52 protein-coding genes, 2 riboswitches and 2 other annotated features (1 of these 56 running past the window's edge) are annotated in these 57,671 nt (G+C 33.9%); of the genes, 6 read left to right on the top strand and 46 right to left on the bottom strand.

Annotated features, from left to right (window positions below; all coding sequences use genetic code 11):
• The 32 genes from CN601_RS17885 to trpE form a co-directional block, all read right to left on the bottom strand.
• Positions 1-1,420, bottom strand: the 5' portion of a protein-coding gene (locus CN601_RS17885) for an FtsX-like permease family protein (protein ID WP_098171825.1). The gene continues 545 nt to the left of window position 1, outside the view; 1,420 of the gene's 1,965 nt are visible here — the first part of the coding sequence; its start codon is at positions 1,418-1,420; the stop codon falls past the left edge of the window.
• A gap of 1 nt (position 1,421) precedes the next feature.
• Positions 1,422-2,162, bottom strand: a complete 741-nt coding sequence (locus tag CN601_RS17880; protein WP_098171824.1) for an ABC transporter ATP-binding protein — start codon at positions 2,160-2,162, stop codon at positions 1,422-1,424.
• Positions 2,163-2,369: 207 nt separating this feature from the next.
• Positions 2,370-3,899 (bottom strand): acyl-CoA carboxylase subunit beta, encoded by a 1,530-nt coding sequence (locus tag CN601_RS17875; RefSeq protein ID WP_098171823.1) that lies wholly within the window; start codon positions 3,897-3,899, stop codon positions 2,370-2,372.
• A gap of 4 nt (positions 3,900-3,903) precedes the next feature.
• A complete protein-coding gene (locus CN601_RS17870; protein ID WP_098171822.1) occupies positions 3,904-4,680 on the bottom strand; it encodes an enoyl-CoA hydratase-related protein in 777 nt (258 codons plus the stop codon).
• A complete protein-coding gene (locus CN601_RS17865) occupies positions 4,681-5,592 on the bottom strand; it encodes a hydroxymethylglutaryl-CoA lyase (protein ID WP_098171821.1) in 912 nt (303 codons plus the stop codon).
• Between the two features lie 11 nt (positions 5,593-5,603).
• Complete coding sequence (locus CN601_RS17860) at positions 5,604-5,825, bottom strand: acetyl-CoA carboxylase biotin carboxyl carrier protein subunit (protein ID WP_056469678.1); 222 nt, start codon at positions 5,823-5,825, stop codon at positions 5,604-5,606.
• An 11-nt stretch (positions 5,826-5,836) separates the two neighbouring features.
• Positions 5,837-7,177, bottom strand: a complete 1,341-nt coding sequence (locus CN601_RS17855) for an acetyl-CoA carboxylase biotin carboxylase subunit (RefSeq protein ID WP_098171820.1) — start codon at positions 7,175-7,177, stop codon at positions 5,837-5,839.
• 11 nt (positions 7,178-7,188) lie between these two features.
• The gene (locus CN601_RS17850) at positions 7,189-8,334 is read right to left on the bottom strand and encodes an acyl-CoA dehydrogenase family protein (RefSeq protein ID WP_098118772.1); all 1,146 of its coding nucleotides are present in this window, start codon (positions 8,332-8,334) and stop codon (positions 7,189-7,191) included.
• Positions 8,335-8,985: 651 nt separating this feature from the next.
• Positions 8,986-9,966, bottom strand: coding sequence for a quinone oxidoreductase family protein (locus CN601_RS17845; RefSeq protein ID WP_098171819.1), 981 nt, complete (start codon positions 9,964-9,966; stop codon positions 8,986-8,988).
• Positions 9,967-10,076: 110 nt separating this feature from the next.
• The gene (locus tag CN601_RS17840; protein ID WP_098171818.1) at positions 10,077-10,667 is read right to left on the bottom strand and encodes a TetR/AcrR family transcriptional regulator; all 591 of its coding nucleotides are present in this window, start codon (positions 10,665-10,667) and stop codon (positions 10,077-10,079) included.
• Positions 10,668-10,714: 47 nt separating this feature from the next.
• Positions 10,715-11,224, bottom strand: coding sequence for a GNAT family N-acetyltransferase (locus CN601_RS17835; RefSeq protein WP_098171817.1), 510 nt, complete (start codon positions 11,222-11,224; stop codon positions 10,715-10,717).
• A gap of 20 nt (positions 11,225-11,244) precedes the next feature.
• Positions 11,245-11,859 (bottom strand): VC0807 family protein, encoded by a 615-nt coding sequence (locus CN601_RS17830; protein ID WP_098171816.1) that lies wholly within the window; start codon positions 11,857-11,859, stop codon positions 11,245-11,247.
• Between the two features lie 304 nt (positions 11,860-12,163).
• Positions 12,164-12,799: a thiamine phosphate synthase gene (gene thiE / locus CN601_RS17825; protein WP_098171815.1), complete on the bottom strand. Its 636-nt coding sequence runs from the start codon at positions 12,797-12,799 to the stop codon at positions 12,164-12,166.
• Positions 12,790-13,602 carry a hydroxyethylthiazole kinase gene (thiM, locus tag CN601_RS17820; protein ID WP_098118780.1) on the bottom strand — a complete coding sequence of 271 codons (813 nt, stop codon included), beginning with the start codon at positions 13,600-13,602 and terminating at the stop codon, positions 12,790-12,792. The genes thiE and thiM overlap by 10 nt, the downstream gene beginning before the upstream one ends.
• Entirely contained in the window at positions 13,586-14,824 is a 1,239-nt protein-coding gene (cytX, locus tag CN601_RS17815) for a putative hydroxymethylpyrimidine transporter CytX (RefSeq protein WP_098171814.1), read from the bottom strand. The genes thiM and cytX overlap by 17 nt, the downstream gene beginning before the upstream one ends.
• The gene (gene thiD / locus CN601_RS17810; protein WP_098118782.1) at positions 14,817-15,623 is read right to left on the bottom strand and encodes a bifunctional hydroxymethylpyrimidine kinase/phosphomethylpyrimidine kinase; all 807 of its coding nucleotides are present in this window, start codon (positions 15,621-15,623) and stop codon (positions 14,817-14,819) included. The genes cytX and thiD overlap by 8 nt, the downstream gene beginning before the upstream one ends.
• Before the next feature lie 135 nt (positions 15,624-15,758).
• Positions 15,759-15,870, bottom strand: a riboswitch (TPP riboswitch).
• A gap of 104 nt (positions 15,871-15,974) precedes the next feature.
• Positions 15,975-16,130: a FeoB-associated Cys-rich membrane protein gene (locus CN601_RS17805; RefSeq protein WP_098118783.1), complete on the bottom strand. Its 156-nt coding sequence runs from the start codon at positions 16,128-16,130 to the stop codon at positions 15,975-15,977.
• 18 nt (positions 16,131-16,148) lie between these two features.
• Positions 16,149-18,149: a ferrous iron transport protein B gene (feoB, locus tag CN601_RS17800; protein WP_098171813.1), complete on the bottom strand. Its 2,001-nt coding sequence runs from the start codon at positions 18,147-18,149 to the stop codon at positions 16,149-16,151.
• Entirely contained in the window at positions 18,143-18,373 is a 231-nt protein-coding gene (locus CN601_RS17795) for a FeoA family protein (RefSeq protein ID WP_098118785.1), read from the bottom strand. Before CN601_RS17795 ends, feoB begins: the two co-directional genes overlap by 7 nt.
• 227 nt (positions 18,374-18,600) lie before the next feature.
• Positions 18,601-18,975, bottom strand: a complete 375-nt coding sequence (locus CN601_RS17790) for a DUF4363 family protein (RefSeq protein WP_098171812.1) — start codon at positions 18,973-18,975, stop codon at positions 18,601-18,603.
• Positions 18,965-20,461, bottom strand: a complete 1,497-nt coding sequence (locus CN601_RS17785; protein ID WP_098171811.1) for an FTR1 family iron permease — start codon at positions 20,459-20,461, stop codon at positions 18,965-18,967. Before CN601_RS17785 ends, CN601_RS17790 begins: the two co-directional genes overlap by 11 nt.
• Positions 20,462-20,809: 348 nt before the next feature.
• Complete coding sequence (locus CN601_RS17780; protein ID WP_098118788.1) at positions 20,810-21,529, bottom strand: YjjG family noncanonical pyrimidine nucleotidase; 720 nt, start codon at positions 21,527-21,529, stop codon at positions 20,810-20,812.
• Between the two features lie 56 nt (positions 21,530-21,585).
• Positions 21,586-22,050 (bottom strand): DMT family transporter, encoded by a 465-nt coding sequence (locus tag CN601_RS17775; protein ID WP_098171810.1) that lies wholly within the window; start codon positions 22,048-22,050, stop codon positions 21,586-21,588.
• Between the two features lie 37 nt (positions 22,051-22,087).
• Positions 22,088-22,786: a Crp/Fnr family transcriptional regulator gene (locus tag CN601_RS17770; RefSeq protein ID WP_257131736.1), complete on the bottom strand. Its 699-nt coding sequence runs from the start codon at positions 22,784-22,786 to the stop codon at positions 22,088-22,090.
• Between the two features lie 28 nt (positions 22,787-22,814).
• Positions 22,815-23,240 carry a DMT family transporter gene (locus CN601_RS17765; protein WP_098118791.1) on the bottom strand — a complete coding sequence of 142 codons (426 nt, stop codon included), beginning with the start codon at positions 23,238-23,240 and terminating at the stop codon, positions 22,815-22,817.
• A 385-nt stretch (positions 23,241-23,625) separates the two neighbouring features.
• Positions 23,626-24,411, bottom strand: a complete 786-nt coding sequence (trpA, locus tag CN601_RS17760) for a tryptophan synthase subunit alpha (protein ID WP_098118792.1) — start codon at positions 24,409-24,411, stop codon at positions 23,626-23,628.
• 2 nt (positions 24,412-24,413) lie between these two features.
• Positions 24,414-25,613: a tryptophan synthase subunit beta gene (gene trpB / locus CN601_RS17755; protein ID WP_098118793.1), complete on the bottom strand. Its 1,200-nt coding sequence runs from the start codon at positions 25,611-25,613 to the stop codon at positions 24,414-24,416.
• Complete coding sequence (locus tag CN601_RS17750) at positions 25,614-26,219, bottom strand: phosphoribosylanthranilate isomerase (RefSeq protein WP_098171809.1); 606 nt, start codon at positions 26,217-26,219, stop codon at positions 25,614-25,616. It abuts the gene before it with no gap.
• Positions 26,216-27,004: an indole-3-glycerol phosphate synthase TrpC gene (gene trpC, locus CN601_RS17745; protein ID WP_098171808.1), complete on the bottom strand. Its 789-nt coding sequence runs from the start codon at positions 27,002-27,004 to the stop codon at positions 26,216-26,218. Before trpC ends, CN601_RS17750 begins: the two co-directional genes overlap by 4 nt.
• Positions 27,005-28,033 carry an anthranilate phosphoribosyltransferase gene (trpD, locus tag CN601_RS17740; protein WP_098118796.1) on the bottom strand — a complete coding sequence of 343 codons (1,029 nt, stop codon included), beginning with the start codon at positions 28,031-28,033 and terminating at the stop codon, positions 27,005-27,007.
• Positions 28,005-28,616 (bottom strand): anthranilate synthase component II, encoded by a 612-nt coding sequence (locus CN601_RS17735; protein WP_098171807.1) that lies wholly within the window; start codon positions 28,614-28,616, stop codon positions 28,005-28,007. Before CN601_RS17735 ends, trpD begins: the two co-directional genes overlap by 29 nt.
• Positions 28,600-30,009 carry an anthranilate synthase component I gene (gene trpE / locus CN601_RS17730; RefSeq protein WP_098171806.1) on the bottom strand — a complete coding sequence of 470 codons (1,410 nt, stop codon included), beginning with the start codon at positions 30,007-30,009 and terminating at the stop codon, positions 28,600-28,602. Before trpE ends, CN601_RS17735 begins: the two co-directional genes overlap by 17 nt.
• Before the next feature lie 66 nt (positions 30,010-30,075).
• Positions 30,076-30,347 (bottom strand) — a binding site (T-box leader).
• Positions 30,348-30,389: 42 nt separating this feature from the next.
• Positions 30,390-30,640: a binding site (T-box leader), on the bottom strand.
• Positions 30,641-30,878: 238 nt separating this feature from the next.
• On the opposite strand from trpE, the gene CN601_RS17725 reads away from it, so the two are divergent.
• The 4 genes from CN601_RS17725 (at position 30,879) to CN601_RS17710 (ending at position 35,239) form a co-directional block, all read left to right on the top strand.
• Positions 30,879-32,354, top strand: coding sequence for a spore germination protein (locus CN601_RS17725; protein ID WP_257131735.1), 1,476 nt, complete (start codon positions 30,879-30,881; stop codon positions 32,352-32,354).
• Positions 32,351-33,442, top strand: a complete 1,092-nt coding sequence (locus CN601_RS17720; RefSeq protein WP_098171805.1) for a GerAB/ArcD/ProY family transporter — start codon at positions 32,351-32,353, stop codon at positions 33,440-33,442. The genes CN601_RS17725 and CN601_RS17720 overlap by 4 nt, the downstream gene beginning before the upstream one ends.
• Positions 33,439-34,539 (top strand): Ger(x)C family spore germination protein, encoded by a 1,101-nt coding sequence (locus CN601_RS17715; protein WP_098171804.1) that lies wholly within the window; start codon positions 33,439-33,441, stop codon positions 34,537-34,539. Before CN601_RS17720 ends, CN601_RS17715 begins: the two co-directional genes overlap by 4 nt.
• A 79-nt stretch (positions 34,540-34,618) precedes the next feature.
• Positions 34,619-35,239 carry a DUF47 domain-containing protein gene (locus tag CN601_RS17710; protein ID WP_098171803.1) on the top strand — a complete coding sequence of 207 codons (621 nt, stop codon included), beginning with the start codon at positions 34,619-34,621 and terminating at the stop codon, positions 35,237-35,239.
• A 196-nt stretch (positions 35,240-35,435) separates the two neighbouring features.
• Here the strand turns inward: CN601_RS17710 and CN601_RS26995 are convergent, their stop codons facing one another.
• The 5 genes from CN601_RS26995 to CN601_RS17690 form a co-directional block, all read right to left on the bottom strand.
• Positions 35,436-35,591, bottom strand: coding sequence for a hypothetical protein (locus CN601_RS26995; protein WP_179865597.1), 156 nt, complete (start codon positions 35,589-35,591; stop codon positions 35,436-35,438).
• Positions 35,592-35,713: 122 nt separating this feature from the next.
• Positions 35,714-36,508, bottom strand: coding sequence for an SDR family NAD(P)-dependent oxidoreductase (locus CN601_RS17705; protein WP_098171802.1), 795 nt, complete (start codon positions 36,506-36,508; stop codon positions 35,714-35,716).
• Positions 36,509-36,590: 82 nt separating this feature from the next.
• Positions 36,591-37,463 carry a LysR family transcriptional regulator gene (locus CN601_RS17700; protein WP_098171801.1) on the bottom strand — a complete coding sequence of 291 codons (873 nt, stop codon included), beginning with the start codon at positions 37,461-37,463 and terminating at the stop codon, positions 36,591-36,593.
• A gap of 169 nt (positions 37,464-37,632) precedes the next feature.
• A complete protein-coding gene (locus tag CN601_RS17695) occupies positions 37,633-37,830 on the bottom strand; it encodes a hypothetical protein (RefSeq protein WP_098118806.1) in 198 nt (65 codons plus the stop codon).
• Positions 37,831-37,998: 168 nt separating this feature from the next.
• Entirely contained in the window at positions 37,999-39,300 is a 1,302-nt protein-coding gene (locus CN601_RS17690; RefSeq protein WP_098171800.1) for an NCS2 family permease, read from the bottom strand.
• An 87-nt stretch (positions 39,301-39,387) separates the two neighbouring features.
• Positions 39,388-39,489: riboswitch (purine riboswitch) on the bottom strand.
• Between the two features lie 195 nt (positions 39,490-39,684).
• On the opposite strand from CN601_RS17690, the gene rluF reads away from it, so the two are divergent.
• The gene (gene rluF, locus CN601_RS17685) at positions 39,685-40,401 is read left to right on the top strand and encodes a 23S rRNA pseudouridine(2604) synthase RluF (protein ID WP_172446342.1); all 717 of its coding nucleotides are present in this window, start codon (positions 39,685-39,687) and stop codon (positions 40,399-40,401) included.
• 111 nt (positions 40,402-40,512) lie between these two features.
• Here the strand turns inward: rluF and CN601_RS17680 are convergent, their stop codons facing one another.
• Both CN601_RS17680 and CN601_RS17675 read right to left on the bottom strand, forming a co-directional pair.
• Positions 40,513-41,334 carry a hypothetical protein gene (locus CN601_RS17680; RefSeq protein WP_098171799.1) on the bottom strand — a complete coding sequence of 274 codons (822 nt, stop codon included), beginning with the start codon at positions 41,332-41,334 and terminating at the stop codon, positions 40,513-40,515.
• Positions 41,335-41,452: 118 nt separating this feature from the next.
• A complete protein-coding gene (locus CN601_RS17675; RefSeq protein ID WP_098171798.1) occupies positions 41,453-45,514 on the bottom strand; it encodes a S8 family serine peptidase in 4,062 nt (1,353 codons plus the stop codon).
• A gap of 395 nt (positions 45,515-45,909) precedes the next feature.
• On the opposite strand from CN601_RS17675, the gene CN601_RS17670 reads away from it, so the two are divergent.
• Positions 45,910-47,157 carry a helix-turn-helix domain-containing protein gene (locus tag CN601_RS17670; RefSeq protein WP_098118809.1) on the top strand — a complete coding sequence of 416 codons (1,248 nt, stop codon included), beginning with the start codon at positions 45,910-45,912 and terminating at the stop codon, positions 47,155-47,157.
• A gap of 83 nt (positions 47,158-47,240) precedes the next feature.
• Here the strand turns inward: CN601_RS17670 and CN601_RS17665 are convergent, their stop codons facing one another.
• The 7 genes from CN601_RS17665 to CN601_RS17635 form a co-directional block, all read right to left on the bottom strand.
• The gene (locus CN601_RS17665; protein ID WP_098171797.1) at positions 47,241-48,404 is read right to left on the bottom strand and encodes a mannitol-1-phosphate 5-dehydrogenase; all 1,164 of its coding nucleotides are present in this window, start codon (positions 48,402-48,404) and stop codon (positions 47,241-47,243) included.
• On the bottom strand, positions 48,405-48,842 hold the full coding sequence (locus CN601_RS17660) for a PTS mannitol transporter subunit IIA (RefSeq protein ID WP_098119112.1): 438 nt from the start codon (positions 48,840-48,842) through the stop codon (positions 48,405-48,407). It abuts the gene before it with no gap.
• Between the two features lie 10 nt (positions 48,843-48,852).
• Positions 48,853-50,955 carry a BglG family transcription antiterminator gene (locus CN601_RS17655; protein WP_098171796.1) on the bottom strand — a complete coding sequence of 701 codons (2,103 nt, stop codon included), beginning with the start codon at positions 50,953-50,955 and terminating at the stop codon, positions 48,853-48,855.
• A gap of 24 nt (positions 50,956-50,979) precedes the next feature.
• A complete protein-coding gene (locus CN601_RS17650) occupies positions 50,980-52,410 on the bottom strand; it encodes a PTS mannitol transporter subunit IIBC (RefSeq protein WP_098118812.1) in 1,431 nt (476 codons plus the stop codon).
• 332 nt (positions 52,411-52,742) lie between these two features.
• On the bottom strand, positions 52,743-53,936 hold the full coding sequence (locus tag CN601_RS17645) for a PDZ domain-containing protein (RefSeq protein ID WP_098118813.1): 1,194 nt from the start codon (positions 53,934-53,936) through the stop codon (positions 52,743-52,745).
• Positions 53,937-54,222: 286 nt separating this feature from the next.
• The gene (locus tag CN601_RS17640) at positions 54,223-55,656 is read right to left on the bottom strand and encodes a S41 family peptidase (protein WP_098171795.1); all 1,434 of its coding nucleotides are present in this window, start codon (positions 55,654-55,656) and stop codon (positions 54,223-54,225) included.
• A gap of 178 nt (positions 55,657-55,834) precedes the next feature.
• Entirely contained in the window at positions 55,835-57,298 is a 1,464-nt protein-coding gene (locus CN601_RS17635) for a catalase (RefSeq protein ID WP_098171794.1), read from the bottom strand.
• Positions 57,299-57,671: the final 373 nt, after the last annotated feature.

Below are 57,671 nucleotides of genomic sequence, written 5' to 3'. Positions count from 1 at the left end.
CGTAGGCCTCATTTGAAATAATTAGTATCGAAGGTTTTATTATCATTGATTTACCCGGATCTGTTCCCCACCCAAGCAACGCATAGTCTTTTTTTTCTACTAGATTAAAGGTTTGGTCTTGTTTAGTTGTAATCGTAAATTTCGGCTGATGGTCTACAGGATATACTTTTGGAAAGTCTGATCCTTGAGATAGTGAAACAGCTTCCATCCCTTTCAAATGAACTTTTTCTTTTTTACCATGCATCGTTACAATTTTATTATAATCCTTCTCTGAAAATAGCAGGATTTCTTTCGTAAAATATTGAGGGTTTTCAAAAGCAATTGCTCTGTTTGATTTGGTTTTTGAAACTAATCCTTCTATTTGTTTGTATTCTTCAATAGGATGGTTTGAATTTTTTATCATTTGATGAATATGATTGCTTGTATTTTTATCGATTGTTTGGAAAGCAATATCATTAGGTAAGTTGATTCCAACAGCTTCAAATTGCACTTTATAATTAATTGTAACAAATCCGATTAACAAGATTAGTACTGCACTAAATAGCGTAATAAATGTTAGGTTTAACGTATTACTTCTAATTTGAAATCTTAATGATGAAACCCAAAGGACTGTATTTCCTTCATAAAACCTTTTTCTATTAGAAAAAACTTGTAATAGCCAACCGGTAAACTGGCGAAAAAATAAATATGTTCCACCTATTAAACCAATTGTTACAGTGATTGAAGTAAAACTTACATGTTCCTTCCAAAAAACTGATTCTTTTCCGCTAGTAATGAGATAGACAGCTATTCCTAGCAATACGATTGATAAAATCGCAAAAAAAGGTGAAGATTTAAATGTTTTTTCTTTTTTTGATTGTGCATGGAATAGTTCAACGATTTGAACTCTGCGAATCATAAAAAAGCTTTGAATGCTAATAATGATCGCTAGTAAAATAAACAAACCAACTGTTGAGGCAATCGCTTCAATCGGAAAATTCAATGAAATGACTTCATTGTATTTCATTAAATTCATTAATAACATTCCGAAGAATTTAGATAATAAGCCCCCAATTAACATCCCAATTACAAGAGAAATCCCACCGATAAAAAGATTTTCATAAAATATCATAAGTGTGATTTGAGCTTCACTCATCCCATACAATAAATACATTCCGAATTCTTTCTTTCGCTGTTTCATAAAAAATGAATTTGAATACAAAATGAAAAAAATAATGAATAAGAAAATAACAACCGTTGCAATGCTGACGCCAGTTTTGAAACTTTCTTTGTTTTTAAGTGCATTAATAATGTCATCGTTATACATTAAAGCCGAAAACGTAAATTGAATAATCACTCCGATAATCATTGAAACTAAATAAATTGTATATAAGCGAAAGTTTCGTTTTATATTCCGACTTGTTAACTCTAGGAGGTTCATTTTAATTCCCTCCCATAATACTTTGTGTGTCTAAAATTCGATCGTAAAACGTCCTTTGCTCTTGATTACCTCTATATAGTTCATTCACAATACTTCCATCTCGAAGAAAAATCACTCGCTTACAATGGCTAGCAGCATAAGGGTCATGTGTGACCATTAAAATAGTCGTTTGAAATAATTCATTCAAATTGACTAGTTGTTCTAACAGTTGCGTTGCCGATCGCGAGTCAAGTGCTCCCGTCGGCTCATCCGCAAATACAATAGCCGGATTCGTAATAATAGCTCTAGCAGAAGCTGCTCTTTGTTTTTGACCACCAGAAATTTCATAAGGATATTTTTGTAATATATCTTCAATATTTAGAGCACTAACTATTGGACCAAGTCGCTTTTCCATCTCTTCAATCGAGAATTTTCGTAATGAAAGAGGTAGCAAAATGTTTTCTTTTACATTTAAAGTATCTAACAAATTATAATCTTGGAAGATGAATCCCATATGTTCTTGTCTAAATTTGCGCAAAGTTTTCTTATTTAAATCTAATAGAGACTGTTCATTTAACCAAACATCCCCACCTGATAATTGATCAATTGTTGATAAAACATTCATTAATGTTGATTTCCCTGACCCTGATGGCCCCATAATGGCTGTAAATTCAGCTAGCTGAATTGTTAAATCAATATTTTTTAATACGGTTGTTTTACCGTAGTTTTTTGATAAATTTTTAGCTTGGATTACAGTTTTCATGATTATTACCTCCTGTTCATGTTAACTATAAACTGACCATAAGATGTAAACCATCGATTTAACATGAACTAAAGTGACGATTTTGTCACATTGTAAACTGTATGCAAATCTAATTTTCCATAAATATTTGATTATTAATCCAATTAATGAGAAAAGATTTTTTCAAACAAAAAAACAGCCCTATTTCTAGGACCGTTTCTTCATCTATTATACCGGATAAACACCATGCTTTTTCGTAGCAGGAGTTTCATACGACTCTGAATAATATGCAAAACGTTTAATAAGCTCTGCACGTAGTTCTTCTGGTTGGATGACTACATCTACTACTAGCTCAGATGCTAAGCGGTAAATATCGATATCCTCAGCGTACTCTTTACGTTTTTCTTGGATAAAGGCAGCTTGTTCTTCTTTTGGTAAACTTGCGATTTTTTTCGCGTATACAGCATTTACTGCTGCTTCAGGACCCATTACAGCGATTTGAGCAGATGGGAATGCAATTACACAATCCGTTTCAAATGCAGGGCCTGCCATTGCGTAAAGTCCAGCACCGTAGGCTTTACGAGCAATTACAGAAATTTTTGGAACCGATGCATTACTCATACTATAAAGCATTTTTGCACCATGACGGATAATTCCAGCACGCTCTACTTTTGTACCAATCATGAATCCAGGTACATCCATTAAGAATAGTAAAGGAATATGGAACGCATCACATAAATTAATAAATTTAGCTGCCTTGTCAGCTGAATCGTGGAATAATACGCCACCTTTAACTCTTGGTTGGTTAGCGACAACTCCTACGCTACGGCCATCTAATCTAGCAAAACCAGTTACTAGTTCAGGAGCAAATAGCTTTTTAATTTCGAAGAATGAATCTTCATCAACTACTCGGTCAATAAATTCATAAATTGAAAATGGTACGTTTTGATTACTTGGAATAATTTCTGATAAAGATTTCTCCTTTTGTACAGGATTTTTAGCCTCAACAACAGGAGCCCCTTGTTTGAAATTAGTTGGTAAGTAAGATAAATAGTCTTTTAACTTAGAAATCGCTTCCTCTTCTGACTCACATAATACATCTCCACAGCCTGAAACTGAACAGTGCATTCTAGCTCCACCCATTTCTTCGAGTGTAACTTTTTCACCAATTACCATTTCAGCCATACGAGGTGAACCTAAGTACATTGAAGAGTTGCCTTCAACCATAAATACAGCATCACAAAATGCAGGAATATAAGCTCCACCTGCAGCAGATGGTCCAAATAATAAGCAAATTTGAGGTACTTGACCTGATAGCTTAATTTGGTTGTTGAATATACGTCCAGCACCACGTCTACCTGGGAACATGAATACTTGATCAGTAATACGAGCTCCTGCAGAGTCTACTAAGTAAACAAGAGGTACTAGCATTTTTAAACAAGTTTCTTGAATACGGATAATTTTCTCAACTGTTTTTTCGCCCCATGAACCAGCTTTTACAGTTGAATCATTTGCCATTACACAAACAGTACGGCCATTAATTTTACCGATTCCTGTTACAATGCCATCCGCTGGAAATTCATCATTCATACAGTTCGCAAAGAAACCATCCTCTACAAAACTGTCTTTATCTAAAAGTTGATTAATTCTTTCTCTTGCAAAGAGCTTACCAATTTTGGCATTGCTCTCATGATATTTTTCTTTCCCACCAGAAAGTATTTGTTCTTTTCGAGCTTGATATGTTGCTTCGTTTGACATGCAATTACTCTCCTTTATATTGCGGCTTACGCTTTTCTTGAAATGCTACTAAACCTTCCATACGGTCGTTTGTATGCAATAATGTTTCGTATTCATATGTTTCTAATCTTAACCCTAAATCTAAAGGAAGATCGAAACCACGTTGAATAGCCTTTTTTGCAGCACGAATTGCAAGTGGACCTTTACTTGCAATTGTTTCACACATTTCAAGCGCCTTATTTTGTAATTCATCTATTTCAACAACATGTTCTAAAATGCCATAACCTTCAGCCTCATCTGCACTTAAGCGTTTGCCAGTAAAGATTAGTTCTTTTGCTCTTCCAAGGCCAATTAAACGTGGAAGTCTTTGCGTACCACCAGCACCTGGAATAATAGCTAAAGATGTTTCTGGTAAACCGACAATTGCCTCTTTATGTGCAATTCTTATGTCACAGGCTAAAGCAAGCTCTAGTCCTCCACCTAAGGCAACACCGTTGATTGCAGCGATTGTTGGCATTGGTAATCTTTCAACCTTTTCAAAAAGTGTCCCGATTTTTTCAACAGTCTCTCGAGCCTCACTCTCAGTCATGCCTCTTCTTTCTTTTAAATCAGCACCACTACAGAAATAAGATGATCCACTACCTGTAAATACTACAGCGCGTATAGATGATTTCTTTAACTCTTCCATTTGGCTATGAAGAGCATCTAATAACTCACGTGATAACGAATTAGCTGCATTTGTACGATTTAAAGTAAGAATTCTAATGTGACCGATATCACTCACTAATAAACTTGATTCCATTTAAATACTCTCCTTTGAACCATTCCATACTGAAAATAGCTTACTAACTGGTGTTAAGTTCATTTGTTCAGAGATATATGAAGTAGCTTGATGAAGTTTCTTTTCATCAATATTAGTTGAAATACCTAAATTATGAAGTAATGAAACAACATCTTCAGTAGCTACATTGCCACTAGCTCCTGGTGCGTAAGGACATCCACCAAGCCCACCATTTGAAGAATCAAATTTTTCTATACCAAATTGTAGAGAAGTATATAGATTTGCAATCGCACGACCATATGTATCATGGAAGTGCATAGCAATTCGTTCAACTGGTACTTCTTTAACAAGATTTTCTAAAAAATCATTCACTTGAAGTGGGTTAGCAATTCCAATTGTGTCTCCTAAAGAGATTTCATCTACGCCACATTCAAGTAATTGGTTTGCAAGATTGATAACCTTCAATTGGTCTACAGCACCCTCATATGGACAACCAAATACAGTTGAAATATAGGCTCTAGTAGTCTTTTTATTGTTTTTACATTCTGTAATCATTGAGCGAATATCGTTCATTGAATGTTCGATACTCGCGTTCTTGTTTTTTAAATTATGTGTTTCGCTAGCAGATACAAAGAAATTAATTTCATCTGCATCTACTTCAAATGCGCTCATTAAACCTCTTTTATTAGGAACTAGAGCTGCATAAGTAACCCCATCTTTTTTCTTAAGCTTTGTAAACAAATCTACAGAGTCACTTAACTGAGGAATCCAGTCAGGTCTCACAAATGAAGAAACTTCAATATAAGATAAACCACTATTAACTAATAAATTTATCCATTCAAGCTTCTGCTCAGTTGAAACAAACTGTTTTTCATTTTGTAAACCATCGCGTGGTCCTACTTCTCTTATAAGAGCCGATTGAGGTAGCTTCATCATTTTTACTCCTAACCTAATTTTTCAACTTGGATTAAAGAGTCGCCTTCATTTACAAAATCGCCTTCGTTTACGAATACATTTACTACCTTACATTTATAAGGAGCAGTATGTGGGATTTCCATTTTCATAGATTCTAAGATTACATAATCTTGATCACTACTAATTTCGTCTCCTACAGATACAAGACATTTCCATACGCTTCCAGCCATCATTGCAGTTAAGTTTTCCATATTTAATTACCTCATTTCACTTTTTGATATTCACTAATAAAACTTGTTGTATAGTCGCCTTCTTGGAATGCATTCGTTGAAAGAATATCAATCAAAAATGGCACATTTGTTTTAATGCCTTCAATTTCTACATTTTTAAGATAATTGTGCAGTTGAATTACTGCTTCTTTTCTTGTATTTGCTGTAACAATTACTTTCGCTAATAACGGATCATAAAATGGTGATACTACCCATCCATCATATAGATGTGTATCAATACGTATACCAATCTCCTCTGGGAATTTACTATGTTGAACTGTTCCTGGAGATGGGAAGAATGTTTTAGGGTCTTCAGCATAAACCCTCACTTCAATCGAATGACCATTCATTTCGACATGAGTAGGACGCATTGGAAGTGTTTCACCAAATGTAATGCGGAATTGCCATTCAACTAAATCAATTCCTGTAATTCCTTCTGTTACACCGTGCTCAACTTGTAATCTTGTATTCATTTCTAAGAAATAAATATTTTCTTTTTCATCAACTAAAAATTCAATTGTTCCTACGTTTACATACTTCATTTGATTAGCAATTGTAAGAGCATATTCCTCAAGCTTTTTTCTACCTTGAGGAGAAAGGAATGGTGATGGTGCTTCCTCAACAACCTTTTGGTTTCTTCTTTGAATTGAACAATCTCTTTCAAATAAGAAAACAGCATTGCCATGAGTATCAGCAGCAACTTGTGCTTCAATATGTCTTGGTTTAATAATCGCTTTTTCAATGAATACATCATCATTCGCAAAAAATTGAAGAGCTCTCGTTTGTGTTGTTAAAAATTCTTTTTCAAGCTGTGCTTCGTTTTCAATTAGCTTCATGCCAATTCCGCCGCCGCCACTAGAAGCTTTTAACATAACAGGATAACCAATTTGTTCTGCAATTTCTTTTGCCTCTTCAACAGATTGAATTGGATGAGAATTCCCTTTAATTACTGGAATGTTTAATTGCTCCATTATTTGTCTTGCTCTAATTTTTTCACCCATCATCTCTAAATGCTCAGGCTTAGGACCAACAAATAAGATGCCTGCTTCCTTACATTTTTTAGCAAAATCGCTATTTTCTGATAAGAAGCCATATCCTGGGTGAATGGCTGTTACATTATTCTCTTTTGCAATTTTTATAATTAAATCTGCGTTTAAATACGTATCTTTTGTATGATTTCCTTTTAAAGAAAAAGCTTCATCACTTAACTTAACGTGCAAACTTTCTTTATCAGCATCTGAATAAACTGCCACAGTTTGATAACGAAGTTTTTTACATGTTTCAATAATTCTACATGCGATTTCCCCACGGTTTGCAATAAGTATTTTGATCATATTCTCGCTCCTTATCGGCATCCTAATTGACGTGCGATTACTATACGTTGAATTTCTGAAGTACCTTCACCAATTTCAAGTAACTTAGCATCACGAACTAAACGCTCAATACCATATTCCTTCATATAGCCATATCCACCATGAATTTGTAATGATTCATTCGCAATTTTGGAAGCGATTTCAGATGCGTATAACTTAGCGAACGCCGCTTCTTTCGTGAACGGTTTTCCATTATCTTTTAACCATGCTGCTTTATGCACCATGTTTCGTGCTAATTCAACTCCCATAGCCATATCAGCTAACTTAAACTGAATAGCTTGGAAACTTGATAAAGGTTGTTTAAATTGCTTACGTTCTTTAGCATATGCTAATGCTTTATCAAGAGCTTTTTGTGCAATACCTACAGCAAGTGCTGCGATTGAAATTCTTCCACCATCTAATGTATATAAGAATTGGCCAAAACCTTTATCAGGATTACCAAGAATGTTTTCTTTTGGAACACGTACCCCATCTAATACAATTTGAGTCGTATTAGAAGCACGAACACCCATCTTGTCATAAGGATCTGTAATTGTTAATCCTTCTGAGTCAGTTGGTACGATAAACGCACAAATATTTTTCTTTCCTTTTTCGTCAATCGAAGTATAAGCAGTTACGATGATTGTGTTAGAATATTGAGCATTTGTAATCCAGCATTTTTCACCAGTAATCACATACTCGTCACCTTCTAAAACTGCTTTTGTTTGAGTTCCACCAGCATCAGAACCTGCATTTGGTTCTGTTAAACCGAAAGCACCAAGTGTTTTTCCTTGCGCCATTGGAACTAAATATTTTTGCTTTTGTTCTTCTGTACCAAAATAGTAAATAGGAGAAGCACCTAATGAACAAGTTGCCGCAAAGCTTAAACCTGTTCCTCCACATGCACGCCCAATTTCCTCTACAGCTAACGCATAACTAATTGTATCGCCACCGCTACCGCCGTATTCTTCAGGGAACGGAATACCTAATAAACCTAATTCACCCATTTTTTTGAACGTTTCAATCGGGAATTTACTATCACGATCAAGCTCTTCTGCAAAAGGCTCAATTTCCTTCGCTGCGAAATCTCGTACCATTTCTTGAATCATTTGCTGTTCTTTAGATAATAAAAAATCCATGTGTTAGTCACTCTCCTTTTAATATTTAGGTACGTTTTAAAAAACGTAAGAATGTCTCCAACTGCGCAAATAGCAGTGGAGTCCTTATAGTTCATGTATAAGAAATAAATATTTTAGTCCTACAATTGATAATATTCGATATATTCTACCATTTCCCTTTATTGTCCTTTCGACAAATTGAGACAAAAGTGACAGGAGTTAGGATAAGAGTGAGTGCGACTCAAAAGTACAAATAAATGTAGAACTGCAAATAAGCCATAGAAAAGTGCAAATAAGAAACTCGTTCGTGCAAATAAGCGAAAATGTCCTGCAAATAAACGGCGTACTGCAAATAAAATTAGCAAAACTGCAATTAAAATGGCTAAAACTGCAATTAAAATCAGTGAAACTGCAAATAAGATAAAATATTACCCATACCGGTTATGGTATTCACACTAAATATTGGACAATCGTTACTCCATTTAAATAGAAAACCATCAAAATTGCTCTAACCTTAGATAAATCAACTAAATAACCGCTATAAGACTGCAAATTATCTATAAAAAACGACAAAGGTCCTTCGGGATATCCCTTTTCTATGTTCAAACTACACAGCATTAATAGAAAAACAAAAAAGGCATACCCCCAATCACAGAGGTACGCCCCACATCATCAATTATTAATATCCAATAAAATCTTCCCAGTGCTTTGTCTACTTTCTATTAATCTATGAGCACTAGCAGCATCTTCTAACCAAAAATGGTGCCCGATTTTGATGTTTAAAAGTCCTTCATTGATATATTTAAATACTTGTTCCGCTGTTTCCTTCAAGATTTCTGGTCTTTCTTTCCTTGTTGTCCCTAAACTAAAACCAAGGACTGATCGACAGCTCGAATGTAACTCACTTGTTTTAAAATGACCAACTTCTCCGCTTGAATTGCCGAAGTGAACAAGGCGTCCGTATTTCGCTAAGCAATCTATGCTTTGTTCTGAAATTCTACCAGCGACCGAATCTAATATGATATTGGCCCCTATTCCGTCCGTTAACTCATTTACTTTCTCTGCAAAGTTTTCTTTTTCATAGCAAATCACATGATCTGCCCCAGCATTTAGAGCATACTCTATTTTCTGTTGACTTCCCACTGTACCGATAACTTTACCGGCCCCTAATATCTTTGCTATTTGAATAGCAGTCGTACCTACACCGCCAGCAGCAGAATGAATTAGAACAGTTTCTCCTTTTTCAATTCTCGCTAAATCAGCTAACAACTTATATGAAAGAAACGAAACGGTAGGACATGCTGCAGCTATATCAAATCCAACTGTTTCAGGTAACAGGAACGTTAGATTTTCATTTGCAACTACATATTCAGCGTATGAACCGCCAATTGGAAAAGCAGCAACTCTTTGACCAACTTTAAATTGTTTCACATCAGCTCCAACAGCTTCAATAGTTCCAGCGGCATCTAGGCCAGGGATAAATGGGAACTTTCCTTTACCTTTTTTTCCATATCTTGCTTTTACATCTGCAAAATTCACACTGGCTTTTTCTACTTTAATTAACACTTGATTAGAGCTAATTTTTGGTAATTCAAGATCAACAAACTTTAATACATCTGGAGTTCCGAACTCTGTCACAACAACTGCTTTCACAATCTCCACCTCACTTATGATCACTACTTTTATTTTATCTGTAAGAATGAAGTCTCGGAAAATAACAATTTATTATGACTTCCAATAAGTCAGGCTTATTAATTTCATTGCTATTGTAAAGTTCTGAACATCATCTCGAATATATCGCTCATATTTATTTTAGAATTTTCCTTGTTCATTGTATTTTGAACCCGTAAACCATACATAAACGTTAGAAATAAATTAGCCATTTTTTCTGCATCAACTGATAAAGGAATCGCACCCTCTTCCTGCCCTACTTTGATCCATTTTGTTGACGTAGCTAGACTATGCAAATAGACATCCTTTAGGATTTCTTCAACCTTCTGATTATCCACGCGACTTAGTAAATAAATAAAAATTTTAGTCGTTACATCCTGTTCCGTAGAGTGTTTAGCCACGCCACTGGCAACTACTTTCAGTGGGTCATTAATTCCTATTGTTTCTTTCTGTGATACGACTTCCAAAAATTTTGTATCGACTTGCCCAATACGCGCTTTCATAATCAGTCCAAACAATTCATCTTTTCCAGTAACATAATGATAAATGGCACCTTTAGAAAGTCCTGTTCGATCAATAATATCCTGCATTGTTGTTTTTCTACAGCCTTTTTCTTCGATGAGCTTTTCTGTAATTGATAAGATCAATTGAAAACTTGAATTTAGCTGCGAATTTTCTTTCATGTTTACCTCCTATGCAAAACAATTAATGATGATACCAATCTATTAAATTAATTATTATTTAGTTGTTTTTCCATACAATAGTAGTGATTCTTTCGTAATGGAAACTCTATAGTCCCTCTTTTAACATACCCATACTTTGTATACAGCCCCACTGCTTCGTCATTTGTAGAATAGACATCCAATCTAATACTTGTATAGCCTCTTTGTATTGCCAATTGTTCCACGTACTCTAAAAGTAATTTTCCGATTCCCCTGCCCTGGTAATTAGGGCGTACCGCAAGTCGGTGTATGCAAGCTGGGTTTCCATTTTTGTCATCCCAATCTATTTGTTCATATTTTTCACTTTGTAATTCATCGAGTACAACAGTTCCAATTACGACATGATTGTCTATTATTCCATATATATTTTGATTAGTAATATCATCTTGGATAACAAACAGATTTGGGTAAAATAGATCCCATTGATCATTTTGATTGCTGCGCAAATGCTTCGTCACGGTTTTATACAGATTCAAAACGTCTTTTTGATAATTCTTTTGAATTGGAATAATGTCCATCTTAACTCTCCTTATCAAGATTACTTAGTAATCTGTAATTTAATTTCTTGAAGCTTTTTTGCCGACTTTCTTCTATACATAACAGTCCATAAAATTGCAGCACCTATAAATCCGTAAAGGACATAATTTGAGAAAAGTAGATATCTTTCCGTTGATAGATCATAAACCATAATGACTCGCACGACTGCTTCAGATAACAGCATAATTCCCCATACAAGCGTCATTAATCGCATAACAAAACGAAAATATTTAATATTCCAGTTTTCAGCAAAACGATTATTTTGGATAAATCGCATTCCTAAATAAAACATGATAGGTCGTTTAAATAATAGAGATACTAAAAAGATTATTCCGACCGAAGCCGTAATTAATGATTCTCTTACAAGCAAAACCTTTTCACTACCACCTAGAAAGACTAAAAAAAGAGTTAGAATAAGTGAAAAAAGCATTAACCCTCCAAAAGCATCGAGCCTTTTATGCTTCCATAAATGAACTACATTATCAACTAAAGGAATTAAAGTGGCAATTGAAAGAGCTAAAATACTGCTCATATAATCTGATAACACAACATAAATAACCCAAGGTAAAATACCGTTAATTACTAATGTGAAAATGACATACATTCTTTTAGACATAAAATCATCCCTTTAAACTTATTTTTTATATAGAGAATATTGGTACGAATGATGTTTTATTTTTTTTAGCTATTTTAGAAAGACCGACTGTTGGTTTGTTTTTTTATAAGAGTATATTATGTACCGACCGTCGGTATGTTAATGAAAAATAATATTTTTTTGAGAATAGGCTCCTAATGCAATTTTTTTTACTAAACTTAGAATCTTTATGAATTTTTCCATCTTACAAATCATTTAACTTTGAAAAAACAAAAAAAGGCATCTATCCATCAAATAACGATGAAATAGACACCCTAGTAATTTACTATTTATTAACCAGCACACTTAAATGCTTAGCAGCAGATTTAATATCTTCTTTCCCTAAAATCGCGGAAACAATTGCAACACCATCAATTTTTGATTCCATTAATTCAGAAACGTTTTCTTCATTAATACCACCGATGCCTACGATTGGAATCTTTACTGCCTCGCGTATTCTTCGTAGTTCATCAAGTGTTAAGTACTTTGCATCTAGTTTTGTACTAGTTGGATACATTGAACCAATACCTACATAGTCTGCACCTTGTTCCTGTGCAATCATTGCTTCTTCTAATGTTGATGCAGATACACCGATAATCATGTCTTCGCCAACAATTTTTCTAGCCACTGTTAAAGGTAAATCTTCTTGGCCGATATGCAGGCCATCAGCTTTAATTGACAATGCGATATCTAAGCGATCATTTATAATCAATGGTACATTATATTTTGAAGTAACTTCTTTTACTTGCATAGCAACTTGATAGAAATCCAGACTGCTACAGTTCTTTTCTCTTATTTGAACGATTGTTGTTCCGCCTTGAATTGCTTCCTCAACAGATTGAACAAGGTCTCTTGAACCTAGTACATCACGGTCAGTTACTAAGTAAAGCTTATAATCGATTTTGTTTTTTGTTATAGCCATTCGATTTTACCTCCTGTTAGAAGTGTATCAACTGAAACTTTAGATACTTCGTCAAATAAATTTACTCTAAATGTACCGATAGCTTGTTCTTCAGTTAAACGAGCCTTAGCAAGTTCCCCGCAAAGACCCATTGTAGTGATACCCGATACCGCTGCAAGGAAATAATCATTTGTTGTACCAGCATAAGTTCCGATTAATGATGTAGTCATACATCCAGTACCAGTTACATCGGCTAGCATTTTATCTCCATTTGATATTGTGCATACTCGGTCCTGTTCTGCAACAACATCCACTGCACCCGTGATTGCTACTACTGATCCTAATTTCGCTGAAAGTGATTTTGCAATTTCGACACCATCTTCTTCATCAGCTACAGAGTCTACACCTTTAATTTGAACGTTTAAGCCGGCAATCATTTTAATTTCTGACATATTTCCACGTACTACAGCAAAACGTACTTCTTTCAATAATCTTGCAGTTGTTTCTGTGCGTAGAGTCGTTGCCCCAACTCCTACAGGATCCAAAATAACAGGTACACCTAATTGATTAGCTTTTTTACCTGCTTGAATCATTGATTGGATAGTTCTCTCATTTAACGTACCGATATTAATAACAAGAGCTGAAGCAAATGATACCATTTCCTCTACTTCGGCTAAATCATCTGCCATAACTGGTGACCCACCTAGTGCTAATACCATGTTTGCACAGTCATTTACCGTTACATAATTCGTAATATGATGAACTAAAGGCTTTTTCTCTTTTACACTTGCAATTAATTGACTCATTTCATTCATAGTTAACATTTTTTTCTCCCCCTATTTGCTTTCGAATAAGTTTATTTAATATAAATTGAACGACAATATAAATAACACAAATTAAAATCATACTCGGAACGGTAGCCCCAAGGAATAAATCTAATTGAACAAACTTGCGATAAATGAAAACTCCTAAAATCCATGTAATAAACGCTAACCAGTCAATTTTTAAGGATTTACTTATACTTGTTCTTTTTAGAATAAAGTAATCTGTTAATAAAATTGCGTACAACGGTGCAAAGAATGACCCAATTGTATATAAGAATCCTTCATATTTTTCAATTGGGAAAATCACCGCTAATATTGTTCCGATTGCCGTAACGATCAGCGCTATATGTTTTCCATTTAGTTTTGGAAAAATGGTTGTAACTGATATCCCAGCTGAATAAGCATCCATGAAAGTTGTTGTAACAGTCGCTAAAACAACGATACCAACTGCGAATAGGCCTAAATTTGCACTCATTAAAACAGCTACTGGATCTACTTCATTAAATGCTAACGCTGCCCCTAGTCCAATAATATACATCCATGAACTTCCAAACATATAACCTATGAAACTACCAATTGCCCCGTCTTTTGTAGTTTTCGCGAATCGAGTATAGTCACTAATTAATGGGATCCACGATAATGGCATAATGACTGATAATTCAACTGCTTCGCCAAAAGATAATCCTGATGTACTTGGTTGAGTAAGAATATTATCGCTTTTAAAAATAACAAAGCATAATACAATCGTTAAAACGAATAGTAAACAAACTGCTATACTATTAAGTTTTTTTGAAGCATTTTGTCCAAAGTACAACCAGATTGCTATTAGCACTCCGATTACTAAACACCAAACCCAAAGGTGATTAAAATGATAGTCATTTTTTGTAACGATATTGATTGAACGAGCTCCTGTTAAGATCATAATGGCCGTCCAGCCAAGCAACTGTAATACATTTAAAATTGAAAACAAGTAACTACCATAGCTACCAAATGAAATTTTTGTAGATTCCATTGCAGATAATCTTTGCTGAGACCCAATTACACCACCTAAAACAAGTAAAAGTGTTCCTATTAAATGTCCTACTAAAATAGCAGTTAAACCTTTAGTAAAACCTAATGGAGCCACTAATGCCCCCGTCATGATTTCCGCTACTGATACCGCAGCACCAAACCAAAGCGTCGTAAAATTCCACTTTGTCATTTTTGCATTTTGATTAGACATGTTGAACTCCTGCCTTTTCATACAATGAGTAGAAGTGATGGACAGGACCTACCCCTTTTCCGATTGAGAAGGAATGTTGAATCGCTAATGTTATATAGTTTTTTGCTTCTCTAATTGCCTCATTTAATTCAAGTTCATTTGCTAAATTAGATGTAATTGCTGAAGATAAAGTACATCCAGTACCATGGGTATTAATTGTATTGATTCTAACGCTATTAAAACTAGTAAACTCCTCACCATTAAAGCAAATATCCGTTGCTTCACCTTCTAGATGTCCACCTTTTACAAGGACATTTTTTGCACCTAATGAATGAATTTGTATAGCAGCTTCTTTCATTTCTTCAATCGTCGTAATTTTTCTTCCAGTAATAACTTCTGCCTCAGGAAGATTCGGTGTGATAACAGTTGCTAACGGAATCAATTCTTGAATTAAAGCTTCCTTAGCATCTGGACTTAATAAGTCAAATCCGCTCTTAGAAACCATAACTGGATCAACTACAATATGCTTTGGTTTATATTGCTTTAGTTTTTCAGCTATCACTTTAATCGTATCGATTTGTGATACCATACCAATTTTTACTGCATCTACTTCGATATCCGTAAATATTGCATCTAATTGACTCGCAATAATCTCTGGTGTCATATCTTGAACCGCAAAAACTCCTTGCGTATTTTGAGCAGTTACTGCTGTTATTACACTCATTCCAAAAACACCATGAGCTGAAAACGTCTTTAAATCTGCTTGAATTCCAGCACCACCACTTGAATCAGATCCGGCTATTGTTAATACTTTCTTCAATGTTCTTCCCCCTATTTAATGAATAGAACTCTTTTGATCTTACAGATAGAAGATGAAACTTGATTTTAAATACAAAAAAGCACAAATCCCATAAGGACTTGTGCTCGAACAAATCAATGTTATGAATACAAAAATGTATTCTACCGTTCACTTTCCTACGCTGGCATTATCCAGATCAGGTTAAAGGGTCAAAGACTATTCGTGTCTCAATCTCAGCCGACCATTTACGGCACCCCTAGTACTATTCAATTATTTAAATTAATTACTTTATCATCTTAATTAATACTTATACTTTATTCAAGTATTTAGACCAGTTTACTTTAAATTTTATCTTTAAAGAACACTCTACTATTATTTTGAATAATTAGCTGTATCACAATTTGAACTACAAGTTTTTGCGATTGAACAAGAGCCACATTTACCTTTTTTTGTTTTCTTTACATATCGTAAAAGTGTCCACCCTGCATATCCAAAAATAAGAGCTCCTATTAAAATATTGACAACCATAAGTAGATACCCCTTTCTCTAATAGCCTAAGAGTCTTCCAACTTGATAGATAATTAGCGCTAATATATAGGCAATAACTAATGCATAACCAACTGAGAAATACGTCCATTTAGCTGAACCTGTCTCTTTACGAATTGTCGCAACAGTTGCAAGACATGGTACATACAATAAGACAAAAACCATAAAGCTAAAAGCAGAAAGTGCAGAAAACTGCGTTGCCAATATTCCTTGTAAAGAATTCGCATTTGGCACGTGATAAATAATATTCATAGCAGATACAACAACTTCTTTAGCTAAAAATCCCGTTAGTAAAGAAGCACCCGCTTGCCATGTTCCAAATCCTAAAGGTGCAAGTATTGGAGTTAAGATGCCCCCAATCATTGCTAAAAAGCTATCATCCATAGAAACACCGAAACCACTTGGTCCCATATAAGATAATAACCAAATTACTACAGAACCACCAAAAATAAACGTACCAGCTTTTCGAATAAACCCTTTACCTTTATCCCAAGTGCTTCTAAACAAAGCTTTACCTTGTGGCATACGGTACGGTGGGAGTTCTACGACAAATAATGAAAACTCACCCTTTAATATAGTAGATGAAAAAACCTTAGCTAATATTAATGCAACTACTATTCCAAGTATATACAGTGAAAATACAACTATTGCTTGATTTTTCGCGAAAAACGCTCCAACGAATAGTGCATATACCGGTAAACGCGCCGAACAAGACATTAATGGTGTTAACAAAATCGTGAGCAGTCTCTCTCTAGGCTGTTCAATTGTTCTGGCAGCCATTACTCCAGGTACATTACAACCAAATCCAATAATCATTGGAATAAATGCTTTTCCGGTTAAACCAACCATTTCCATCGAACGATCCATTACTAAAGCCGCACGAGACATATATCCAAAATCTTCAAGGAATGAAATTAGTAAAAACAAAATAAAAATTTGTGGAACAAAGACTAAAACTCCACCAACACCAGCAACAATACCATCAAGAATAACTGCTTTTATAAAACCAGATGCATGAATTACATTTAAGCCGTTTGTAAGCCAGTCTGTCACAGGTCCTGATAAAAACCCATCTAATGCGTCAGATAATGGTAACCCTAACCAATCAAAAGTAAGCTTAAACATTAAAAACATCGTCGCTAAGAAAATAGGAATACCCAAAATTGGATGTGTTACAAATCGATCGATCCGATCAGTTAATGTAACTGCTTCATTCGATTCTTTCTCTACAGATTTACCAATTAACTGTGATATCACTTCTTTTCTTGCTGAATAAATCCACTTAGAAGGTGCTACACCATGTTCACTACTTAATTGTTCCTCTGTTAATTTAATGATTTCGCCAATTTTACTAAAATCGTAAGATGAAGATATAAATTCTATTACTTCTTTATTACCCTCTAGAATTTGTATTGCAGTCCATCTTTTAGGAATAGTTAAGGTTGAAGGTAATAGCGTCATAATATTTTTAATACCATCTTCAATAATTTTTCCATAATCAATTTCAAACTCAACTTCGGCTTGAGGAATAGTCGCTAGTATTTCATTTACTTCGTCTGTTCCCTTACCCGATCTAGCATCAATTGGAATAACTGGTACTTTTAATATCTTTGAGATACTAGAAGGATCAATTGAAATCCCTCTCCTTTTAGCAACGTCAACCATATTTAGACCAATAATCATTGATTTATTAAACTCTAGAAGTTGAAGAGTTAGCATTAAATTTCTCTCTAATTGAGCAGCGTCAACTATATTTATCATCCCATCAAATGTTTCATTTACAAAAAAATGTGAAACAACGGCCTCATCCTTTGAAAGAGGGCTTAGAGAATAAATACCTGGTAAATCAATTAAATTTCCAAGTTTATTTTTTATAGTCCCTACCTTTTTTTCAACAGTAACCCCACTCCAATTTCCTACGTATTGGTATGTACCTGTTAAATTATTAAATAGAGAAGTTTTTCCTGTATTTGGATTTCCAATAAGTGCTATATTTAACATATTTTTTCTACCTTTATCCCAGATGCATCATTAAATCGAATACCAAGTGATTGTCCGCAATTTTCAATCATACAAGGCCCTTTGAACGGCATTGTACATTGTAAGCAGACCATAGCCCCTTCACTTATTCCAAGATCTAAAAGACGTCTCTTCACTGCCTCACCAAGTGATGACAAGTCTGTAATTTTTGCTTTTTCGCCCTTTTTTAATTCTGAAAGTAACATGAATGATTCCCCCGAATCAAAACTATTTTATCTAAAATACTTAAGAATGATAATCCTTATCAACTAACTTTATTTTAAATTAAGAATTATAATTTGTCTATGCAACTATTAGAAAAGGTTTACATTAGAAAAAGTTTCCAAACGAGAAATGAAAATAAAAAAACCTACAAAGAAAATTCTTTGTAAGTTTTTCATAAAACCGACAATTATCAGTTCTCTCTTTTATATTATTTTAAATCTTTAACTTCTTTTAACACGCTCTTTAATTCATCACCAGCTTGGTTTAATGTATCTGCATCAAGTGGTGAAACTTTTACTCCCGCTTCAATAATATGAAGTGGAGTTTCAACTTTTCCATACAATGCTTTGTCTTTATCTTTTACTGAGTCTTCGAATTTTTCCCATGATTTCTCAAGCGCTTCTCCGCTTTCTTTTGCTTTTGCTTCATCCTTATTCGAAACCTGTGTTTTTAGTTCAGAAATCGTTTTGATCATATCGTCAGATCCTGATTTAATTGCATTGTCTGTGTTCGTTCCACATGCAGATAAAGTTAAAGATAGTCCTAGAGCCATTGCCGCGATCAATTTTTTATTAGATAACATTTTTCGTTCCCTCCGAATTTTTACTACTTTTTTTATTATTTTTATTCGAGAATCTATTATAAATAACAGTTATACAAGCTATTAGTAACAAGAACATCTGTGGTACAAAGCTCTCCCAAGTAGAATAGATTGCAAAGAAATCTATTGTTGGAATAGGAGCTTGGGTAGCAGGAAGTAATCCTGAAAGTTGTAAACCGTGAATACCCATACCCGCAAATTTAAAACATAAGTAGAACATTAAGATACTTGAAACTAGGAAAAATGGTCTCATTGGAATCTTTAAGCCAACCTTTAATATTAAGAAGCTCAGTATTGCTAAAATAGCAAACCCTAACGCAATTCCTATTAATAAAGATGATAGTTTAATTGATGATGCCATTCCAATAAAGAATAATACTGTTTCAGTTCCTTCGCGAAACACCGCTAAAAACGCAAGAATAGCTAAAGATAATAGGCTACCAGTATTTAATGCTTTATCACTTTTAGTTTTAATATATTGTTGCCATTGCTTCGTATTAGATTTGCTATGTAACCAATAACTCATATATAAAAGCATGACAGCCGCAAATACTCCAGTCCAACCTGCAATTAAGAAGTTGTTACTTCCAAAAGCACCTGCTGAGAATAAGATATTTACAATAACACCTAGTATAATACTGACGCCTAAACCACCACCAACACCAAACCAGATCCACTTACTTTTCTTTTCTTGACCAGACTTTTTAATAAAACCTAATAATGCTACAACTACTAGTAACGCTTCTAAACCTTCTCGAAGTAGGATTGTAATAGCATCTAACATTGTATAACTAGTTTTAGAAGCTAAAGGTAATAGATAATCACGCATATCTGTAATTGTTTTTGTAGCCGCTTTCACATCTGGCGTTTTAGCAGTTAACATTGCATAAGATGTAACCATATCTCTTTCAGAGTCAGTGTAAACTTTTTGTGATTGAGTTAATACTACACCTTCAATATTAATCCAAGATTTTCTAAATTGATTAATTTCTGAAGTTGCTCCTGATACATTATTATCTTTTAAATCTGCTAATGCTTTGTTTAATATTTCAATTAAATCTTCAACACTACCTGTACTTTTTGAACTTAATTTTGAACTAGCAAACTGATGAGAAATAAACTTTTCATTTACAACTTCCAATTCTTTAAGTGCAGTAATAAGTGCATTTTGATTCACTGTTTTTTGTGCTAGGTTATACTGAACCATTCCCATAGCTTCCTCGATTTTGCCATATGCATCAATCGATTTATTTTTTATACCATCCTCTTTATCAAGCCAATCATCGTTGAATTTTTTATATTCCTGCTCGGCAGACTTAAAATCCCCTTTTTGTGCAGCTTGGATTGCATTTTCTACAAAAGTATTTGCAGTGGTTAAATCCTCTTCAGGGCTAGCTGCAAAGGTTTTAAACGGTAAAACAAGTAAAAGTAAAACTGTTAAAGTTACTTTGATAAGTGTTTGCTTCATGGTTGATTTTCCCCTTAAGTAAAAATGATAATCATTATCACATCTTGATAATAAAGGTATTTCATATCACAGTCAATTATATTTTTATTAACTATTTTTAATGTTAATATCAACATTCGAGTAAATTAAAAAAACTGAGGAACTTTTTCTTCAGCTTTTAATGTCTATGCTAACTAAGAGCTTCAAAAGACATCCCTTCATTTTTAAATTCATACTTTCTAATATGGCCAATCTTCTATTGAGATGGCAGTATATGGGTAACTTTGTTTCCAAGCAATTTTTACTTATAACGCATCCAAAAGAGACTGCCTCATAAGNNCTTATGAGGCAGTCTCTTTTTTAAAATTTTTAGTTAGATGAACCAACCAAAATCTTTTGTTCAATATTTAAAATTTTGTATAACTCATCAAGTTTTTGTATTTCATAAGTAGGGATTAGATCTGTATCATTTGATAGTGCTTTTGAATTAACCCAGCAAGTATCTATTCCCGCTCCGACTCCACCAGTAATATCCGCACTGAACGAATCTCCAATGATCAAAGTCTTATCCAACTCGATATTTGGAATTCGAGCAAATACATAATCAAAGTACTCTTTCATTGGTTTTTGATAGCCAGTGTCCTCAGAAACAAAAATATCTTTAAAGAATGGATAAACCCTAGCAGCATTTAATCTTTTGTATTGTGTCTTTGAAACGCCATTTGTCACAATATACAAATCAAAATGATCCTGAAGATTTGAAAGTAATTCGAAAGCCCCTTCAATTAATTGATTGCCTTCTCCTAAGTAATTTTGAAAAGTCTGTTCTAGCATTAAACCGTCTACATCGATACCGAACTCTTTAAATAAAGTTGAAAATCGGGTATTTAATATGTCATCGCGACTTATTTTCCCCTCTTCAAAAGCCTTCCAAAGTCCATGGTTAATTTCCTTATATCTCGACGTAATTTCAGTCGTTAACGGTATATTTTGATCTTTAAATAGAGATTGTAATGCTACTTTTTCTGCTGCGCCAAAATCTAATAATGTATCATCTACATCTAATAATAATGTCTTGTAAGTTTTCATAACATTTTCCCCATCCCTATTATATTAAAATCATATTTTACTAGATTACCATTAAATCAAATTAGCTGTTTTATACGTTTAAAGCTTATTCCGCTTAATTTAAAAACTAATATACCACTTATAATCAGCAATACTCCAATTAATTGCTTAGAAGTAAACGGAACTTTCTCAAGACCTAGCCACCCTTTAGTATCAAATAATAATGCAAACAATAATTGTGATGTCAGAATTATTGATGTTGCATAGGTTGGCCCAAGTATTCTAATCCCTTTCGTTAAGCAGAATACAACTCCTACACCAACAATGCCACTAAACCAATACCAAACTTTCATATTATGCAAATCAAATAATTGTTTCCCATCAAGGAAAAGACCCATAATTAGTGAAGCTATAAAGCCCATTCCTAATACAAATGTTGTTGTGACCCATATTCCAGTCCGTTCATTAACCTTACTATTAAATATACTTTGTAAGCCAATAAGTGCACCCGCGATTAAAGATAAAAGTAATCCATAAAGCATAAGCTTACACACCTCCCAAATTTAGCAATGTGATTTTTTATTCGTAAATATTATTACTCGCAAGAATACTCAGGCCATCTCTATTTTTTATAAGAATGCTCCCATTTTTTCGCTCTACTAGGCCATCCTTACAGAATTGTTGAATAACTCTATTAACATGTCGATAACTCGTTCCGATCAGATTTGCCGCATCTTTAAGATTGATCGTATTTAAATTATCATTGAGTAAAGAATTTGTATCATCGTATGAAATGGATAATAAATAGCTCGCTAAGCGTACTTCTACTGGATACATTAAGTTAAAACTCATCGAATTCGATTTAATATAAAACTTTTCCGTTATGACCTTTAATAGGAATTGAAGAAACGGTGTATAGTTTTTGCTAAGTTTTTTTAACCAACGATAGTCTATAGAGATCACTTCCACCGTAGAAATTGCTTCCACCGTATTAATATAATTCGATTCTCTTACATATTCGATATCACCGATTAATTCAAGAGGCGTTTTAAACGATAGGATTAATGTTTTCCCTTCAGCTGAGGAAGTATAAACTTTTACCTTTCCTTTTACTAAAATAAACATTGTTTGTGCCGAGTCTCCTTGAGAACAAATAAATGCTCCTTGATCGAATCGTTGAATAGTCATATGAGTTCTTAATTCATCATTAAAGACTTCTTCAATACGATGTTCAGCTAAAAATTGATTAATTTGTTCTATATCACTAGAAATATTCAAGTTAAAATCACCTCCAGTAGGTTATAAGTTAAGATCCTAGCACAATGACACCAATCATCATCATTCCAATTCCAATTAATTGGGTTGGAGTTATATTAAGCTTTTTTACTCCGAACCAACCTCTACTATCAATAATAAAAGTTAAACATAGCTGTGCGATTAACAGCGTTGAAACTGAAAAGGTAACACCATTCAAATGAATTGCCGTCACATTACAAAAAATAACAAACGCTCCAAATGCTCCACTTGTTAAATAAATTGGATTTACTTTCTTAACTTCAGCTAAATTTTTATCTTTTATTATAAGTAGAATTAAAAATGCAACAAGAAAACCAGTAAATTGTGTAATCGTAGCTGCTTGCCAAGTACCTATATCACTACTAATTTTCGAATTTGCGACTCCTTGTAGCGTGATGAATGCTCCAGCTAAAATTGCTAATATAATTCCTTTCATATACTTTCTCTCCTGACATTTTGATTTCTTCATTATTAAACGATATTGGAGGCATGTTTGGAAAGGACATATGTCCCAAGATGATTTAGATGAAGAATCGGCCTGTGGAAAACTTTAATGTATAGCTAAAATTTGCAAAGTTCTGTGGATTATTGCATTAATCTTTATTAGAAAGCAATTTTTTTGTGGATACTCCGTTATTATGTGGAAAACCGATAACTGTTTTTCATTGAATTTGAGATGAGAAAAATATACTTTTTGTGGATAATTTGTGATGAACTTGTTTTCGGGATGGGTGGTAAGTCCTATATTAAATTATGGGAATCGCAATTAAGCGATAAAGCCAAAAAAATCAGGCCATATTGGTAGCCTGATTTTTTTCATATTAGATTACTTCTTCACTTACTAAAATTGATTCCATTAAAAGCTTAATTTCATTAATCTTATTTTGATTAAATAAATCAACAATTTTACTTCCAACAATGACCCCATCGCAATCTTGGCACAATTCTTTTACTTGATCAGGACTAGATACGCCGAATCCAGCTATAACCGGTTTATTACTAACTTCTTTAACACCTTTTAGAAAGGATGATAAACTTACGTCTAGTTCATTTCGAACACCAGTAATCCCTTTTACCGTTACTGTGTATAAAAAACCTTTGCCTTTTTCTGCAATTTTAATGATTCGTTCTTTTGGTGTTGTCATTGTAACTAGTCGAATTAGTTCTACTTCAAATTCTTCTAGTTTATTTATGATAATCTCTTCTTCTTCAATTGGTAGGTCAGGTATAATGCAACCGTCTACTCCTGCTTGTTTGAGGTCAGCTACGAATTTATCAATTCCGTAAGCTAGAATAGGATTCATGTACGTCATAACGATTAAAGGTACTGAAACCAATTTTCGAACCTCTTTGATTTTTTCAAGAACGGCTTTTAAAGTTGTACCTTCTTGTAGTGCTCGAATGCCTGCTTGCTGAATTACTGGTCCGTCAGCTACTGGGTCTGAAAAAGGTATTCCTATTTCAATCGCTGATGCACCAAATTTTTCTAGTAAGGCTAATCTTCCTCCTAATACTTCTAGACCACCGTCGCCTGCCATTATATAAGGAATAAATAATTTTTCACCTTTTTTAATTCGCTCTGAAAACTGACATTCAATTCGATTCATGATTATTTTTCCTCCTTTAATCGATCTCGAACGGTATGCACATCTTTATCGCCTCGACCAGATAAACAAATGATTAAATTTTCGTCTTTACCCATTATTTTTGCTTGCTTTATTGCGTATGCAACTGCGTGTGCGCTTTCTAGTGCTGGAATAATTCCTTCTAGTCTCGCTAATAATTGGAATGCGTCGAGCGCTTCTTCATCTGTAATTGATTCATATTTTACTCGGTCAATATCCTTCAAATAACAATGCTCTGGTCCAACTCCTGGATAATCAAGTCCAGCTGAAATTGAATGTGCTTCTTGTATTTGACCGTCCTCATCTTGAAGCAAATACATTAGTGCACCGTGTAATACACCTGGCACACCTTTTGTTAACGAAGCTGCTTGTTTATCTGTATCAATTCCGTGTCCGGCCGCTTCTACTCCAAACAGTTTTACACTTTCATCTGTAATAAATGGATGGAACATACCAATTGCATTACTTCCTCCACCAATACATGCAACGACTGCATCAGGAAGCTTGCCTTCTTTTTCTAGAAACTGTTGTCGCGTTTCCTTTCCGATAACACTTTGAAAATCGCGAACCATCATTGGAAATGGGTGTGGTCCCATAACTGAACCTAACAAGTAATGTGTGTCATCAACATTTGCAACCCAGTAACGAAGTGCCTCATTTACTGCATCCTTTAATGTCGCGCTCCCCGATTCAACACTAATAACTTTCGCGCCTAGTAATTCCATACGGAACACATTTAATTCTTGTCGACGAACATCTTCAGCACCCATAAAAATCACACAATCTAAATTTAATAGCGCACAAACCGTTGCAGTTGCTACACCGTGTTGACCCGCACCTGTTTCTGCAACAATTTTTCGTTTGCCCATTCGTAAAGCAAGTAATGCCTGACCAATCGCATTATTTATTTTGTGAGCTCCAGTATGATTTAAATCTTCTCGTTTTAAATAAATTTTTGCTCCATTTGCATGCTTAGTTAAATTTTCTGCGAAGTAAAGTGGCGTTTGGCGACCTACGTAGTCCTTTAATAGGTTTTCAATTTCCTCATTGAAAGTCGGATCATCTTTAATAGTTGAATATGCTTCCTCTAATTCAGTAATTGCTTGAACAAGCGTTTCAGGTATATATTTTCCGCCATACATACCAAAGTGTCCTTTTACATCTGGAAGTGTGTACGTAGTCATTTAAATTCCTCCTAATTTTACTTTTTTTATAAACATTTTAATTTTTTCATAGTCCTTTTTGCCGTTCGTTTCAACTCCGCTACTTACGTCAACCATCAATGGTTTAACAATATTACAAGCCGGTAATACATTATCAATTGTTAATCCGCCCGCTAAAACCAAGTTGTTAATCTTTTTAGAATTGAGGAGCTCCCAGTTAAACGTTGTTCCATTGCCGCCTCGATATTTACCGCTTGGACTATCTACTAAAACATAATCACAATCATATTCTGATAATTTTTCAACTTCCTTTTCAGACTCTACTCGTATCGCCTTTATACTTGGATATCGTAATGAACGGCAAAATTCAGGCGTTTCGTCACCATGCAACTGTAAATGCGTTAATCCAACTTCCTCGTAGATGGATTCTAAAGTTTCTTTTGATTCATTAACAAATACACCAATTTTTAAGATCGAATTTGGCAGCGATTTAATGATCTTTTTTGCTTCATCAATTTGGATTTGTCGCTTACTTTCAGCAAAAACAAACCCAATCGCATCAGCTCCTGCATCAACTGCAATCTGTGCTGAAGTCAAATCCGTAATACCACAAATTTTGACCTTCACTGCTTAGCCTCCTTAAGGATAGGAAGCATAAGCTCTTTCATATTTGTAGATAAATTATTGCTTCTCATTAATGCTTCTCCTACTAAAATCCCATTAGCTCCAGCATCTCTTACTCGTTTTGCATCATACTCATTGAAAACTCCACTTTCGCTAATAATGAAACCTCCTTGTGCTTGAATGATTGGTGCTAATTTTTCTGTTACATTTAAATTTACTTCAAACGTTTTTAAATTTCGGTTATTAATGCCATATAATTGAGGTCCAATTTTTAATGCTTTTTCCAAATCTTCCTCATCATGCACTTCCATCAACACTTCAAGGTTTTGCTGTTTAGCATATTGATATAGTCTATTTAGTTCTGTGAAAGGTAGAGCAGCAGCTATTAATAAAATAATGTTTGCTCCATGCTCTTTGGCGATATCTATTTGAACTTCATCGATCATAAAATCCTTACATAAAATCGGGATGTTAACAGCGTCTCGCACGATTTTCAGATCTTTAAATGACCCTTTAAAGAAAGTCGTATCGGTTAACACAGATATTGCGGATGCTCCATTTTCTTCATACCTTTTTGCTTGTTCCGCTGGATTTAAATTGATATTAATATCACCTTTTGATGGTGAAGCTCGCTTAAACTCAGCAATAATCGATAGAGTATCTGCACTTTTTAAATGGTCAATGAATGATAAATTCTTTGTATCGTTGACTATTTGTCTACTAATCGCTCTTAAATTTTTAATTTCGATTCGTTTTTGAGAAATAATTCGATCTAAAATTGTTTCCATTTAAATAACCTCTCTTTTTAATTTGCTAGTTTTTTCGATTAATTTTTGCAGTTTCTCGTGAGCTGCACCTGAATCGATGCTCTCCTTGGCTTTCTTAATCCCTTCATCAATGCGATTAACGATACCTGAAGTGTAGATTGCTAAACCTGCATTTAATAACACGGTATCTCTAAATACTCCCTTTTCACCTTTTAAAACTCTAAGAAGAATATCCGCATTCCTTTTTGCGTCTCCACCTTTAATTGCCTCGTTTGGGTAGTAACTTAATCCAACTTCCTCTGGATGAAGCGTCATTTTTTTAAGCTCATTATTTTCAAGTAACACGATATGATTTTCTCCTGCTAGTGAAGCCTCATCTAAGTGACCGGCGCCATTTAATACAATCGCTCGTTTACGTCCTAACTTTTTTAACACTTCTGCAAATACTTCTAAATAATCTCTACGATAGATTCCTAATAATTGAGTCTCTAATTCAACTGGATTAGTTAAAGGTCCAATTAAATTGAAAATCGTTGGAATTTGTAGCTCGCGTCGTACCTTCATTACTTTTTTCAGCCGTGGATGTACATAAGGTGCGAATAAAAAAGTCATTCCAATATCCTCTAAAAGCTCTTCTGAAGATTGCGTTGGGATCGATAACTCTACACCTAATTGTTCTAATACATCGGCACTACCTGTTTTACTAGACATGCTACGGTTGCCATGTTTGGCAATCGGAATTCCACTTGCTGCAATAACAAATGCTGAAGTGGTACTTACATTAAAGGAAGAAGAGTTATCTCCGCCTGTTCCGCAATTATCAATGACATGATGAAACTTTCTAGTAAAGCCTACGGTATGATTTCTAATGGCATTTACTAATCCGGCGATTTCATTAACTGTTTCTCCTTTTGTTTTTAAGGCAACTAGAAATGCAGCGATTTCACTATCTGATATTTGATCATCCTGTAGAATTCTTTGTACAGCTACTTGCATCTCCTCAACCGTAAAGGACTCCCGATTAGCTAAGCGTTGAAGATACTCTTTCATCTTTCAATTCCTCCTTTATTTCATTTAAAAAATTTAGTAAAAGCTGTTTTCCACATTCAGTTCCAATCGATTCTGGATGAAATTGCATCCCGTAAATTGGATATTTGCGATGTTTAATCGCCATAATTTCTTGGTCATCCATCGCAACTGCTAATGTTTCAAATATTGGAGGGATTGTTTCCTTTTCAATAACTAATGAATGATATCTCATTACCTCTAATGGCTGAGTCATATACGCAAATAAATTACTAGCGTCATGTCTAATTTTTGATGTTTTTCCGTGCTTGATTTGTTTAGCACTAATAATTTTTGCACCAAATGCATATCCGATTGCTTGGTGCCCTAAGCAAATTCCTAATATAGGGAACGTCTTATATAAAGATAGAATAAGTTCATTCGTTTCTTTCTTCTCTTCTGGCTTTCCTGGTCCTGGTGATAGAATGATTGCTTCAGGATTTAATTCTTCTATTTCAGAAATCGAAATTTTGTCATATCTTACTACCTTAACTTCTTGACCAAGCTCTCCTAAAAATTGATATAGATTGTAGGTAAACGAGTCATAGTGATCAATTAATAAAATCATGATGTTCCTCCAAAAATGCTTTTAGTTTATTAATGGTTTCTTCATATTCCTGATCCGGTTTACTGTCATAAACAATGCCAGCACCTGCTTGAATATAAGCCATTTGATTTTTTAAAATCATCGTTCGAATAGCTAAAGCAAAATCAAGATTTCCATTAACTGAAACATAGCCGACTGCACCTGAATAAACACCTCGTTTTGATACTTCTAATTCATTAATAATTTCCATTGCTCTAATCTTAGGTGCACCTGATACTGTACCAGCTGGTAAACAAGCTATTAGCGCGTCAAGTGTTGTATTTGTCTTCTTTAATTGCCCGCTAACTTCTGAAACAATATGCATCACATATTTATACTTTTCAACGTTCATGTATTTATCTAATTTGACTGTTCCAAACTCGCAAACCTTTCCTAAATCATTTCTTCCTAAATCAACAAGCATTTTATGTTCAGCTAATTCCTTTTCATCCTGTAATAAATTTCTTTCGATAATTAAATCTTGCTCGGGGGTTTTCCCTCTTTTTTTCGTACCAGCGATTGGATTCGTAATGACTTGATTATTTTGAACTTTTATCAAGCTTTCAGGAGATGTTCCAGCGACTACGCTATCTCCAAAATCAATGAAATACATATAAGGTGAAGGATTTTTGATTCGTAATTTTCGATAATAATCAAATGGATCTCCATCAAATCTAGCTCCCATTCGGTGAGATAGAACGACTTGAAAAATATCTCCTTTTTGAATCAATTGTTTTGCTTTTTCTACCTTCGACATGTAATCAGCCTTACTAATCTCTGAATTGAAAGTGGAAAATACAACAGGTTTGACTTCCTCTTGCTCTGCATTTGTAAAAATCTCTTGCATCAGCCTCTGAATACCTGCCTTCAGATCTATTAGAGTTGTATCTTCTGAAAGCTTGGTTCCGACTAAATGAATTTTCTGTTCTAAATGATCAAACACAATAAAAACTTCAAAAAACATTAAATGCAGATCTGGCATTTCTAGTACGTCTTCTAACTCTTCGCCGATCTCTTCAAATTGACGAATGATATCGTATCCAACGTATCCAATTCCTCCTCCAATGAATGGAAAATCGGTTTCTTCCGGGTATTCTTGCTCTAATAATAGTTCCTTCAGTTTTAAAAGTGGATTACCGATAAATTCTTTTGTTTCACCGTGTTGATCAATGATTTGGCCACCTTGTTTCGTACCAACCAATTCAAAAGTAGGATTAGAACCGACAAATGAATAACGTCCAGAATCTTGATGCTTATAAGAGCTTTCAAATAAGAATTTTTTGCTACCGCTCAATTTCTTAAATACCGAAATCGGTGTAAATAAATCTCCCGCTATCGTTTCAATAAATAGTTCAGCCTTGTGTTTCACGCCCAATTAGCTCGCCCCCAAAAAGTTTTGATGAAAATAAAAAAGTCCCCTATATACACAAAAATTGTGTATATAGAGGACGATTAGTTGCTACCGCGGTGCCACCTCGATTGGATATCAGATTGTTCTGAAATCCCACTTTTCAGATACGGGAATTAATTGGACCTGATCTTCCAATTTCCGATATCCTATCCTTTTAACGGTAGAAATCCGTGCATCCCTACTGTAAGTTCAAGATGCCTCTCGTAAGCCCATTCGATAAAGGTTCCTGTATTAGACTCCCACCATTGTCTAACTCTCTGTGACATTCACCAATATTTACTCTTCTTACTCAGCGATTTATTGTTATTTAATTAAAAAGAAATACAAAAAGGGCCCCCCGTCCTAAAAAGGACGAGAGACCCGTGGTGCCACCTTCATTAGCTGATTAACAGCTCGCTTTGTCAGTATCCAATCAAATTTAGATTGAATACCCGTCTTTTGTAACAAGAAGACTACTCGCCAAAGCCTACTACTCTTTTAAGGTTCGGTTTGAATGCTCGGAAGTCCATTCGCGATTACTTTCACACTGATTCGCACCAACCATCAGCTCTCTTTAGTTTCCGTAATCGTTACTACTCTTCGTCAACGCAAAGGAAATATAAATGTTCATTTAAATTAATTGTCCTTATATTATTATGCGAAAAATAAAAAGTCAACAGGTTTCTTTCTACAAGATTCGATTTTTCTGTTATAAACAAACTGAAATCCTAGATTTTTGTTAATCTAAAAAAATTGATTTCGGACATTGTTTTTCATATGAATCTTCCTTGCATATGTAACCAAATTGTGGAAAGAATAAACACAATTAGACCGTCCATCTGGGAGGGATCAATTTGAGATCCGATACAACAAATAAACAAGATGTTTTGACAAATAATCTAAAAAATAATATTGAGATGATTCAAGAATATTTATGTCATACAGAAGATTTAGTTGTTAAGATTATTCATAAAAATGTTCAGATTTTTGCTATTTTGTTTCTTGAATCGATGATAAAAATAGAGGCACTCCAATCATTCATTATTGAACCCATTTTACGAGAAAAAAAAGATGAAACAGGTAATATCGTCAAATCATATGAAATCAAAAACTCAACAAAAATCTCCGAATTAGGAGATAGTTTATTAGATGGATTTTGTCTTATTTTAGAAGAAAATAGTTCAACCGGGATATTAGCTGCAGCTGCAGATGATAAAGAACGTGCAATTCAAGAACCTGCAAATGAACAAAATATTAATGGGCCTCATGATGGTTTTGTCGAAAATATCAATACAAATATACAATTACTGAGAAAAAGAATACATTCACCTGATTTAAAGGTTAAGTATTTTACGATTGGTAAAATTACGAATACAAAGGTGGCATTGGTTTACCTCGATTCAATTGCAAATCGAAAGCTCGTTGAAGTCATAGAAGAAAGAATTTCTAGTGTTGAGGTAGACAGCCTTCAATCTACAGGACATTTAGAAGAATTAATCGAGGATAATACTTTTTCACCATTTCCACAAGTATTAAATACAGAAAGACCGGACCGGGCTGTATCTTATCTTTTAGATGGGAAAATAAATTTACTTGTAGATGGAAACCCTACTGTGTCAGTCGTACCAATCACCTTTTTTGCTTTTTATCAAGCTCCCGATGATTATAATCATCGATGGTTGATCGGATCGTTTTTTCGAATTATTAGAGTATTTAGCTTCCTTATTGCAATCTGTCTGCCTGCAATCTACATTGCGATTGTATCTTTCCATTCTGAGGTACTACCAATCGGTATTCTATATTCTATTAGAGTCTCCTTAGAGTTTGTACCGTTTCTTCCCCTCGTAGAAGCATTTATGATGCAAATCATATTGGAGCTATTGAAGGAAGCCGCTATTAGACTACCATCTCCTATTGCTCAAACAATTGGTATTGTAGGTGGACTAGTTATTGGTACGGCTGTTGTTGAAGCTCATTTAGTGTCAAATACGATGATTGTTGTAATTGGATTTACTGCAATTGCATCCTTTGTAGCCCCTGTCAGTGAAATGGGAACTAGTATGAGATTATTAGGATTCCCAACTATGATAATGGCTTCAATTCTAGGATTTTTTGGGATTACTTTAAGTTTAATGTTAATTTTTATGCACATGTGTAAATTAAAATCTTTTGGTATGCCGTACTTTTCACCAATGGCACCTTTTAGAAAAGAAGATATCAAAGATACATTTATAAGGCTCCCTATTTGGAAACAAAATACAAGACCAACCGATGCACTTCCTCAAAAACTTGATCGGCAAAGAATGTCTAGGGCGTGGAAGAAAAAATGATAACGAATATAAATTCGATTTCTAAATTACAGCTTTATTTTTTTATTATCCAAAGTCAAATAGGTATTGGATTACTAGCCTTGCCAAATGCGGTCGAAACTACTGCTAAAGGTGATGGATGGATTTCTACATTAATTGCTGGATTAGCAGTTCAAATTACAATCATCATTTATTGGCTATTACTAAGAAAATACCCAAATGCAATCTATACGGAAATCACAAAAAAAATTTTAGGTAAATATTTAGGAAAGTTATGTAATTTATTTATTTTTATTTATTTTATTATGATTGGAAGTTTGGCTTGTGCGCTTTTTATAAGAACCATTTCTCTTTGGCTACTACCGCTTACTCCTATGTGGGTATTATCGCTAATTATTATTTTATCAAGCATTTATTTAACAATTAGCGACTTAAGAATCATTTCAAGATTTTTTGTTTTAGGATCCATTTTAATTATCTTACTTTTCTTTCTGTCCTTCTTTACCTTTTATTTACCAAAGGATTTTGGCTTTATGCTACCAGTTGGACATTCTGGTGTAAAAAATATACTAATGGGAAGTCACAAATCTTTACTCTCAATGCTAGGATTTGAAAGTATTTTACTAATATTTCCTTTTATTCTTGATTCAGAAAAAGGAATATTAAAAACTGCGAGTTTTGCCAATTTAACGGTGACACTATTCTATACATATTTCACTTTAATTTGTCTAATCAGCTTTAGTCCAACACAGCTTATGCAAATTCGGGAACCTGTTTTATATTTATTTAAAGTACTTTCATTTAGTATGATAGACCGTTTAGACTTGATTTTTTTATCAGTCTGGATCGTACCAATGACAACATCGGTCATTATTTATATGTTTTTATCAGCGAAAAGTATTAGCAAAGAAAATTCATTCAAAAAAAATGTTATTTTAAGTGGAATCCTTATTTTTATTATTACAATTTTTCCATTTGATGAAGAGCAACTAGTTCTCTTTAACAAATATGTTACTTATTTAAGTTATGTGGTTGTATTTGGACTTCCGATCATTCTCTTTTGCCTATCCTTTATCATCTCTAAGACTGAAAGGAGTGAGCAACTATGAGAAAATCTTTCTTAATCACCTTATGTTTGTTTTCCTTTTTATTAGCTGGTTGTTGGGATCAAAATCTATTAGTAGATAAAAAAATGGTGAATGGGATCAGTCTTGACATAGACCAAGACAATAATATACTAGCCACAGTTAGAGCATTAAATATTGAAAACAAAGGCGGCGGCCAATTTGAAGTGCAAGACGAACTAGTCAAAATAAAGCAATCAAATGTATCAGGGATGGCAATTGAAATTAATAATAAACTCCCAGGCCAAATTGATGTAAGTAAAGCACACATTATCTTAATTGGAAGAGAACTTGCTGCGAAAGGAATTTACCCTTTTTTAGAGGTTTTTTTCCGTCCTAGACAAGCCTCTGTTTCTACTAGAGTTGTTATCGCTGAAGATAAAGCATCAGACATTATTTCACTTGATCCTGGAACTAGTCCGATTGCATTCGAAATATTAAAAGGATTAGAAGCTGCTGAAGAAACTACAAAAATTCCGAAAGAAACTGCTTTTACAGCTTGGACAAAAATTACAGATGAAGGTAGCGATCTCGTTTTACCTTTTGTAAAAAAAGATGAAAATGATAAAATTACAATTGGTGGAATAGACTTATTTGATGGGGATAAGTTTTCAGGAATTAGCTTACCTGATGCAAAAGGAAGCCTATTATTATTAATGATGGATCGATTAACTAAGTTTAGTGAAATGGCCGTAAACTTAGGAACAAATCGTTCAATCTCATTTAGGATAAAAGATATAAAAAGGGATTTGGATTTAAAAATAGATAAAAAAACGTCAAAAATAACTTGTAAACTAAATCTAAATCTTGATTTAACAATTACGAGTTATTCAGGTAAGGTAGGCGAAAAGCTTAATAAGGACAAGTTAAATAAAGAAATTTCACAAACCCTTACTAAACAGGCGAATGAAATCACAAAATCATTACTAGATGCTAACTGTGACGCATTTGGAATTGGAAGAAGAGTTTCAAGTTCTCATCAAACTGTATGGAAAAAATTAAATTGGCAGAAAGATTATCAGGATGTTGAGTTCAAAACTACCGTAAAGGCAAAAATTGATCGAACTGGACCTGTTTTTTAAAGATACTATTTATAATATTTAATACTCTTGAGCAACATAATGTAAGGGAAAACCATCTGTTTTTTTAGGAGGAACTACTTTGATATTCGGTAAAAAAAATGATATTTTCTTTGAGATACTATTAGATATTGCTGATAATGCGAATGCTTGTGCGATCTATCTTGACGACTTTAAAATAAAAAATGCTACCGACTTAAAAACTTTTGCTCAAGAAATGAAAGCCTATGAAACAAAAGGCGATACATATATTCATAAAATTATTGTCGAACTAAACAAAACATTTATTACACCCATTGAACGTGAAGATATTCTCGAACTTGCTAATAAAATGGACGATGTGCTAGATGGGATGGAACAATGTTCAGCAACATTTGAAATGTACTCCATCATTCAAATCGATGATTTCATGATCAAATTCGTAAAAAACATCCGAGCTGCAACGAATGAAATTTTAAAAGCAATTCAACTCCTTTCAAGAAAAAAACTACTAGAGATGCGCGTACACGCGATCCAAGTAAAAGATTATGAATCACAATGCGATTCCTTATTACGTACCTCGATTAAAGAATTATTTAAAAATGAAAAGGACCCAATAAAAATCATTCAATTCAAAGAAATTTATGAAATGTTAGAAGCAGTTTCTGACAGCGCACAAGATGTAGCGAATACACTTGAACAAATTATTATGGGTAACGCTTAATTGAATAATTTAGATGGAACTGTCTCGCAAGCCGATGGACTTTTGGGGCAGTTTTTTTATTTTCTTACTGGTAATTTGAGCTGCCTCCTGCTTCTGGTAGTGGTCTCGATATGGGACAAACACGAACACTATGTGAACTTTGTTGATAAAGCTGTGAACTTCGTTGATATATTGCTATATTTTGTTGATAAATCACCTATTCTTGTTGATATATGGTCGTTTTTCGTTGATAAATACTTATTCCTGTTGGTAGATAGCCATATTTCGTTGATAAATCACCTATTCTTGTTGATATATGGTCGGTTCTCGTTGATAAGTCACTTATTCCTGTTGATTGATAGCTGTTTTTCATTGATAATTCACCTATTCTTGTTAATAGTTAGCCGTTTATCGTTTTTAATTCGATTAAATCCAAAAATGCCCACCAGTTTTCGTACTTCCTGGTGGGCTTTCACTGGTTTTTGAGACATTTTTTTATTTCTCGTCTAGCAGTTTCCTTGCAAGTTTTCTCACAATCGTACGGGGAATAAATCGAACGGCTTGAACAAGAATTTTATTTTTTAGCCCTGTCACAACAACTGTCTTCTCTTTTTTTATTGCTTCATATGTCAACTTTGCAACTTTTCTCGGTGACATCATTTTGCCTTGAAATAGTTTGGATTTATTTCCACCAGATGCATTGATTATTCCAGTTTTGGTCGGTCCTGGACATATTGCAGTTACGCTAACTCCTGTATGCTTTAATTCCTCAGATAGAGCTTCGCTGAATGAAAGTACATAAGCTTTTGAGGCAGCATAGACAGACATTAGCGGACCCGGTTGAAAAGCTGCAGTTGAAGCAATATTAATAATTTGACCTGATTTATTTTGTAGCATAGTTGGGAGAAAGTATTTTACTAGTTCAGTTAATGTAACGATATTAAGTTGAATCATATTTAACTCTTTTTCTAAATCTGTAAAACCGAAGTTGCCATATAGTGCAACCCCAGCATTATTTACAAGAAGATCTACTTCCATTTCTGATTTTAATACTTGATCGGCAATAGATTTAGCAGAGCTTTCTTGAGAAAGATCTTCCGAAATAACTAAGACTTTTATACTAAATTGCTTCATCAGCGATATTGCCATTTCTTCTAATTTATTTCTATTTCTTGCTACTAAAATTAAATTGAACTGTTCTTTTGCAAATAGCTTTGTTAATTCAAATCCGATTCCATTTGTTGCCCCTGTAATTAAAACAGTTTTTCTCTTTTGAATTTTTAAGGTCATTATTATTGTCCTTTTTCACTTTTATTGAACACTTTTCGTTTTACTATATGTTTAATAAAATAAAAAAAGGATTAGTACTTTACTATTTTTTAATTAGCTCTATAAATAATTCCATCGATTTAGTTTGCAGCTCGATTTTATCTGTGATAATTGAAAAATTCCTTTGAATAGGGGTCCCCTCTACTTTAAGATAATCGATTGTACCTAATTGCTTTTCTTTTTTTATTGTAAGTTCAGATAAATACGTAATACCCATTCCAGCTTCTACCGCTTCTTTTATTAATTGGGTACTGCCAAATTCCACAATGTTCTTAGGTCTTATCTTTAATACTTCAAATAATCGTTCAGTTGCTTCCCTTGTTCCTGACCCTTCTTCTCGAACAATCCAAGTCTCATTTTCTATTTCATCCATTGTCAAAATCTCTTTACATGAAATTTCACTTTTAGTTCCTGCAATAATATACATTTCATCATTCGCAAAAGGTTGTATCGTTAAATTTTGATTAGTCGCATCTCCTTCAACAATGCCAACGTCAACTTGATAACTTAGTACAGATTGAACAATTTCTCGAGTATTACCTATTAAAACTGATGGAACAATACTCGGGTAAGATCTTTTCATTTCCGCTAAGATTTTCGGTAACACATACTCACCAAACGTGTAACTCGCACCTATTTTTAGATGACCGCTAGCTTCATTCACCAAATCATTAACTAATGTGGTCATACGTTTATATAAACTCGTTATTTCTTTTGCATGCAAATAAACTATTTCTCCAGCTTTAGTTAACTGAACATATTTATTCGTTCTAATAAAAAGCTTTGCACCAATCTGTCTCTCTAATAATTGAATTTGTTGACTAACAGACGGTTGAGTCATATGTAATTCTTCGGCTGCTCTTGAAAAATTTCTTTTTTCAGCCACCGCCATAAAAACTAAAAGAATTTGATCCATACTCCACATCCTTATATCGCATTTACTTATTATCACTATTATAATCATTTATTTTGCTTATAGGCATCATGTAGCAAAACTCCTTGTACTCTTATAGTGAAAAAATAAAAAGACCGATTCAAAGCGAACCGGTCTTTAGCTAGTAGAACAAGTTTTCACAATATGATTTTCAGAATGAATCTGTCTTCTTTGATGACTTAACTTTTCTAACTAAATTAATTGCCAAGTATGTTAAAACCATAAAGATGAGATAGATTGACGCATAGAACCAGTATTCTTTACTTGTAAGTTTATTACTTAGAAGACTTAAAATAAAAAATGTTGTCAATGAACCTATTAATAGTCCTATTAATGTTTTTAATTTCATTTCAATACACTCCCATTTGAAGCCATTTTATAAAATTTCTACAGTCTATATAATTTATTATTGGTAAGAATATTCCATTCTAACCTTTTTAATAGAAAAATGATTGCGGGGTTACTAGGTAAAGAAAAAAGCAGGTAAAAGACTTAATAATCCTTAACCTGCTCTAAATCACTTATGTGCAAAAAATATTAGTTGTACTAAGAATAATACTGCAAAAAGATAAACAAATGGGTGTACTTCATTAAATTTGCGTTTTACGATCTTCATTATAGGATATGCAATAAAGCCTAATGCAATTCCGTTTGCAATGCTTGATGTTAAAGGCATACTAACGATAACCAAAAATGCAGGAAATGCTTCTTCAAAATCATCCCATTTAATCTCTGAAATACTTTTAATCATAAAGCAACCAACAATAATTAAACTAGGCGCTGTAATTGCGGCTACATCTGATACTGAACCGATCATTGGGCTAAAGAACGCAGCAATTACAAATAAAACAACTACAGTCAGTGAAGTTAAACCAGTTTTACCGCCTGCACCAACACCTGCAGAAGATTCTACTGTTGCTGCGGTTGGGCTTGTTCCTAACATCGCGCCAACAATAGTACCAATAGAGTCAGCAGAGAATGCACTTCCTCCCTTTTCCAACTTTCCATTTTTTAAAAGGTCTGCTTGTTTAACGATTGCTAATAATGCTCCAGTCGTATCGAATAGCATGACAAGTAAAAATGAGAAGATTACACTATAAAGTCCATATTCAATAATATCTTTAATCGAATCAATTGGATTGTAGACTAAAATCCCTTTTGGTAAATGAGGCATTGCAACAAAGCCATTTGAAAAGTCTAATTGTCCTGCAAAATAAGCAATAAGTCCTGTCGTAATCATACCAAGGAATAATGCACCGTTTAAGTTTAGTGCCATGAATACAATTGTTATAAGTAAGCCAATTAAAGTAAGTGCTACTTTAGGGGATGTAAAATCACCAATTTGAACTAGATTGGTAGGATGATCGGCTACGATACCAGATAAACGTAATCCAATAAATGTTATAAATAAACCAATTCCGGCCGCAATTGCATGTTTTAGATTGGCCGGGATCGCCTGGATTAATTTTGTACGAAATGAAGTTAATGATAATAATAAAAATAAAATACCAGTAATAAAAACTGCAGAGAAACCTACTGCATATGGAAGATTATGTCCTCCAATTACAGAATAAGTAAAATAAGCATTTAACCCCATTGCGGGTGCAATAACGATTGGATAATTAGCAATTAATGACATTGTTAATGTACCAACAACAGTTGCTAAAATAGTAGCCAAAAATGCTTGGTTAAAAGGTACACCAGCATCCTTTAAGATCATTGGATTAACAATAATGATGTACGCTAATGTTAAAAATGTTGTAAAACCAGCTAATACTTCCACTTTTAAGGAAGTATTACGTTCTTTAAGTTGAAACATGCGAAGACTCCTTTATTATACTAAAATAAAAAAACTGCCCGCTTTTCATGAGAAAAAGCAGGCAGTTTTACATTGTGTAGAAAATAAAAATCCGAAGCTCTTCCTCATAGTCTAGCAATTTACGGGCGCTAGGTAGAAACTCTTGAACCTTATTTTCAAGTTTATATGAGAAAATATTAATATATTTTATCTATCATACGACCGACCTTACAATCTGTCAATAAAAAACATTATTGTTATATAATTTAGAAAATAAAACAATGAATGTGGATAAAATAATAGTAAACAACAATGATTTAAAAGTCTTTTTATTAATAGTAGAACGGTATTCTCATTAAAAAGCTATTTATGTTATTCTGAAAATATAATTTAGAGTTTAAGGGGTTGTTTAACATTCGTTTAAATAAATTTATCAGCGAATCTGGGAAAGCTTCAAGACGCGCTGCAGACAAGTTAATTACTGAAGGTAGAGTTAAATTAAATGGCAAGGTAGCCAAAGTCGGCGATCAAGTTGAGCCTGGTGACGAAGTAATTGTGAATGGCGAACACATCAGACTAGCCCGAAATCACGTTTATATTGCTTTAAATAAACCTGTTGGCATTACATCTACGACAGAAAAAGGTGTTAAAGGAAATATTGTTGATCTAGTAAACCATCCATTACGTATCTTTAATATTGGAAGATTGGATAAAGACTCTGAAGGTTTAATCCTACTTACAAATGACGGGGATATCGTTAATGAAATTCTACGTGTTGAAAATAAGCATGAAAAAGAATATATCGTATCAGTAGATAAACCGATTACACCTGAATTTTTAACAAAAATGTCTGAAGGGGTAAAAATTCTAGGTACAAAAACATTGCCATGTGAAGTAAGGCAACTTTCGAAGTACGATTTCCAAATCATTTTAACACAAGGTTTAAATCGTCAAATTCGTCGCATGTGTGAAGCGCTTGGATATGAAGTATTTCGATTACAAAGAACTCGAATTATGAATATTCATTTAGGCAATCTACCAATGGGTCAATGGAGAGATTTATCTAAAAAAGAAAAAACTCAGCTGTTTAGAGATTTAAATTACGAACCAAATGAATGGTAAATTAAAAACAAGGAGTCCCGAGATGTAATTTATGGGACTCCTCTTTTTTAATGAGTGTAAACATATCTAACCCATTGCGGGTCCATGAGTTCCTCTTTAAAATGAAGACATTTAAGACTCTGTTAAACAATGTTTCTCTGGTTTATAGGTAATTTGTTTCCAATCAACATCCACAAATCTACGGAATTGGGCTATTTCGATGTCGGTTCCGTTTGTTAATGTAAAGAATAAAAGGCAGTAGTCAGCCCCATCATTGCCGTCAAAGTAAATATATTTAACATACTCATCTTGTATTAGTGGATGCCTTTTTTTAATTAGCTTACACCAGTTTCCAAACTTCACATCGACAACTGCTTCTGCATCATGATCCCAGCCATGGTACGGTGCACATAAGAAATCCTCTGGATATTGTTCAACATCTGAAATACGATAGCCTTTTTGTTCATGAATCAGCTTGATAAACCCATAGTAATAGCCAAAATACTCTGCTCTACTATTTTTAAATGATTCAATTGTTTCAATTTCATAAAAAAACTTTATTCCGCCTTTACTATCTGGTACTCGACAAAGCTTGATTAAACTCGTATGACCAATTCCAGCAAATGAATGAAAGTAATCATTATAGCTAAATCTTTTTTGGTACTCCTTTGATAAGAAGTTATAGGCAATTGGAAATGGAATTCGCGCTTGGCCAACCGTTCCACAACTTCGCCTGGACATGTTTTCTGCTTCTCGCAAAATGCTAAAATAGTTGATAATAGTATCTTCAGCAGTGTTAGTCAGTTCCTTTGGTAATTGAATTTGATCATACGTTTTATCATAAAAAGGGTCAAAAAACTTATAAGAATTTAGTCTTAGATTTAAAGCAGGTAAGCAAGATGGACGAAAGTATTTTTGATGATAGGCCTTTATATCTGCTTGATTTCTTAACATATTCATCACCCTAGTTTAGTTTATGGGCGTATGTTGAATGCGTGAATGGCTTAAATTCTCCATAAAAAAAGAAACCACTATTAATAATATTTAATAGCAGCTTCCTTGGGATATAAGATTATAAGCCTAACTCACTTTTAATTGTTTCTAATGTTGCATTTTTATATTTCTTTTTTGGAGTTGGTGCATTTTGTACTGATGGATTTTGTTGTAAATAGTTTTTCTCTACGAATGCGAAATCTTTTGCGTCTACTGTTCCATCAAAGTTGATATCTGCACTGCGTTTGTTTGTTCCCCAGTATGTTTGAACGTAAAGCGCATCTTGAATATCGATTACATTGTCTTGGTTTACATCTCCAGCTATCAATTTAGCATTGATTGTTGAATATGCTTTTCCATATAACTCACCTTTGTATTCAAATCCAAATTTATTCGTTACTTTTGTAATAAAGTGTCCTGGAACATTTACTTCAAAAGTAAATGCATCCTTGTTTAATGGAAGCGGCTCAATATTATAACGTCCTCCATTAGCGATTAATTTAGTAGCATCTAAGATATATTCGCCATTTGTTACTTTCATAGTTGCTCCTACTTTTGTCCAGTCACGATATCCCGTATATGATCCATCTTCAACAAGATAGCCTTCTGGAATAATATTTCCTTGTACACGGTTAAATTTTGATTTTAATTGGAATCGTTTACCAGCATTTAATAGCTTCACTGCTTTTCCATCAGCACCTACAATATTAGCAGATGGGTTAATATAACCTACTGGGTAAAATAGTTGATCTTGCACTTTTACCTTTACATTTACCACTTCTGTGCGGTCAAATACCATTGATTTATTAAATGTTACTTTAACTTGGTTACCATTTACTTGAATGCTTGCCTTATCCTTAAATTTATTTGTTAAAGAAGCCTCTACAAGATTAACATAAGGGATACCTGCCGCTTGTGCATCATCAAAATTCCAAGTCGCTTCTTTTACACCTTGTAAGTTATCTAATACTAGAGATGCAGTTAGTATATCTCCAGATCTAGCTAACTCTACATTATGTTTAGCGTATGAAACAGGCGTTCCTTCTTTAACAAAGTAATATTCTTTCCAATTAGCTTGGTTTCCAGCTGCATCATATCCAATTAAGTTAAACGAAAGAGCTTGAGTATTTTCATCCATTTGTACTTCATCGCTCCATTTGCCGTTCTCGTCCATATGGATTGGGCCATAAGGAACCGGTATACCATACGTATAAACTGCAAAATTCGATGTTTCGTCAATATTCATACCAGCCTTCTGCATATCTTTTAAAGCTGCATCTTTAACTTCCATTTCAATAGGAACTGTTTTTTGTCCTGGCTTGTATTCAACGAAAGGTGATTCACTATCTAATGAACTTTTCACCTTTGGTGTGTCAATATCAATGAAAACATCTTTTGTTTTTATTTGCTGTTTCCCACCCGGTAAAGTAGTGATCAGTTTTAGTTTGTAATGGCCTGGTTCAGCAATACTCACCTCTGAAGAAATAGGCAGTTTTTTATCCCCTGTAAACTTGTAATACGACCCATTAAACGCTTGAAGGAAATAATCTACATCTGTAGAAGCTCCTTGCAAATTAAGTGTACCAATAAGTCCTAGATCTTCATTGGTATTTGCGTTTTGTAATACAACATCTAGCGTATTAACAGCTGAGCCTAAATTGTATTTTAACAATGCTGATGCTGTGCGAAAGCCATCAGAACCATGGTTATAAGCACTAGGTGAGATAGCAGGTGTTACTATATCAAGCGTGTCAAAACCTTCATCTGATTTCTTAAAACTAAATGGTATACGGTATTGCTCTGTTTTATCTGCACTGTTTGTAATTAAAACATACCCTTCATAAAAGCCTTTTTTAGCTGTTGAAGGTACTGTTAATGTTGCTTTTATTGTTTTAGCTGAGTTTGGATTAATTTTAATCGAATCACCCATATCTAAAACTACACCGTTCTCTTGTAATCCGTTTGTTCCTTGTGCGTTATCTACCACTTTGACATCAAAAGTTTTCTTTTTATTACTGTTATTTGTAAACTCAATATCTTTCTTAACTTTTAGTTGTGAAGCCGTTTTAACTACCTGTTTTCCGAAACTTAACCCACCTGTTTCATTCTCTGCCTTTAATAGTTTTTCGCCGACCGGGATTAATGTTTCATCCTGTACTTTTACTTCTGTGTCGGTGTGAAGTGCTTGATATGGATCAACACGACCCGCTCCAACTTCAAATACACTATAGTCGCCATTTAGAGGGTCAGCTGTGTTCATTAAGATTGATTTAACATCTGCTGGCTCAAGGTTTGGATTTTCTCCTATTAATAATGCCGCCACCCCAGCTGCAAATGGTGATGCCATAGATGTTCCATCCATTCTTTGGTATGCATATCGATAGTCTTCTGGTGTAACATGATTTGCAATATAAGAAGGAACCGTAGAAAGAACACTCACGCCAGGTGCTGTAATCTCAGGCTTCATTTGGTAGTTTCCATTAACCGGACCTCTTGAGCTGAAGTCTGCTAAATGATCACCTTCTGTTAACTTTTCTTTCAAGTTCGTAAACGTGAAAGTTGTATTTCCGCCCGCAATTTTTTCTTTTAACTCTTCTCCTGCTTTCTTTGTCATAGAGAATGCAGGTATATATTCCATTGATTCACCTAAGTTATATCCAACATGTCCGTCCACATTGTTGTACATAATAACTGCCTCTGCTCCGCTTTGCTTTGCAAACTTTACTTTGTCTACTAGAGCAAAGTTTCCACGTTGAACGAATGCAATTTTTCCAGCAACATTTTTATTTTTGTAGTCATCTAAAGTCCCTAGCCCAACATCTACTAGATCAAGAGATTTTCCTTCTAAACTATTAAAGTTATCGGCGAAGCTTCTAGCCATACTAACAAGATCAGTCGACCAGCCGTCAGCTATTTTCCCATCAAATGTTGTAATTGAAGTTGGGACATCACTTGCGCCAACTGTTAAAGCAAATGCTGCTGTACCCGGTGAACCTAAAGTATAAGCATTTGGCCCACTGTTTCCTGCAGAAACTACCGCCGTTACGCCATTTAGTACCGCATAGTTTATTGCTGTGCTCGTTGGATAATACGGATCGTTGATAGCAGCACCTAATGAAAGGTTAATGACATCCATGCCATCTTGAACTGCTTTATCTATCCCTGCAATAACATTTTCAGAAGATCCACTTCCATAAGGACCAAGCACACGATACATATATAGATCCGCATCTGGTGCAACACCTTCTACTGATACTCCATTTTTACCTTTATTTTGTCCTACAATTGTGCCCGATACATGTGTGCCATGCTCTGTATAGTAAGAGCTACTACCATTACTTTCTGGTTGATTTGATGTCTGCCAGTCCTTGTATGTAGCTTCCATTGGATCATTATCATTATCTACAAAATCATATCCGCCTTTGAAAGCTTCTTTTAAATCAGGGTGGTTATAGTCGATACCTGTATCTAATACCCCAACTTTAACGCCTTTACCTGTTACTCCTTCTTTATGTAGCTTGTCCACATTTAAATATGGGATACTGTCAACAGATGTAGTTGTTTTATCTGAAACATCAGTTGGAACATTCTCTTTAACAGGATTTACATTAAAGGTAATATCCTTATAAATCGTTTTAACCGCATCAGATTTTAATAACCCCTTCACTTCATTAGCAGGGAGTGTTATAGCTGCACCGTTAAATGCTGTTTTATAAGTTTTTGTAATGACAGGTGCATTTTTCTTATCCTTAACCTTTACAAACTTTCCTACATCTTCTTTAAAAACTTTGTGTTCTTTGTCTACTTGTGCTTTTGCTGATTCTTTTGTTAATGACTTTCCATCAACTGCTGCTTCTAATACTGCGACATTGCTTGGATCTGAATTAAACTGAACAATTACAGAGATGTCTTTATCAGAATTCAGATCATTTTCACTGAAACCTTGAAGTCCATCCTGATCATTTAATTCTAATTGCTTTAATGCTTCCCTTTGTTCTGGTGAAATTGATGATAATATCTCTTCTGCTTTAGAAGTTGCCGCTTTTGCCGTTAAATATGACTTTGCACTAAAAGGTGATATAAGCAGACTTGTAGAAAGGGCAAGTACCGCTGAGTGCTTTACCAATGTTTTTGCCTTCATAAACTTCATCCCCCATTTTTCTCTATATAATTTAAAAATTCTTATAATTTAAATAGTAATCTTATTTGTAAAAAAAGCCTATTGTGTTATTTCCAATCGAAATTTAGGTTATTTTGTAGGATTTTTTTACTAAAAAGCATTGAAATTTGAAAGAAAGTTTCATTAAATATAAAAAAAGCAGGAAATTATACGTAAATATTTGTGTTATTTTTATTTTAAAATGAAAGTATTTGACTTTACGAAATTCTAGTTATAATTGAAATAATGGGTTTATTAGAGTCTTTGAACTTTCTAGTTTCTTAGATTTGCGTAATTCGTATTGCGTGAATGTGGTCTTACAATAACGCAAAGAAGCATCAGAGTTTATCAACTGGGATTAGAAAAGGAGAGAACATATGCTTGAAGGAGAAATCATTAAATTTTACCGCAAAAAAGCGGGGTTGACTCAAGAAGAATTAGGTAAAGACATTTGTACTGCCACTCATGTGAGCAGAATTGAAAGAGGAGAAACTCGATATTCTGAAGAAATTATCCAATTGTTCTCTCAACGTCTTCAGATTGACATAAGGAATGAAATTATTACTGTTCAAAATATTGAAATGAAGCTTCAAAAATGGCACAACGCAATCATATTAGAGCGAATGAGAGATGTCATAAACATAAAAGAAGAATTAGAAAACATTCACTATATAAAAGCTTCCAACTATGCAATCTATTATCAACTTTTATTAATTCGTTATTTTATTTTATGTAAAAACATAGATAAAGCAGATCGCCTGATTAAACGAATCGAAAAAGATTCTCCCCCAATGACTAGTTATGAAAAAAACTTATATCATCACGTCAAAGGCATATACTATTTAGCCCAATATACTCGTTTAGAAAATGTGAATAGACAAATTGCATTACAGGAATTAAAGAAGGTCAATATAGAGGAATATGGAAATAAAGAATATTACTATCATCTAGGATCAGCCTATCATTGGACCCAGTCAAAAGTTATGGCATATTTCTATGGTGAAAAAGCCTTTAGATTCTTTAATAAAACAAATAATTACGCAAGAGCAATTTTGGCTGAATCATTGATGCTAGTACAATTAAAAGACAGTACACAGCTAGATTTTGAAGAAATTGTAAAAAGGTACGAGAGCTTAATTGAGCATAGTGAAGCACTAGGTCTCCTAGATAAAAGAGGTATGATCTTACATAATTTAGGTTTAATGTATTTTTGGAAGCAAGACTATAAAAATGCACATATTTTTTATAAAGAGTCAGTTGAAGAAGCTGATAAACAATCACTACCTTATTTAAATCGTTTGTATAACTATTTAGATAATGCAGAAGAAGGAAAGCTTTTATCAACAAAAGAGTTGCTAGAACAAGCATTAGAAGGACTCGCTCTTTCAGAAAAAGCTACAAATGATTTATATAAGATTCTCTTTAACCTTCTAATTTTACGATTTAACAAAGATTTCGATGAATATTATAGGTACTTGGAGCAAACTGCATTTCCATTTTTTAAAAGTCACCATCATGTAACGCATTTAACTAAATATGCAAAATTACTTTATAACTATTATGTTACTACTAAGCAATATGAGAAAGCAGTGCAAACTGGGGATATGTTTGTTAATGGCCGTTAGTATAAGACATGAAAATGAAAAAGGACCGATTCAATAAACGAATTGGTCCTTTTTTAGCCCCAAATGATTAATAAAAAATTAAATCAATGTACAAGTAAGTCTCTCTCTAATTGATTGTACTCATCTATAATTAAATGAATTAGCTCTTTATATTCTGATAATTCAGAATATTTAACGAGCAACTCTTCCACAGTATGGTTCTGAAGAAAACTTTGTAGTTCAATTGCTTCGTTATCATCTTTATTTTTATAGAATAGTGCAGTTGCAATAGCTTTAACTAAATATTTAGGTGTTATGCCAAATTCCATTAACTCCCTCAACGGTTTAATAAAACGATCATTTGCTCCTAATTTACGAATTGGAGAACGTGCAACTCGGGACACTTCATCAGATATATATTCATTTTCAAATCTTGCTATAATTTTTTGGATATATGTATTGTGTTCAACTGGATCAAAATTATATTTTTTAACTAATAGCTTCCCAGTCTCATCTAATACTGAGCTAACGATATTTCTAATATTTTTATCAGAAATAGCTTCTTTAATCGTTTCGTATCCATAAAAATTTCCTAGATAAGCTGTCGCTGCATGGCCAGTATTTACTGTAAATAGTTTTCTTTCAATATATGGAAGCAAATCATCTACATATGTTACCCCATTAATTACTGGAACTTCTCCAATCATTTTTGATTGGTCAATCACCCATTCATAAAATGGTTCAACTGCTACCAACAATTTATCTTCATGACTTTGAATCGGTACGATGCGATCTACCGCTGCATCCGGAAAACTGACTGACTGTTCAGTTTTTTTCTGTTGGGATAATGTCATATTTAAGTACACTTCATCTCTCAAAAATGTACTTCCACCAATCATATTTTCACATGCTATAATATTTAGCGCTTTATCTGAACTCTCAACTCGTTCTATTATTCCATCTGCAATTAGCTTTGCTATTTTTGGAAGAATTGTCGGGCCTACTGCTGTTGTTACAAGGTCGGCTTGTGCAATTACTTTTGCTACTTCTTGAGGGTCTTTCAAACTATTAATTCCTCTTACATTCGTTATTCTTGTTTTTTCTTGAGTACGATCTGCTAGCATGACAGAATATGTTTTTTTATCATTTAACTCATTAATCATCTCTTCATTTACATCAACGAAGCAAATCTCATATCCTGCCTTATGCAATAATTGTCCAATAAAACCTCTACCAATATTTCCAGCGCCAAAGTGTACAGCTAACATCTACTCCACCTCACTAAACATTGAAATTAGTTCCTCTTTTGATGTGGCAGCGACCAATTTATGTACATTTTCTTCCTCTGAACAAAGGATTGCAATTTGAGATAATAAATCCAGATGTTCATTGTCTTTTCCTGCAATACCGAATACTACCTTTACAATATTTCCATTCCCAAAATCTACTCCATTAGGAATTTGAAGAATCGATATACCAGATGAAATAACTTCTTGCTTTGATTCTTCTGTTCCGTGCGGAATTGCAATAAAGTTCCCCATGTAAGTAGTTAAAGACTCTTCTCTTTCAATCATTTTCTCGATGTAATTTTCTTTTACATAACCGTTCTTAACTAAAACACTTCCTGCTAATCGAATAGCCTCTTCTTTTGTTTTTGCCTCTACATTTAATAAAATATTTTCTGTTGGTAAAACTGTTTGAATCATTATTAATCCCTCAATTCTTAAATCTTTTCTGTAAATTTTCGTATAATGCATAACTGAGTTTTTTATAAACATCTGTATAGTTATTAGAAGCGAAAATCTTCATCGATTCTTCATCTTCAATAATTGTTGAGCTAATCGTGCTTAGTACTTCTAATTGACCTAGCTGTATATCAACTGGTGCAAGTAATAATAATGCTGCCTCAATTTTAACTGTTGATTGATCCATCGCTTTTACTACCATTGGTTCATGAAGTTGAAACGATAAAAATACAGGCTTTACAACATATTCTGAACGACAGTGATATAACGCTACATTTGTACCAGGTATCCCTAAACCGCCCTTCTTTTCCCTTTCCAAAAGTTGATTTGATACTTCGAAATAGTCACCAATCAACCCCCTTAAGTTGGCTTGTTTACAAACTTCCAATAGTAAAATTGATGAAGTTGGAATAAATGATAAAGAAATCGTCTCGAATGTATCCAAAATATGTAGCACGGTCTCTGTAAATTGGTGAACGATCTCCATATTTTGTTTAATTGATTCAGGCGTTTCCAGTGTTATTTCCTTTTGAACGGTTTTACTATGGAGCTTTCTTAATAGCGTCGCTTCTGTCGTTAAGGAATTGCGCTTTATTTCTTCACGAATTTGTTCAGCCTCTTCCTTTGTTAACAAAGGATTTACTGTAAAATATTTTTGTGAGAAGCCTGGCATATCAACAGTTGATAAAATAATATCGTAATTTTCAAAGTGAATATTTTTTAAGTTTGCTAAAGACGATACTTCAATTTCAGTAATCTCTTTTATCTCTTTTTTGATTCGACTTGCTAACATTTTAGAAGAGCCAATGCCACTTGAACATAATACAAGTGCCGTTATTTCTTTACTGTTATCATAGATTACGTGTGATGAACCAAAATGCAGCACAAGATAAGCGACTTCCTCAATCGGAAAAACAACTGATGGAAAGGCAATTTTCAATCCATTTTGAATGATCTTAAATAGCACTGGATAGTTATCTTGAATTTGGCTTGTTAATGGGTTATTTACATCTAGTTTTTTTTGAATTCGATAAATTGCTGGTTCAATATGTGTAATTAACCCTTCAAATAATGCATGATCTTCATCAAAATTTATATCAAGTTCCTCAGATACATAGTTGATTAACTTTTTTGAGCCAGCAATAATTTCGGTACTACTTTCTTCTAGCCAATCATTTTTCTCCTGGCGTTGTCTTGCACCCAATAAGTGCATCGTAATATACCCTTTTTCTGCATCTGGGATCTTAACTTTAAACACTTCTTCTAATTCATTTACGATCTGACCTGCTATATGAAATTCCTTAGAAGTTCCTAGCTCTTCAAGTACTACCTGATTAATCTGTATGACCTCACCCTGAATAATTCTTTCGATTGCCAAAGAAAGATGAATTGTAAAAGTCATAAATGCACTATCAGCTAAAGAGTATGGTAACTGTTGTTCATTATCCCGAATTATTTTTCCTATTATAGTTAACTTCTCGAGCTTTATTATTTCTAACAACCCATCTGAGAATCTATTCCTTGTCTCGCGCTCATTTTCCATTACAGACAAAAACTCATATTCATTTAATTGTTGTGCAATCAGGTGCCCTAATGCCTTTCTCTTTTTCCTTTCAGAACCAAGCAAAGCAATACCGTACCCTTTTTTTCTGATCAGTTCTAAATCAAAGTCCTTTAGCCACTCTTCAACTTTATTTAAGTCGTTACTAACTGTAGCAACCGTAACATGTAGCTCATTTGCCAGAGAGCTTAATTTAATAGATTCCGGCTCTTTCAATAAGGAACAGAGAATTAACTCTTGTCTTTCTTTTTGAGTAAACTCTTGCCCACTTTTTAATATTGCTATTTGAAGCTCGTTTTTTTGCTCAGGTGACCCTTCGATATACATCCCGACACCTGATACCTTTTTAAATAAAAGATGATGAGCTTTAACAATACCTTCGACCCCTTTAAGCTCTCGTTGCACGGTTCGACTACTTACATTTAAGTGCACTGCAATTTCTTGAGCATTCATTCCGTTTGGATGATCTAACAACAAAGTAATGATTTCTCTTTCTCTAGCTGATATATACATGTATACCTCTTTTAAAATTTATTATTATTTTAATAAAGAGTTCACTAATTCATCATACTTCGGACTATTTAAGAAGTTTTCTACTGAGATATGAATTGCATTTGGCACTTTTGCTTTTGCTCGATCAGTTAAATCTTTATGTGTTATGACAACATCTACATCATTTGGTAGATTATTAATTGCTACATTAGTAACCTCTAAATCTATTCCCGCTGTTTTTACCTTTTTGCGCATTATTGATGCTCCCATGGCACTTGATCCCATACCCGCATCACAAGCAAATATAATTTTTGTCACTTCTTTACTAATACCAAGAGAACTAGCTACTTCTTTTTCAGTCTGTAATAGACTAGCCACTTTACTTTCTTTTCCTTTTAAATCTTGCGTTTTTTGAGCAGCTTTTTCTAAATCTTCGTCTGATGCCACAGATTTTGATGATTTTAAAACGACTGCTGAAATAATAAATGAAACAGCTGTTGCTACTAATACTCCCGCAAGTATTGGTAAGTATCCTCCTTTTGGTGCCATTGCTAAAATCGCGATAATACTACCTGGAGAAGCTGCTGCTACAAGTCCTGCTCCTAAAACATTAAAAGTAAATGTTCCGGCAACACCACCTGCAATAACTGATAAAATTAATAAAGGTCTCATTAAGATATAAGGGAAATAAATCTCATGAATCCCGCCCAAGAAGTGAATAATAACTGCTCCTGGTGCTGTTTGTTTAGCCGTTCCTTTTCCGAAAATTGTATATGCTAATAAAACGCCTAAGCCCGGTCCTGGGTTAGCTTCTAATAAAAATAAAAGTGATTTTCCTGCAGATTTTGCTTGTTCAAGACCAATTGGACTTAAAATCCCGTGGTTAATTGCATTATTTAAAAATAAAATTTTAGCTGGCTCAATAAATATGTTTGCTAATGGAATGACATTTGCCTTTACCATCATATCTACGCCGTTTGCTAATACTTCAGTTAAAGTTGATACAACCGGATTAACACCAATTAAACCAATAATTGCTAAAATTGCTCCGATTATACCCGCAGAGAAATTATTAACTAACATCTCAAATCCTGATTTAACTTTTCCTTGTATAGCTTGGTCAAATTTCTTTATGGCCAAACCGCCAAGTGGCCCCATAATCATAGCCCCTAAAAACATTGGCATTTCAGCACCTACAATTACACCCATTGTTGCAATCGCTCCAACTACGCCGCCTCGAATATCATGTACCATTCTTCCACCGGTAAAACCAATTAACAATGGTAGTAAGTATGTAATCATTGGGCTTACTAAAACTGCTAGCTTTGCATTAGGAATCCATCCAGTAGGTATAAATAATGCCGTTATTAATCCCCATGCTATAAACGCACCAATGTTTGGCATAACCATTCCGCTTAGGAAACTACCAAACCGTTGTATTTTTACTTTTATTTTACTATTTTTACTTGTATTCAAATTTTTACCTCCCTCGTAAACCTTGTATCTAAATGATAAAACGCTTACAGTACCAATACAATGAAATGAATATTCGTATTTGTCACAAACTAAAGTGACAAAATTTAAAAGAAGAAAATTCGCACTGTTCTTATTTCCTTCTTTTAATAGAATGATAGATTTCACATTTCCGAGCAATAGGTCTCACATCACGGTTGTACACACGACATATTGCCCATGTATTTTTCACTATATAATACTCACACTTCAGTCGAAATCCCAAAAATAAAACAAATAAAAAAGGAACATATTCTCAGTTAGAATATGTTCCTTCTTATTTGTCTGTTTAAAAATTATCCAACCTGGCCACTATATTTAGATTCCTCTTCCGGGAATAAGAATCCTAACTCATGGTGCTCACCTTCATAAACGGAAGATTGAGCAATACGCATTTCAGAATTATAATCAATTACTTCTAATTTACAGTACGCGCGATTAATTTGAAGTGCTTCATAAAATTCATTAACGGTTGACACATTTTTTCCATTTACCTTTGTAATGCTTTCACCAACTAGTATTTTCATTTTGTCAGCGACAGAGTTTGGTAAAATTCCTAATACAGTAAGGCCCGTTGATTTCGTTGTGAAGTATGATGGTGTATTAGTATCTCGATTTCTATGAAAATAACTGATTGCTTCTCTTCCTACTACTGCGATTGCAGCAGCAATAAAAGCTACAAATCCAATAAAATAACTTAAGATTCCACCAATGCATACTAAGATCGCTAAAGAAACTATTCGCTTACCTACTAACTTAATTGAATCCTTTGGTAGCATTCCTTGAATTAATTGGTAAAACCCAATCCCAAATGGTACGCAAATAATAGAATAGCTACTATCGCCTAAAGAAAGTGTAGGCCACCATGAATAATCACTTACAATTGGTCCACTTGGTATTAATAAAAATAAAGGAATCATCCATAATTTATTTGACTGATGTGCCCCTACTCTTTTTCCTCGTTTACTCTCAATAAATAAAGGCGTTGTATGCTTTGCCGCATTTCGCTGAACTAATATTCCTTCAGCCAATAGCATTAAACCAAGTAAAATAATGATAGCAGGAAGCATTGCACTCATATCACTAGGAACAAACTTATGTAAAAATGGTAAAGATCCCTGTCCTCTATTTAATAAAGGTAGCGCAACTAATGCTAGTCCAAAAATATTAGCTGGTGACATCCATCTAAATTGCAACAATAGCGCACAAATAATCGTTAGCACACTCAATAAATAAACCATTTCAATTGGAATACTTATTCCGGCCCCTAACGTAATAACCGAGAGAATTACTCCAATAAATAACCCAGACCATATTGAAGTCTTCCACTCGAATGTTACATTAAAATTTCGGACTGAAAAATGCTTACGTTCACGCTTTACACGAATATTGCCACATATAATTGATGCGATAAAGAATATATAAGTAAATGGATTTAAAAATAATTTACCTAATCCAACTAAGAGTTCAGAGACTAAATTTGACCACATAACATTCACCACCTTCTTTTATTAATAGATTGATATACTTATGTTATCGGTTTATTGATGTTTTTTCAAAGAGAATATGTTTTAAAACAATAAAAAAAAGCACACTTCTTCTCAAAGTGTACTTTCGACATTAAAAACTAAAACTCCTGCATGGTTTGTAATTTCGAATCTATTTCCCGGGAATTATGTCAAAAGAGGACGAACTGCTAAAAATATTCTGCTTTTCAAAACCAGTTTATCTACACAACAAAAGGACGAATTAATATTCGTCCTTTGTCTGTTATTTTTACTTAGCTACCATATCTAAAGCTTTTTCTAATTGTAGATCATTCTTTTCATCTTTAATTTTATCAATTAATGATGCCTCAAGTTTATCTGAAGTTAAAGGATCGATTTTACCATTGACTGTAATACCAGCAGCTCCTTGGAAGTCCTTAACAGCAGTTTCTGTTTGCTTGCTGAAGTAACCATCCTTACGTCCTGGGTCATATCCTAAACCTTTTAACATAATTTGAGCTTGCTTAATATTCTCATCATTGTCATCAAATTTAAATGTTTTCTTTTTATCAATCGGTGTTGCGTAGAAATAATCAGGCTGTTTCACCGCAACATCTGGTTTAATACCTTTTTTATGAATCCAAGTACCATCTGGAGTTAACCATTTAAATTGAGTTAGCTTAATGTTACTGCCATCCTTGAAATCTAATGTTGATTGAACAGTACCTTTACCATATGATTTTTGACCAATTAATTCATAATGTCCTGCTTCACTTAATGCTGCCGCAAGAATCTCAGCTGCTGATGCACTACCATTATCAATTAATACATCAATTGGATATGGTTTCGCTTTTGTTAATTTAGTATAGTACTTCTCACGTTGGCCATCTCGATTTTCTACTTGTAAATATGGTTCATTTTTTACAACTAATTCTTCTAATACACCTTCAACAGCTTGTAAGTAACCACCAGGATTTCCACGCACGTCAATTGTTAGGCCTTGAATATCCTGATTCTCTAATTTTTTCAATTCTTTCTTAAACTCATCAGCTGTTTTTTCATTAAATGAAGTGATATGAATATATCCGATTTTTTCATTGTTTACATCTTTAACTGAACTAAATACTGTATACATTGGAATATCGTCACGTTTAATTGTAAATTTAATTGGATCTGCAACTCCTGGACGTTTCACTTCAATCGTTACATTAGTTCCCTTTTTACCACGGATTTTTAAGACTGCATCATATTGAGATAAACCTTTTACACTTTTACCGTCAACACTTAAAATTTCATCTTTTGGTTTCAGACCAGCCTTTTCTGCAGGTGAGTTTTTAATTGGAGATACGATAATTAACTTGTCTCCATCTTTAGAAACCTCTGCTCCAATTCCTTGGAAAGATGAACCTAAAGATTCGTGGAATTGTTTAGCTGTTCTCCCATCCATATAAGTCGAGAATGGATCATCTAAAGTTGTCACCATTCCTTGAATTGCTCCTTCAGTTAATTTATCCGGATCAATTTTTTTCACATATTGGTTCGCTATTATTTCGTAAGCTTTTTGTATTTTAGCTATATTTTGATCTTCAGAAGCTTTTACTTCTTTACTCTCTGATAATTTCGAAACGATCGTACTTGTGCCATCACCAAATCCAAATGTACCTACACCCATACCAACAACAAATGTTGCTGTTGCAAGTAGGGCCGTTGTTTTACGATTCATACAGAACCTCCTATTTTTCGTTCCTTTTAGAACGTTCCAATCTATTAAATAGTGTATGTATTGAAAAAGCATCACACAGACGTGCGATGCCATTTCTGTTCTATTATATGATAAGCCTGTATCACTTATGTTTGCAAGTAGAACACGATTTAATAAATTTTTATTAGAAGAGTTTAATTTATTTTGGAAGATGTTGCAAGTATGGAGTTAAATCAATTCCTAAGTTATTTGCAAGTTTCTCACCTAAATTTGCGTCAGCACGATAGAAGTTACAAACTGCACGAAGCTTAATTTTTTCATCTACGTCTGCCATATCAGCGCTAATATTTTTAATAACAGCATCCTGCTCTGCTTTACTATATCTATTCCATACTTCCCCTGCATGACCAAAGTCATTCGTTTTTTCGATTTTCTTACGCTCAGAAACACCGTTTAATGGCTGAGCCACTTCTACATAATTCGTATCCTCTTTTGGCGTATCTGAGTAGCTATTTGGCTCAAAGTTAATTTGATGGGTTTGCTGACCAATTGGCATATGACCATCGCGTTGGCCATTCGCTACTTTCGCAAAAGGACAGTTAATAGGAAGCTGCATATAATTTGCTCCAATTCGATATCTTTGTGTATCTGAATATGAGAATAGTCTTCCTTGCAGCAACTTATCCTCAGAAGGTAGCATACCGGGAACTAGTACACCAGGATTAAACCCAACCGATTCTGTTTCAGCAAATATGTTTTCTGGGTTTCTATTTAAGATCATCGTTCCAACAAATTGACGAGGAATCACATCTTCAAACCAATCTTTTGTAGGATCTAATGGATCAAAATCGAAATCATCCATATCTGCTGGATTTAATACTTGAACATATAAGTCCCATTCTGGGAAATCTCCATTTTCAATTGAATCATATAAATCACGGCTCGCATGGTTAAAATCTTTACCTTGAACTTCACTAGCTTCTTCCATTGAAAGATTTTCAATCCCCTGCTTTGGTACCCAACGAAGTTTTATATATACGGTATTCCCGTATTCGTTTACCCACTTATATGCATGAACACTTGAACCTCTCATTTGACGGTAGTTCGCTGGAATACCTTCATCAGAAAATACATGTAATAACATATTTGTTGACTCAGGCGTTAGTGACATAAAATCCCAATATCGGTTAGGTGTTTGTAAATTTGTTCTTGGATCTGGCTTCAACGAATGAACCATATCAGGGAATTTCATTGCATCACGAATAAAGAATATTGGTAGATTATTACCGACAAAGTCATAGTTTCCATCTTCAGTATAGAATTTCACAGCAAACCCTCGAGGGTCACGTAGTGTTTCAGGAGAATGCATTCCATGAATAACTGTTGAGAAACGAGCAAATACCGGTGTTTCCGTACCAGCATCTTGTAGAAATTTAGCTTTCGTGTATTTTTTCATACTATTTTTAGTGATGAAAACACCATGTGCTCCAGCTCCACGCGCATGTACAACACGTTCAGGTACTCTTTCACGATCAAAATGAGCTAGCTTTTCAATTAATTGATAATCCTCTAATAAAGTTGGACCTCTACGCCCTGCCGTAAGTGAATTTTGATTATCTCCAATAGGAACACCTTGATTTGTTGTTAAACGGTTATTTGTCATATCATTTCTCCTTAATTAGAATTATTATTAATTAGTAATAACTATATAATAAGTTACTTTTAAATGAAAATCAATATTAAATTATAATAATTATAAACTAGGAATATTTTAACTAAATTGGACTTTTTATTATCAATGTAAAAGTAATATGCTATTTTAATAGATTCGTTGTAAAAAGCTGATGGATGTGTCATTTTTTTAAGCATTGAAAGGGATGAAGATGCCGTTCTAACATGTAAGCGTAATAGCCATATAGAGAAATAAACTTTTAAGTTGGGGCTAATTTATTTGTTTTTTTTATTTAATAGAGGTTTTTGATGAAAACTACTTAACTTTTTTAAAAACTAGCGAATTTTTAAGTTAGTCTAAAAAG

Source organism: Bacillus sp. AFS017336 (genome assembly GCF_002555445.1).
Classification (GTDB): domain Bacteria; phylum Bacillota; class Bacilli; order Bacillales; family Bacillaceae_G; genus Gottfriedia.
This window is presented reverse-complemented; position numbering and strand designations above follow the sequence as displayed.

What these genes read in the sequence shown, in the direction of transcription:
- trpC (WP_098171808.1), bottom strand. Translation starts at nt 27,004, where the DNA reads ATGGAAACAATTTTAGATCGAATTATTTCTCAAAAACGAATCGAAATT.
- CN601_RS17870 (WP_098171822.1), bottom strand. Translation starts at nt 4,680, where the DNA reads ATGGAATCAAGTTTATTAGTGAGTGATATCGGTCACATTAGAATTCTT.
- CN601_RS17635 (WP_098171794.1), bottom strand. Translation starts at nt 57,298, where the DNA reads ATGACAAATAACCGTTTAACAACAAATCAAGGTGTTCCTATTGGAGAT.
- CN601_RS17795 (WP_098118785.1), bottom strand. Translation starts at nt 18,373, where the DNA reads ATGTTACTTTCAGAATTAAAAAAGGGCGAAAAAGCAAAAATTACAGAC.
- CN601_RS17765 (WP_098118791.1), bottom strand. Translation starts at nt 23,240, where the DNA reads ATGAAAGGAATTATATTAGCAATTTTAGCTGGAGCATTCATCACGCTA.
- CN601_RS26995 (WP_179865597.1), bottom strand. Translation starts at nt 35,591, where the DNA reads ATGAAAAACAGCTATCAATCAACAGGAATAAGTGACTTATCAACGAGA.
- CN601_RS17775 (WP_098171810.1), bottom strand. Translation starts at nt 22,050, where the DNA reads ATGCTTTATGGATTACTTTTATCTTTAATCGCGGGTGCACTTATTGGC.
- CN601_RS17680 (WP_098171799.1), bottom strand. Translation starts at nt 41,334, where the DNA reads ATGTTAAGAAATCAAGCAGATATAAAGGCCTATCATCAAAAATACTTT.
- CN601_RS17690 (WP_098171800.1), bottom strand. Translation starts at nt 39,300, where the DNA reads ATGTTTCAACTTAAAGAACGTAATACTTCCTTAAAAGTGGAAGTATTA.
- CN601_RS17640 (WP_098171795.1), bottom strand. Translation starts at nt 55,656, where the DNA reads ATGAATCGTAAAACAACGGCCCTACTTGCAACAGCAACATTTGTTGTT.
- trpD (WP_098118796.1), bottom strand. Translation starts at nt 28,033, where the DNA reads ATGAAAGAGTATCTTCAACGCTTAGCTAATCGGGAGTCCTTTACGGTT.
- CN601_RS17860 (WP_056469678.1), bottom strand. Translation starts at nt 5,825, where the DNA reads ATGGAAAACTTAACTGCAATGATGGCTGGAAGCGTATGGAAATGTCTT.
- CN601_RS17875 (WP_098171823.1), bottom strand. Translation starts at nt 3,899, where the DNA reads ATGTCAAACGAAGCAACATATCAAGCTCGAAAAGAACAAATACTTTCT.
- CN601_RS17670 (WP_098118809.1), top strand. Translation starts at nt 45,910, where the DNA reads ATGCTTGAAGGAGAAATCATTAAATTTTACCGCAAAAAAGCGGGGTTG.
- CN601_RS17655 (WP_098171796.1), bottom strand. Translation starts at nt 50,955, where the DNA reads ATGTATATATCAGCTAGAGAAAGAGAAATCATTACTTTGTTGTTAGAT.
- CN601_RS17675 (WP_098171798.1), bottom strand. Translation starts at nt 45,514, where the DNA reads ATGAAGGCAAAAACATTGGTAAAGCACTCAGCGGTACTTGCCCTTTCT.
- CN601_RS17805 (WP_098118783.1), bottom strand. Translation starts at nt 16,130, where the DNA reads ATGGTTGTCAATATTTTAATAGGAGCTCTTATTTTTGGATATGCAGGG.
- CN601_RS17850 (WP_098118772.1), bottom strand. Translation starts at nt 8,334, where the DNA reads ATGGATTTTTTATTATCTAAAGAACAGCAAATGATTCAAGAAATGGTA.
- CN601_RS17785 (WP_098171811.1), bottom strand. Translation starts at nt 20,461, where the DNA reads ATGAAGCAAACACTTATCAAAGTAACTTTAACAGTTTTACTTTTACTT.
- thiE (WP_098171815.1), bottom strand. Translation starts at nt 12,799, where the DNA reads ATGGCTATAACAAAAAACAAAATCGATTATAAGCTTTACTTAGTAACT.
- CN601_RS17705 (WP_098171802.1), bottom strand. Translation starts at nt 36,508, where the DNA reads ATGACCTTAAAAATTCAAAAGAGAAAAACTGTTTTAATTACAGGGGCA.
- CN601_RS17645 (WP_098118813.1), bottom strand. Translation starts at nt 53,936, where the DNA reads ATGTGGTCAAATTTAGTCTCTGAACTCTTAGTTGGATTAGGTAAATTA.
- CN601_RS17855 (WP_098171820.1), bottom strand. Translation starts at nt 7,177, where the DNA reads ATGATCAAAATACTTATTGCAAACCGTGGGGAAATCGCATGTAGAATT.
- CN601_RS17780 (WP_098118788.1), bottom strand. Translation starts at nt 21,529, where the DNA reads ATGAAAACTTACAAGACATTATTATTAGATGTAGATGATACATTATTA.
- CN601_RS17695 (WP_098118806.1), bottom strand. Translation starts at nt 37,830, where the DNA reads ATGAAATTAAAAACATTAATAGGACTATTAATAGGTTCATTGACAACA.
- feoB (WP_098171813.1), bottom strand. Translation starts at nt 18,149, where the DNA reads ATGTTAAATATAGCACTTATTGGAAATCCAAATACAGGAAAAACTTCT.
- thiM (WP_098118780.1), bottom strand. Translation starts at nt 13,602, where the DNA reads ATGTTAACTATGAATGAAATGAGTCAATTAATTGCAAGTGTAAAAGAG.
- CN601_RS17660 (WP_098119112.1), bottom strand. Translation starts at nt 48,842, where the DNA reads ATGATTCAAACAGTTTTACCAACAGAAAATATTTTATTAAATGTAGAG.
- trpA (WP_098118792.1), bottom strand. Translation starts at nt 24,411, where the DNA reads ATGAATCGAATTGAATGTCAGTTTTCAGAGCGAATTAAAAAAGGTGAA.
- CN601_RS17720 (WP_098171805.1), top strand. Translation starts at nt 32,351, where the DNA reads ATGATAACGAATATAAATTCGATTTCTAAATTACAGCTTTATTTTTTT.
- CN601_RS17840 (WP_098171818.1), bottom strand. Translation starts at nt 10,667, where the DNA reads ATGAAAGAAAATTCGCAGCTAAATTCAAGTTTTCAATTGATCTTATCA.
- CN601_RS17835 (WP_098171817.1), bottom strand. Translation starts at nt 11,224, where the DNA reads ATGGACATTATTCCAATTCAAAAGAATTATCAAAAAGACGTTTTGAAT.
- CN601_RS17790 (WP_098171812.1), bottom strand. Translation starts at nt 18,975, where the DNA reads ATGTTATCTAATAAAAAATTGATCGCGGCAATGGCTCTAGGACTATCT.
- trpB (WP_098118793.1), bottom strand. Translation starts at nt 25,613, where the DNA reads ATGACTACGTACACACTTCCAGATGTAAAAGGACACTTTGGTATGTAT.
- CN601_RS17665 (WP_098171797.1), bottom strand. Translation starts at nt 48,404, where the DNA reads ATGTTAGCTGTACACTTTGGCGCTGGAAATATTGGTAGAGGTTTTATT.
- cytX (WP_098171814.1), bottom strand. Translation starts at nt 14,824, where the DNA reads ATGTCTAATCAAAATGCAAAAATGACAAAGTGGAATTTTACGACGCTT.
- CN601_RS17700 (WP_098171801.1), bottom strand. Translation starts at nt 37,463, where the DNA reads ATGGATCAAATTCTTTTAGTTTTTATGGCGGTGGCTGAAAAAAGAAAT.
- CN601_RS17735 (WP_098171807.1), bottom strand. Translation starts at nt 28,616, where the DNA reads ATGATTTTATTAATTGATCACTATGACTCGTTTACCTACAATCTATAT.
- CN601_RS17865 (WP_098171821.1), bottom strand. Translation starts at nt 5,592, where the DNA reads ATGAAGCTACCTCAATCGGCTCTTATAAGAGAAGTAGGACCACGCGAT.
- CN601_RS17715 (WP_098171804.1), top strand. Translation starts at nt 33,439, where the DNA reads ATGAGAAAATCTTTCTTAATCACCTTATGTTTGTTTTCCTTTTTATTA.
- CN601_RS17830 (WP_098171816.1), bottom strand. Translation starts at nt 11,859, where the DNA reads ATGTCTAAAAGAATGTATGTCATTTTCACATTAGTAATTAACGGTATT.
- CN601_RS17880 (WP_098171824.1), bottom strand. Translation starts at nt 2,162, where the DNA reads ATGAAAACTGTAATCCAAGCTAAAAATTTATCAAAAAACTACGGTAAA.